Source organism: Paenibacillus lycopersici (genome assembly GCF_010119935.1).
In the GTDB taxonomy this organism is placed as follows: Bacteria; Bacillota; Bacilli; order Paenibacillales; family Paenibacillaceae; genus Paenibacillus_Z; species Paenibacillus_Z lycopersici.
The window spans coordinates 1,116,715-1,174,385 of record NZ_CP048209.1 but is presented as its reverse complement, the minus strand read 5'-3'; the positions used below and the strand labels follow the sequence as shown (position 1 = coordinate 1,174,385).

At 56.9% G+C, this 57,671-nt stretch carries 28 protein-coding genes and 1 pseudogene; 1 reads left to right on the top strand and 28 read right to left on the bottom strand.

The features are described 5' to 3' along the window. Positions 1–239 precede the first annotated feature (239 nt). The gene (locus tag GXP70_RS05025; protein WP_162355460.1) at positions 240–572 is read right to left on the bottom strand and encodes a nucleoside triphosphate pyrophosphohydrolase; all 333 of its coding nucleotides are present in this window, start codon (positions 570–572) and stop codon (positions 240–242) included. Between the two features lie 343 nt (positions 573–915). On the opposite strand from GXP70_RS05025, the gene GXP70_RS05020 reads away from it, so the two are divergent. Beyond that, positions 916–1,626, top strand: a complete 711-nt coding sequence (locus tag GXP70_RS05020) for a uracil-DNA glycosylase (RefSeq protein WP_162355459.1) — start codon at positions 916–918, stop codon at positions 1,624–1,626. A 426-nt stretch (positions 1,627–2,052) separates the two neighbouring features. Here the strand turns inward: GXP70_RS05020 and GXP70_RS05015 are convergent, their stop codons facing one another. The 27 genes and pseudogenes from GXP70_RS05015 to GXP70_RS30240 all read right to left on the bottom strand — a co-directional run bounded on the left by GXP70_RS05015 (position 2,053) and on the right by GXP70_RS30240 (position 57,606). Next, on the bottom strand, positions 2,053–3,909 hold the full coding sequence (locus tag GXP70_RS05015; protein ID WP_162355458.1) for a glycoside hydrolase domain-containing protein: 1,857 nt from the start codon (positions 3,907–3,909) through the stop codon (positions 2,053–2,055). A gap of 136 nt (positions 3,910–4,045) precedes the next feature. Then, positions 4,046–4,492 (bottom strand): hypothetical protein, encoded by a 447-nt coding sequence (locus tag GXP70_RS05010; protein ID WP_162355457.1) that lies wholly within the window; start codon positions 4,490–4,492, stop codon positions 4,046–4,048. A gap of 117 nt (positions 4,493–4,609) precedes the next feature. Continuing rightward, positions 4,610–6,226, bottom strand: coding sequence for a type 2 periplasmic-binding domain-containing protein (locus GXP70_RS05005; RefSeq protein ID WP_162355456.1), 1,617 nt, complete (start codon positions 6,224–6,226; stop codon positions 4,610–4,612). 38 nt (positions 6,227–6,264) lie between these two features. After that, positions 6,265–7,152 (bottom strand): carbohydrate ABC transporter permease, encoded by an 888-nt coding sequence (locus GXP70_RS05000; protein ID WP_162355455.1) that lies wholly within the window; start codon positions 7,150–7,152, stop codon positions 6,265–6,267. Positions 7,153–7,173: 21 nt separating this feature from the next. After that, positions 7,174–8,136 (bottom strand): ABC transporter permease, encoded by a 963-nt coding sequence (locus GXP70_RS04995; RefSeq protein ID WP_225442668.1) that lies wholly within the window; start codon positions 8,134–8,136, stop codon positions 7,174–7,176. 404 nt (positions 8,137–8,540) lie between these two features. Beyond that, positions 8,541–10,160, bottom strand: coding sequence for a response regulator (locus GXP70_RS04990; RefSeq protein ID WP_162355453.1), 1,620 nt, complete (start codon positions 10,158–10,160; stop codon positions 8,541–8,543). Further along, entirely contained in the window at positions 10,157–11,989 is a 1,833-nt protein-coding gene (locus tag GXP70_RS04985; RefSeq protein WP_162355452.1) for a sensor histidine kinase, read from the bottom strand. Before GXP70_RS04985 ends, GXP70_RS04990 begins: the two co-directional genes overlap by 4 nt. A gap of 1,345 nt (positions 11,990–13,334) precedes the next feature. Then, positions 13,335–16,577 (bottom strand): DUF5107 domain-containing protein, encoded by a 3,243-nt coding sequence (locus GXP70_RS04980; protein WP_162355451.1) that lies wholly within the window; start codon positions 16,575–16,577, stop codon positions 13,335–13,337. Between the two features lie 271 nt (positions 16,578–16,848). Beyond that, positions 16,849–17,772, bottom strand: a complete 924-nt coding sequence (locus tag GXP70_RS04975; protein WP_162355450.1) for a cupredoxin domain-containing protein — start codon at positions 17,770–17,772, stop codon at positions 16,849–16,851. A 53-nt stretch (positions 17,773–17,825) separates the two neighbouring features. Then, positions 17,826–18,752, bottom strand: coding sequence for a TIGR03943 family putative permease subunit (locus tag GXP70_RS04970; RefSeq protein WP_162355449.1), 927 nt, complete (start codon positions 18,750–18,752; stop codon positions 17,826–17,828). Positions 18,753–18,765: 13 nt separating this feature from the next. After that, positions 18,766–19,920, bottom strand: a complete 1,155-nt coding sequence (locus tag GXP70_RS04965; RefSeq protein WP_162355448.1) for a permease — start codon at positions 19,918–19,920, stop codon at positions 18,766–18,768. 18 nt (positions 19,921–19,938) lie between these two features. Continuing rightward, the gene (locus GXP70_RS04960) at positions 19,939–21,177 is read right to left on the bottom strand and encodes a HupE/UreJ family protein (protein ID WP_162355447.1); all 1,239 of its coding nucleotides are present in this window, start codon (positions 21,175–21,177) and stop codon (positions 19,939–19,941) included. A gap of 89 nt (positions 21,178–21,266) precedes the next feature. Beyond that, entirely contained in the window at positions 21,267–30,158 is an 8,892-nt protein-coding gene (locus GXP70_RS04955; protein ID WP_162355446.1) for an S-layer homology domain-containing protein, read from the bottom strand. 590 nt (positions 30,159–30,748) lie between these two features. Next, positions 30,749–31,324 carry a hypothetical protein gene (locus GXP70_RS04950; protein ID WP_162355445.1) on the bottom strand — a complete coding sequence of 192 codons (576 nt, stop codon included), beginning with the start codon at positions 31,322–31,324 and terminating at the stop codon, positions 30,749–30,751. Next, positions 31,305–31,802, bottom strand: a complete 498-nt coding sequence (locus GXP70_RS04945; RefSeq protein WP_162355444.1) for an RNA polymerase sigma factor — start codon at positions 31,800–31,802, stop codon at positions 31,305–31,307. Before GXP70_RS04945 ends, GXP70_RS04950 begins: the two co-directional genes overlap by 20 nt. Positions 31,803–32,529: 727 nt before the next feature. Further along, positions 32,530–33,624 carry a BTAD domain-containing putative transcriptional regulator gene (locus tag GXP70_RS04940; RefSeq protein WP_162355443.1) on the bottom strand — a complete coding sequence of 365 codons (1,095 nt, stop codon included), beginning with the start codon at positions 33,622–33,624 and terminating at the stop codon, positions 32,530–32,532. A gap of 13 nt (positions 33,625–33,637) precedes the next feature. After that, entirely contained in the window at positions 33,638–36,742 is a 3,105-nt protein-coding gene (locus GXP70_RS04935; protein ID WP_162355442.1) for an ATP-binding protein, read from the bottom strand. Between the two features lie 259 nt (positions 36,743–37,001). Further along, positions 37,002–38,573: an S-layer homology domain-containing protein gene (locus tag GXP70_RS30160; RefSeq protein ID WP_318652432.1), complete on the bottom strand. Its 1,572-nt coding sequence runs from the start codon at positions 38,571–38,573 to the stop codon at positions 37,002–37,004. Positions 38,574–38,673: 100 nt separating this feature from the next. Further along, positions 38,674–47,631, bottom strand: coding sequence for a fibronectin type III domain-containing protein (locus GXP70_RS04925; protein WP_162355440.1), 8,958 nt, complete (start codon positions 47,629–47,631; stop codon positions 38,674–38,676). A 197-nt stretch (positions 47,632–47,828) separates the two neighbouring features. Further along, on the bottom strand, positions 47,829–49,268 hold the full coding sequence (locus tag GXP70_RS04920) for an alpha/beta hydrolase (protein WP_162355439.1): 1,440 nt from the start codon (positions 49,266–49,268) through the stop codon (positions 47,829–47,831). 352 nt (positions 49,269–49,620) lie between these two features. Further along, positions 49,621–49,779: pseudogene (locus tag GXP70_RS04915) on the bottom strand (YciI family protein); the annotation flags it as partial. An 18-nt stretch (positions 49,780–49,797) separates the two neighbouring features. Continuing rightward, positions 49,798–51,381 (bottom strand): response regulator transcription factor, encoded by a 1,584-nt coding sequence (locus GXP70_RS04910; RefSeq protein WP_162355438.1) that lies wholly within the window; start codon positions 51,379–51,381, stop codon positions 49,798–49,800. Further along, positions 51,356–53,149 (bottom strand): sensor histidine kinase, encoded by a 1,794-nt coding sequence (locus GXP70_RS04905; protein ID WP_162355437.1) that lies wholly within the window; start codon positions 53,147–53,149, stop codon positions 51,356–51,358. The genes GXP70_RS04910 and GXP70_RS04905 overlap by 26 nt, the downstream gene beginning before the upstream one ends. 140 nt (positions 53,150–53,289) lie before the next feature. Further along, the gene (locus GXP70_RS04900; RefSeq protein ID WP_162355436.1) at positions 53,290–54,840 is read right to left on the bottom strand and encodes an ABC transporter substrate-binding protein; all 1,551 of its coding nucleotides are present in this window, start codon (positions 54,838–54,840) and stop codon (positions 53,290–53,292) included. A 128-nt stretch (positions 54,841–54,968) separates the two neighbouring features. Beyond that, positions 54,969–55,907, bottom strand: coding sequence for a carbohydrate ABC transporter permease (locus GXP70_RS04895; RefSeq protein ID WP_162355435.1), 939 nt, complete (start codon positions 55,905–55,907; stop codon positions 54,969–54,971). Between the two features lie 15 nt (positions 55,908–55,922). After that, positions 55,923–56,846, bottom strand: a complete 924-nt coding sequence (locus GXP70_RS04890; protein WP_225442667.1) for an ABC transporter permease subunit — start codon at positions 56,844–56,846, stop codon at positions 55,923–55,925. 268 nt (positions 56,847–57,114) lie between these two features. Then, a complete protein-coding gene (locus GXP70_RS30240) occupies positions 57,115–57,606 on the bottom strand; it encodes an S-layer homology domain-containing protein (RefSeq protein WP_225442829.1) in 492 nt (163 codons plus the stop codon). Positions 57,607–57,671 lie beyond the last annotated feature (65 nt).

The window sequence follows — 57,671 nt, the reverse complement described above, 5'->3', positions numbered from 1 at the left end:
GCCGAAATTAATCGCACGAACGGCAACAAGACGCCGAGCGTATGATCTCGGCGTCCTTCGCTGAATATTGTCGAATTCAAGCATAATGGGGTTCGATCATGATTTCAAGCGGCCTCCGCCGGCGCATCCTAATCGGCTCAATAGCCTCGCGGCCACCCGCTTCCGCCTACGCATGCCCGGGGCTGCCCGCCTCCCGTTTATTCGTTGCTTTCATTCTATACGTCGATCATGCGTCGCCATTATTCATCCCCGTCGACGTCAATCAAATACACACGATGATCCCGGAATCCGCCGCGCAATGCCGTCTTCTTCGCTCCGATCGCTTCAAGCTGCTCCCACGTTGCCCCGTGCACGGCGGCCAGCGCCCGCATCACTTCAAGCATGTCGGCCAGTTCCTCGAGCGCTTCTTCCGGACGCTCGGCGGCGAAGTATTCGTCCGCCTCTTCCTTAAGCTTGGCGAGCAGTTCCTTCCGGTACGCTTCTTCGTCCAGCATCCGCGTGCGGCAGGTTCGGCCCTTCGATGCGATGATGCGCGGAATCAGGTCGCGCACGAGTTTATTGTACACCGGCATAAGCATCTCCCCTTTGAAAGTGATTGTACCAGAGCAAGCCGCATCGCGGAAAATCGTTCATTCTCACAATCAATCGAAATCGGAATGCCGCTCATCATCCCCCGCACGATATGATAGAATTTACAGAAGGTGGAACGAAGAAGCTAGGTAAAGTCGCCCGATGAGCAGCTTTCCCGGCGTTTTTGCCGGTCTGCGGCGGATAAAGTTGCCCGAATGACAACTTTATCGACACTTTTGCCGGTCTGCGGCTGGTAAAGTTACCCGAATGGCAGCTTTTCGACTTTTTTGCTATTCTGCAGCAGGTGTGTGAGGTTCTTTGCAAGTCTACTGGAAGAGGGGAACCATGACGAACGTCGACGCATTTATTCAAGTGCTGCGAAACTGCCGATCCTCGCAGGGCGTATTCAATCCTTGGAAAGCCCGAAACCGTACATACGATGTTCCGCTTAGTCCGCAGCTGCGACGGGAGCATTTGAAGGCCTATCTGGAGGCCCGGCTTGAAACCGCGAAGTACGTGCTGGTCGCCGAGGCGCTCGGCTATCAGGGCGGAAGATTCTCGGGGATTGCCATGACGTCGGAGAGAATGATTGCCGGTCATCATAAGCAAGTTCCGCCCGGCCATGTTTTACCCGGGGATGCGCGGACGCGAACGAGCAAGGTGCGCAAGGATATGAACAAGACGCAGCAAGCGATGGGGATGGCGGAACCTACGGCGACCATCGTGTGGAATACGATGCTTGACTATGGCGCGGCGCCTGACGAATTCGTGTTATGGAACGCGTTTCCGTTCCACCCCTACCATCCGGGCAAAGGAACAATGAATAATCGATCCGGTACGCAGCTGACAGCCGCGGAACTGGAGACGGGGAAGCAATGTCTGCAGGCGTTCTTCGCGCTGTTCCCGTCGGATGCGGTGATCGCCGTGGGGGAAATCGCCGCACAAGCTTTGGCCGCCATCGGCATACAGCCTGCGTGCAGGGCCAAGCAACCTGCTAACGGCGGCAAACCGGACTTCGTGAACGACATCGCGGCTTATTTGATGACACGGCCCTGACATGGAAGCGTTGCGCTCTTCATTTCTCTTGCATGCATGGATGACGAAGAGACCTGCCCCGGAGAGGCAAGTCCCAAGGCTGTCGAGAAAGTTCGACGTCGCATTTGCCAGATCTGCCGCATTTGCCAGATCTATTGGAAGGAAAAGTCTCCCTCTCCAAGGCTAGCGGACAGTGGTTCCGTTAATTTGGCAATATCGGGCTTATGGGGCAGCACACGGACACAGGATCCGTTAATGTCTCCGAAAGACCGCGAAAACATACTAATTAGCCGATCTAACGGATCTCCTGTCCGCGAGCACACGGAAAAATGTGATCAAGCAGCGAATAAAGGATCTCCTGTCCACTTCCTTGCATGGATGGACTTATAAAGACCTGCCCCGGAGAGAGGCAGGTCTCTATAACAACAATAGATACTACAGGGCGGACTACGATCCGCTTGCCGCCCCTGCGGGCGCTTCTTCCGTCCGCGAATCGCCGGGCGCCGCCGGAGCGAACAGGCCGGAAGCGCCCAGATGCGTCAGCACGTCCTGGCGAATGCATTCGATCAGCCGCGGCGACTTGCCGTGCGACGGTTCGGGCGAGCACGCCTGCTCGACCAGGCCGCCAGGGCCGAAGTCCCAATAGCGCGGCGGCGTATCGACGAAATCGGGGGTTGCCTTCCACCAGCCGCCGTCGTCCGCGAAGCCGTAATGGCCGTTCACGATATCTTTGACCTGCCGGTTGAACGACGAGCGGGTTTCGTAGTCGTAGCCGTTCGTGCACATCAGCACATCGGCCAGCTGCATCGCATTGCGGAGCGCCTTCAGCCGGATCGACGGCACCGGGCCCTCGATCCCGAAGGGGACGCCCGGGTACATGATGATCTCGTCCGCATTCGGCGCCTTCAAATAATCGATCCGGCCATGGCCGAAGGCATTCCATACGCAGAAGCCGTCCACGCCCGACATGAACGTCTGCATCGGCCATGTGAACAAGGTCGTCAACGGGCAGGACAGCTGGCGCAGTACGCCGCCGTAAAGCCAGACGACGTTTCCTTTCTGCTTCATGATCTCGACGCTGTCCGGGAACCAGCTGAACATGCCCGCGTTGACGACCCACAGGTCGCACATGTCGGCATACTCGTTGCGGTAATGATTGCCGTAATGGTTGCTCTCATCCGTCCGGAACACGAACGGAACGGACGTCGAATCGTAGGTGTCCTTGATGATGTCGTAGAACTGCTCGAACGGCTCCTCGTCATGCTCGTACCAGATTTCGTCCAGCGTGAACGGATAGAAGCGATACTGCTTCTTATGATTCAGGAAGAGCTCGAGCTTCGTCTGCGTCCAGCCCTTCTCTTCGAAATGCCGGATGAATTCCGCCATGATTCTGCGCACTTCGGTGCGGAACCCTTTCTTCCCCCACTTCTCGAACCGGGCGGGCCAATTGACATGGAACGGCAGGTACAAGTATTCGATCGGGTACGCGCCCCTCCTGGAATCCGCGAAGGCCGTTCCATCCAGATACGGGCCGAAATGGCGGTCGAACAGCTCCCACGATTTCACCCGGATATGCTTGCCCTCGCCTTCCAGCTCCGGCGCGAAGGACGGCGTAACGATGCCCGAATGCTTGTAGCCCAAGTTATGGTACAGCGCGCGATGCTCGCGGGCCATGGCGACGACCTGTCGCTCCACGTCGAAGAAGCTGCCGTCCTCGTACCGGTCCGGATTGGCGGACAGATGCGGGAAGACCGGCGAGATCGAGTCGGCATACGCGTTCAGATCGGCGGTCATCAAGCTTCGATCCGGCACCGTCACGGCATGGACGACCAGCCTGAGCACGAATTCCCTCTCGACCGCGTTCGCCCGGACGCGCACGACGCCTTCGTATTCGCCGGCTGCCGCTTCCCGCGGCACGAACCAATCGACCCACAACGCGCCGACCCGCTGCACGGGCAAATAATCGGGATGCTGCGGGATGCGGAACGGGAAGCCCGAATCGAGCGGAACGAGGCAATCCGGAATCGCCTGCTCCTCGGTTTCGTGGAACCACTCGATGAACGCCTCCGCGTTCTTGGCGGACAGCCTTCCCGGTCCCTGCAGGTCGCCGAACGATATGTCGGCCGATTCGACCGGCTCTCCGCCGGCATCCACGATCACTTGGAACGACACATATTGATTGGCGCCCGTATGCAGCGCAAGCTCCCGGTCGAACCGCTCGAGCTCGTGCTCGTATGCCCGCTCGACGAACCGTCCCGTCACGCCGTCTACGCGCGCGTAGTCCTTGATCAGATAGATATCCATACCCCGCCTCCTTGCGATTCCTCGCGCCTTATGACACATCTTCACGCATCGTTTGCGCCTCATTGCGGCTCATTACAATTCATTGCAGCCCTTGCGCCTCACAGCGCATCGTCGCGAGCCTCCGCAGCTCCGGCTCCTACAGATCCGCTATTCCTTCCATGCCCTGCAGCAATTCAAGCACGCCGACAATCTCGTCGTCGCTGTTGCGCACCGGGTAGTAGCGGGACAAGCGTCTGCCGTCCCGCTTCTTGACCTGAGGCCGGCCGCTCTCCATCGCGAGCAGCAGTTCCGGGTTCGCCGCCGACCGCGTCCAATCCTCGAGCGGCAGCGACTTGCCCGCGACGACCGGTACGGCCACCTGCCGGTTGGCCGGGTGAAGCTGCCACAGCACGGCGCATAGCCCGAGCTGCGGATTGATGTTCTCCAGGCGGGTCAGGTCGTTCTTCACGTCCGTGAACCGCGCGAAGTCGTAATCGGTATGTCCATGCCGGTCCAGCAGCACCTCTTCGAATCGATCGCCGTCCAGGTACATCAGGCCGATCCGGACCACGCTGTCGATATCCAGTTCCTGATAGGTCGCCATTCCATCGTCACCCTTTCGTATTCGGGCACGGCACGGCCGGCGTCTGCCTGCCGCGGCATTCGCCGGCCGTCTCGCTCCCGTCGGGACTTCAGCCCTCGCGCGGCTTCTTCGCCGCCATCACTTCCAGCTGCCGGTCGCGCCGAGCGCCTCGAACTGCTTGTTGACGTCGTCGATGATCGCCTGTCCGCCGTTCTTCAGGAAGTCGGCCGTGAGCGTATCGAAATACGAGAGCGGCTCTTGGCCGAGGATGATCTTCGTCTCCCCGTCCATCATTTTGTCGTACAAGGCGCCGAACTTCTCGTTGAACACGTCCGAATGGATGCTGTTGAACGGATCGATGTAGACGAAATTCGGTTTGCTCCATAAATCGACGACCGCCTTGGCATAGGCTGCCTCGATCGGAACCGGCAATCCTTTGTCAAGCTCGAGCGCTTCGTCGGAGGGCGCCCACTCCTGAACGGTGAAGAACGTAGTCGGACGCGCCGCCTGCTTGGCATCGGTGTCCGTGCTGAGATCCGCCACGCCGTTGGCGTACGTATACCCCTTATCGACGCCGCCTTGCTTCCAATCGAAGTCCGCGTTCTGCGGATTGCGCTGGTCGAACGGCGTAAACTTCATGAATTGATCGACCATGGTCAGAATGCGATCGATCTTGTCCGGGTCGTCCTTCAACTTGGCGGAGAGCGTCTTCATCGTGTAATACCCGGACATGCCCGGCTGGCCTTGCGTGCCGTCCGGCGCTTGGAACGGCGGCAGCGGCACGACTTCGGCGTCGGGAGCGTTCTCGCTGAGCAGCTTCCATTGGGTCGCCGAACCCGGGAGGCCTTCATAATAAATGCCGGCCTTGCCGCTCCAGAAAATTTGCTTCGCGTCGTTATACTCCATGACCGGCCAATCCTTCGGAACCGCGCCCGCGGCATACGCCTCCTGCATGAATTTCAACCGGTCCAGGTTCGCATCGTCCGATATGATGCCGGGAATCAGCTGACCCTGGTCGTTCTTGTGATACCAGGCGCCGATATCGTAGTACACGCCCATCCGGTTGTTCCAGTCGATGCCTTTGCTCGTCGCGAAGCCGTACGTGTCCTTCTTGCCGTTGCCGTCGGGATCCTGATCCGTGAATGCCTTGGATACCTGCAGCAGCTCGTCATAGTTGGTCGGCATTTGCAGGCCGAGCTTATCGAGCCAATCCTTCCGGATGATGGCGGAGTTCATGTACTTGATGTGAAAATATTGCGGAATGCCGTAGATCTTGCCGTCGACGGACACGGCGTCCCAGATGGATTTCGGGATTTGCTTCAGCTCCGGATACTTGTCGATGTAATCATTCAGCGGCAGGAACGCGCCTTGCTTCGCCCACTTGATGAAGTTGGAATCCACGCCTTCGAGACCGAGAATGTCCGGCTGCGAGCCGGAGGCCATGAGCACGGCGATCTTCTGCTGCGCTTGCTCCATCGGCACGAACTCCGGTTTGTAGTCAATGTTGAACTTCTCGTCGATGGCTTTCACGCCGGGACTGTCGCTTGGCTGCACCTTGCCCCAGTACCCTTCGAACGCGGTGATCTTGAGCTTCTTGGCCATCGCGTTGGAAGCGCTCCCATCAGTCGAGTCGCCGGCGTTGGCCGCCGCTCCGCCCGCACCGTTGCTGTCGTTCTTGGAAGAGCAGGCAGCCGAGAGGAGCAATACCGCCGCGAGGCACGCGGCGACGTGCATTCTTCTCCAGTTCTTGTTCAATCCGATCCCCACCTTATCGCATAATGGATGTTGCCATGCTACCCTTTGACGGCGCCGAGCATCACTCCTTTGGCAAAATGCTTCTGCAGGAACGGATAGACGAGCAGAATCGGAACGGTAGCGACGAGAATGGCCGCCATGCCGATCGTTTCGGGCGGAGGCAGATGCTGGTCGCGCACCTGCTGGGCCATTAACGTCGGTTTGAGGGAAGACGCCGAGTCTCCCAGCACGACGATCTGCCTCAGAATGACCTGAATCGTCCATTTGTCCGGATTGTTCAAATACAGGATGGCATCGAAGAACGTGTTCCAGTGCCCGACGGCGCAGAAGAGTCCGAACGCCGCCAGCACCGGCTTGGACAACGGCAGGATGATATGGGTATACACCTTCATCTCGCTGGCGCCGTCAATGATCGCCGCCTCGGTCAGCTCGTTCGGGATGCCCAGGAAGAACTGCCGCATGACGAGCAGATTGAACGCGCTGATCGCGCCGGGCAGGATGAGCGCCCAATTCGTATCGATCAGACCGGTCGCTTTCACGACCAAGTACGTCGGAATCATCCCGCCGCTGAAGAGGAAGGTCAGCAGCACCATGAAATTGATGAGCTTGCGGCCCGGGACTTGTCTGCTCAGACCGTACGCCATCGTCGAGGTCATCGCGAGATCGATGATCGTGCCGAGGACGGTAATATAGACGGTGTTGCCGATCGATTGGATGAACTGCCTCGAGCTGAATATGTAGCGATACGAATCGAGCACCCACGTCTTCGGCCATAACAGCAGATCCGTGTTCATGTACTCGCGATAGGAAGTGAACGACACGACGAGCATATAAAAGAACGGGAACAACATAAGCAGGGCGATGATCAATAGCAGCAACACGTTGATTTTGTCCGCCACCAATTCCCCGCGCGTTCGAAAGTGCATCTCCCTTCCTCCTTTGCCGCTTTAGAAGGCGCCTTCTTCGCCGAATTTCTTGACTAGCCTGTTCGCGCCGAGGATGAGGACGAGGCCGATCAAGCTCTTGAACAGGCCGAACGCGGCCGAGAAGCTGAAGTCGGCGTTCAGAATCCCTTTGACGTACACGTAATAATCGAGCGTCGTGCCGACGTCCTTCGTCAGGGCGTTGATCATCAGCATGATTTGCTCGATGCCCGTATCCAGCACATGGCCGAGCTGCAGGATCAGCAGAATCGCGATCGTGCCGCGCAGGGCGGGCAGCGTCACATGCCACATGAGCCGCATCCGGTTCGCGCCGTCCACGACGGCCGCTTCGTACAGCTCGTTGTTGATCCCGGACAGCGCGGCGAGGAAGATAATCGTCCCCCATCCGGTTTCCTTCCAGACCCCTTCGAGCAATATGAGGGGCATGAACCAGTGCGGATTCGTCAACAGATTGGACTGCGGCAGATGGAGCAGGCCGAGAACGGAGTTGACGATTCCTTTCTCGCTCAGGAAGGTGTTCACGAGACCGATCACGACGATCCAGGAGACGAAATGCGGCAGGTAGACGATCGATTGGATCGATCGCTTGTACGATTGGCTGCGCAGCTCGTTCAGCATCAGCGCCATCAGTATGCCGACCGGGAAAGCGAACAGCAGCTGCAGCAGGCTTAAGTACAGCGTGTTGAACAGGATCTGAACGATATTCGGATCGTTGAAGATCTCCTTGAAGTGGGCGAAGCCGACCCAGTCGCTGTGCCAGATGCCCGTGAACGCGCTGTAGTCCTGGAAGGCGATCATGAGGCCGACCATCGGGACGTACTTGTAGATGACAAAATACGCAATGCCCGGAAGCAGCAGCAGGTAGATGAACCGCATCTTCCACATTCTCGTCAGCAATGACTTCGCCGGCCGTTCCAGACGCGCGGGAACGTTCCGGCCGACCGTCTCTTCGATCGCGCTGGACAATGCTTTCTCCTCCCCTCCCGAATATGAAGAAATGATGTTGTCCATTCGAGTATACTTGCTGACAAGAATCGGGAATATGGGAGCGAGATGACTTTACTGCCTGACAATGGTTACTTCTGTCGCGCCGGCGAGCCTTCGTCCCGGAACGGGAACCAGCCCGATAGAAGCCGCCGGCGCTCGGGCTGGCTTCTATCGGGCTGGCTTCTACCAGGCTGGCTGCAAGAATCGAATGCCAGCGGCGTTCCGTGCCGTAACCGCTGCGGAGGCCGTTGCTGCGGATCGTAATCATGCTGCGAGCGAAGCCGAGCGCGTTCGCGCTCGTATTCGGCCCTAAGCGCAGGCTGCCGGTATTACCGGCCTACCGGCCGGGCTCGCGCCGCGGACTGCCGGCGGCGCCGAGCGCGTCAAGGATGACTCGCGCCTGCGGACGCTTCGCCGGGCGTCACGCCCCAGTACTTGCGGAACAGGCGCGTGAAGTAGCCGATATCCTTGAAGCCGACCTGCCTCGCCGCCTCGTACACCTTCGCGCCTCCGACCAGCAGCTCCCGGGCCCGCTGCATTTTCAAATCCTGATAATACGTCGTGAACGTCATGCCGGTCTCGCGCTTGAACAGCCGGCTTAAGTACGACGGATTCATGTACAGCTTCTCCGCGATGTCATGCAGCGTCATCTCCATCTCCATGGACCCGCCCGCGAGCTCCATGACAGCCCCCACGAGGCGGTTCGTATTGAGGTTGCGCTGATCGCGGCCGTAGCTCAGATAAGCTTCGACGGCGCGGAGCATCCACTCCAGCGTCTGCGCCTTGGAGACGAGCGCGGGAGGACGCAGCAGCGATTCGCAATCGCGCTTCGCGACCTCCGCGACCGTCCAGCCCTGCGCATGAATCATCCGCACGACGAAGCTGTGCAGGAACAGCACATGCTCCTGCAGCGCATCGAGGCTCGGAACGACGCTGCATGTCGCTTGGAACCACTGCTCGACATGCACGCGAGCCGCTTCGTCGTCGCCGCTGTCCATCGCGGTCTGCAGCTTGCGCTCGAACGCGCGGTCGGGGGCGGGAATGCCGGCGTCGGCCTGCCGCCGGTGATAGGGAATGACAACGTTATAGCCGAGGACGACGCGCTCGTGCAGGGCGCTGTTCGCTTGCCTGAAGGACAGCTCGATCTCCTTCAGGACGACTTTGGAGCCGATGCCGGCGCTGGCGGTGATCTTCATGCAGTCCTGCACGCGTGCGAGCAGCCTTGCGACCGCCACGTTGACGCGCAGGCCGAGCGCCTCTCCCTGCTCCCCTTCCCTGGAGCGGAACACGGCGGCCACCTTGGCCTCGTCGTCCGGGAACAGCAGGCAGTCGAGCGCGTCCAGCGTTTCTTCGGCGATATTCTGCAGGGCCAGGCGGAGCAGCGGCGCATCCTGCGGCGAGTAGCGGGTATCCGAATCGGGGATCGGATCCATCTCCATCATCGCGACCACGCACTCCTCATCCGGCTGCAGCGGCGGCTTGCCCGGGAAGTATTCAGCGGCCTGCCGCAAGGAATCGCCGGACGGGTACTTGCCCCTGACAAGGTCGCGCAGGAACAGAGCTTGCAAGGATGGCAGGCTGGATTCCCACATCTGCTTCAGCCGCCGATTGTCGAGCTCGGCCTCGCGCTCCGCCCTCAGGCGCTCGGCAAGCTGGCTTACCGCGGCTAGAATCTCCGCGTTCCCGGCAGGCTTCAGCAAATACTGGTCGGCGCCGAGCTCGATCGCCTCCCGCGCATAGCCGAAGTCGTTATGGCCGCTCAAAATAACGAACGCGACGGATTGTCCGCGCCCGCGCAGCGTTCGAATCATATCGAGACCGTTCATGTCCGGCAGCTGCAGGTCGAGCAGGACGATATCCGGCTTGCGCAGCGCGATCAGCGCGAGCGCCTCCGCGCCGCTCCTGGCCATGCCGACGATCTCGATACGATGCTCTTCCCACGGTATGCAGGTGGCGACATTGTTCAATTGACGGATCTCGTCTTCCACGAGCAATAGATTCATGCGTCCTCTCCCCCTGTCCGTTCGATTGCCGCCGCTTGATAGCAGACGTCGACCGGAATGCGAATCGTCGTTTCCGTCCATTGCCCGGCAGCGCTCGCGATGGTCATCTCCGCCCGGCTGCCGTAGTACAGCTTCAACCGGGAGCAGACGTTCGTCAATCCGTAGAAATCATTCGGTCTTGTGCGCTCGAGGTTGAACGAATCGAGCCGCATCCGTTCGAGCTCGGACTGCATCCGCGACAACCTGTCCTCCGGTATCCCCCGGCCCGTGTCCCGTACCCGAAGCGACAGGACGCCGCCTTCGATGTCGGCCGCGATCGTAAGCTTGCCGCCGGACGGCGATTTCTCGAGGCCGTGGATAATCGCGTTCTCCGCGAGCGGCTGAAGCAGCAGCTTGAGAATGGGAATGGGCTCGCTGGCTTCGTCGATGCGGTACTCCCATTCAAAATGGCCGAGGAAACGCATTTCCTGAATCCGGATGTAATACGAGAGATGCTCGAACGTTTCCTTCACGGTAAACGTATCCCTGCCCTTGCTCAGGCTGAGCCGGAAGAACCGCGACAGGTTCAGCACCATTTCGCTCGTCTCGTCGGCCCCGTATTGCACGGCGCTGGCATAGATCGAATCGAGCGTGTTGTATAGAAAATGCGGATTGATCTGGGATTGCAGAAACTTCAATTCCGTGCGCGTCTTCTGGACCTGCTGCGTGTAGATATCCTGCAGATACTGCTTCTGCTGCATCGCCATCTGATTGAACGTGTCGGTAATAATGCCGAATTCGTCCTTGCGGTCGTTCTTCAAATTGACGTCCCAGATGCCTCTGCGAACGAGCTGGATGCCCCGGAGCAGCTTGGCCAGCGGGGACGTAATGCCGACGTAGACGATCCACGATACGATCAGCGCCAGGAAAATGCTGAGGACGCTGATGGCGATGATGTATTTCTGCAGCTGGCGCGTCCCCTGATTCAACACGCTCTCCGGCTGGGCGAGCTCGATCGACCAGCCCGAGCTCTGCGAGACGACCTCGTTGTCGAGCATATGCTTCTTCGGTTGGATGAACCCGTATTTGCTCGCCGGCGCGGCAGCGGCCGCGCGCGAAAGGCTTGGATCGAAGTAAGAAGCGATCACCCGGCGGTCGGCGTCGAGGATCTGGAATTGCAGCTGTTTCGTGTTCATCAGATTCAAGGCGAATTGGGTTAAGGTTTGGCGCGATACCGTAACGCCGACAACGTGGCTGCTCGGAATCGACGTATTGAAGCCCATGCCGCGGGTAAACGTGACGAGCCCCGCGTCATCGACCGGATCGGGCTTGCCCGGCGCGAGCTCCTTGGTCACTGCGGGAATGTACAACACCGAGCTGCCCATGCCCGCGACCGCGCTATGGTACCAGTCCGTACGGGCATAGTCGATTCGCTTGCCCCCGTGCTGCCGGGAGATGATCATGCCGAGATTCGTGTCGAGAATCCAGACGTCCTGGATCAGATCGTTCGCCAGCTTGTAGGTCGCAAGCCGGTTCAGGATCTGGCTCGCCTCGTAGATCATGGTCGCTTCGCTGCCGTGCACGGCAAGCATGGCATTCAGGGTGCTGTCGTTGGAAATTTGCAGGCTGAGGCGCTGCGCGGAATCGGTGAATTGGTCGATGAACCCCAGCGCGGCCGAGATGGCGGCCCTGTTGTTCTCGCCCGCCTGCTTGACGACGATATTCTCGGATTGCGCGATGGCGTATAGACTGATGAGGATGAGCGGAACGATCGGCAGAATGAAGTAGAGCGTCAGCCGCTTCTGCGTCGACCGTTTGAATTGGAGGCGATCTCGTTCAACGGTGCTCATATCGTGCGACCTTCTCTCTTGAATAGACTGCGCATGCTTGTTCGAAGCCGTCGTCTCCCTAATGAGATGCAAGGTACCAATGCGAGTGTACGATTCGTTCTTCTTCGAGATATACCAACATAGTTCGCCGCAAGCGCGCCGACTCCTTCCTGCGGTTTACAATCCCTTCATGGATAGACGGGAGAGGGCAGGCCGGAGATGGGCAAAAGAAAAGGCGGTGCATGCGCACCGCCAGTGGATAATACCACCAGATTGTAAAGAAACCCGCGTTTTTCACAAAACGCAGGGTTTCTTTCATGTTCAGTTCTGCCTAGGGGCTTCGGAGGGACGTTCATCCCCCTCCAGCCTTCCTTTCCCGGCGGAGGGCAATCTTTAACATGTTCTGGACAGCTGCGGTCGTAAGCGCCTGTTATCGACAGCCTGAGGTTACTGGAGACCCAGTAACCTCAGGCTGTCGATAAAGTCCAGCGGATTTTGGCATTCTTATTTTTGTTTAGTCGGCGGTTCTCGTCTCGTGAACCCAAAAGCGATTAAAACCGATGTGAGCGCGACTTTTCGAATGAACGATCGGCCATTTATAACGTTCTAATGAAACATGGGGCCTCTATGGCCCGCGGTCTGCTTTAGGGACCCATTGATTGTCTGGGATCAATAGGCGATTGCGCCAAGGACGATAAAACCTCCTGTCTCGGGGCGGGTCGAACATCCTTGCTCGAACCGTTCCTGCAGGATTCCGCGGCTCCCCGCAGGAATGAGGTTTGACAGCCAACGCCTGACGCAGCGCTTGGTGCAGGCAGCTGCGCTAAAGTGCAGAAAGATAGAATGACAGAACGACGGAATGACAGAACGACGGAATGACAGAACGACGGAAAGTCGGAAAGACGCCGCTCAGGCTGTCGCTTCCTCGGTATAACAGCCGAAATCGCTTGGATCCATCGGCTTATTATCCGATTGGGCAGGCAGCAATACCGTCGAAGCAAGGAAGCGGACAAGAGATGCGTTATTGGCCGGCTTTCCTCGTCTTTCCGTGTGCTTGCGGACAGGAGATGCGCTATTTCACCCCGCGTGCTGACATTCGGCGCGATCCGGAGGCAATAACGAATCCTGTGTCCGATCGCCAGCCCAAAACACCGATTTCAATACATATAGCGGATCCTATGTCCGTTGCATATGGGAGATCCCGTTCAGGCGATGCGACTTCGTCTATTCTCTCCACAGCCTGGCGGTGCATGCGCGCCGCGCAGCTCCGCCTTCCGCTCTTCTTCCGCTATACTTCCGTTGGTCTTCCTTTATCCATCCATTATTCTGCCGTTATTCCTCGTCGCCCTCGCACCTTCTGCCTTGCTTATTCCGCACAGCCGCTGCCGAAGCCGAGCCATTCCAGCTCCGTCATCTTCTGCACCGCCTTCACGTACTCCTTGTAATGCCGGTGATCGGGGGCCGGCTTCGACTGCGCTGCCTGCTTGCAATGGGCAAGCGAGCGCATGAAATCGCCTTTCTTCTCATAGCAGAGCGCGAGCAAATAATACTCCCGGGCGAACGATTGTCCGGCTTCTACGCCGAGCCTCAAGTTGCCCGGATAGGACAGCGAGCCCTTCAGATCGCGGATCGCCTCGTCCCAGCGCTTCTCCCGCAGCGCTTGCTTCGCCCTTCCGATGAACGCATCGTGGTACAACGTCCTCAGGTCGGGCATTCCTTTGAACGGGTTCTCCCAGTTGCTGAACGGGAACGAACCGAGCAGCGCGATCGCTTCGTCATAGCGGCCGAGCTCGTTGTAAATCTCGATCGACAGCCGCACGGCGGATTGCGATCCGAGCCCCGGGCCGGCAAGCGCCTGCAAGAGCTTCAGCCGCTTGTCGCTGCGGCCGCTGCGCTTGTATAACCGCGCGAGGTAGATAGCGATATCCTGATTGACGGGAAGCATCTCGAGTCCCTGTTCCAATACTTCGATCGCCTCGTCATCCTTGCCCGCTTCCATGAGCAGAAAGCCGTAGTTGCGATATAAGACCGAGTAATCGAAGCCCAATTCGATGCACCGCGCCCAGACGCGGCCCGCATCGGCGTATCTCTCCTTCGCATTATAGATCAGTCCGCTCATGTAGAGCGCCCGTACCGCGCGATCGCCCAGCAGGCGCACGGCGTCTTCCAGCGCCAGCAGCGTCAGCGGAAGGATCGGGAATACGCCGTCCGGCGAACAGGCTTCCGCCTGCTCGTACAGGCGCGATGCCAATGCGGCGTTGCCGCTCATGGATTCGAGGTATCCGGCGTGGTAGAGCACCAGCGGGCTCTCGGCACCGCCAGGGCTTCCGGCACCGCCGAGGCTGCTGGCACCGCCGAGGCTGCCGGCACTGCCGAGGCCGGTGGCACTGCCGAGGCTGCTGGCACCGCCGAGGCTGCCGGCACTGCCGAGGCCGGTGGCACTGCCGAGGCTGCTGGCACCGCCGGGGCTGCCGGCACTGCCGAGGCCGGTGGCACCGCCAGGGCTTCCGGCACCACCGAGGCTGCCGGTACTGCCGGCACCACCGGTAACTCCGGCGCTCGTCCCGGCATCCGCCGCCAGCGACAGCGCGAAGCGCTGGCCGTCCTCATCGGCAAGCTCCGCGTACCACTCGGCCAGGATCAGCGCGTTATGGACGTCGTCTCTCACGATTGCCCTGCATCTATTGCCGTCCGTGAGCATGTCCAGCTCCGCCGCGGCGTGCAGCCGAAGCGGATCGTTCGCCAGGATGTTCGCCAGCAGCCGCTTCGCCTGTATCAAGTCGCCCCGCTGCCGCAAGGCGTAGGCACGCAGCACGTCCGCGCCTTCGATGCCGGGCGCCATGTCCGCCTTGGCGAAATACCGCTCCGCCCTGCTCCATTCCTTCTCCTTGAGCGCGATCTTGCCTAGCAGCAGATTGGCGGACGGCGCGAACGCCGAGATGTCGTTGACGTACAGCAAGGCGCTCTTCGCATTCTTGTCTTTGCCGTTCATGTAACGGACGAGTCCCGTATAATAATGCAGCTCGTCGGAGAACGGGATCAGCCCGGCCGCGGCCTCGACCGTCGCTTCGGCAGCTGCGTAATCGAGCATTTTGAGCTGCACGACGGCTTTGCGCACATGCGCTTCCAGGTAATCCGGATGCGTCGCGAGCAGGTCATCCAGCAGCTCCAGCGTTTCTTGATAGCGATGCCGCTCTTCAGCCCGGTACAAGCGCACGAGACGCGTCGTCAGATCGTCCTGCTCCTGCGCATGCACCTCTTCCTCGTCCTGATCGGGCGCTTCCTCGGCATGGCGGATCAGATGATCGGCAAGCAGCGAGCCTTCGCCGTCCCGGATCGTCAGCCTCAGCTTGCCTTCGGCCAGGCAGGCCGAGGGGAGCTTCGCCTGCCACTGCTCCGTCCGCTCCGGCGACCAGTCGCCGGCGGCCGTAAACACCGCCGCGTCGTCATGCAGCAGCGAGACGCTGGCGCCGGGCAAGCGTTCATTCGCGAGCAGCGACAGCTGCAGCGCGATCCATCCTTCGGCCTCGGCCTGAAAAGCAGTCGTAAGCACGACATGCTTGTTCGCATACGTGAACGGCCCCGTATCGATGGCCTGCAGCCAATATTCCGACCATTGATGCTTCTGATTCGGCTGAAGATAGTGGTACAGATATTGCGTCTCGGTATTGCCGGCCTGCTGCTCCATATACGGCCCGTCATCGTCGGTCAGCAGCCTGTTCCATTGTTTGCCGTGCTCGTGATTGCCCCAGGACCAGAACTTGCTGCCTGGCACCTCCCGATGATCGCCGACATGTACGCTGCCGGCCTTCTTGTCCGTATCGTAGATGCCGAAATAATCCTCCTCGTTCATCGCCGAGAAAATCGACGAGAACTTCTCGATATTGCGCGCCATGCGCACGTCGACATGACCGTCGTACGGCCACGGCTTGCGGATGCGGTTCTGTTCGTCGATGATCCAGCGGGTCGGATAGCGGCAGACGAGCGAATCCGTGTCCGGATAAGACGCGGTATTCCAATGAAAGAACCGCTGCGGCACCGGCGTCGGATTGTAGATGCGCGTCGTTTGCTCGATATACGCTTTGCCCGGCATCAGCTTAAGCTCGACGGAGAACCGCAGGCCGCTGATCTTATCGGTCTCCCCGACGAAGATCGAAGCGGAGCCGTCGGCATTGGCGCGGACATGCGCTTCCACCGTCTCCAGGCTCGTCGGCCGATGCCCGATGGGGAAATTAAACTCGACGCCGCCCGCGATCCAGGCGCCGGTCAAGCCGATCAGCTGCGGCTTGATGACGTTGTTGCGGTGAAACAGCTCCCGGCCGTTGCGTTTGTCGAACGCGGAATACAGCCGGCCTCCGAGCTCCGGCAGCACCGTCAGCTTCAAGTACTCGTTCTCCGCCACGAGCGCCTCGTACGTCTTGTCGGCTTTGACCTCCGCGATCTCGTCCTGCATTTTATAGGGGTACGGCTTCTCCTGGCGGTATTCGCCGATAATCGGATTCAAGCTCGGCGCTCCGACGGCATACGTCGGAATCGTGATCCGCTCTCTGCCGCAAGCCGTCCGCTGCTCGGCTAACGGATTTGCGCCCGCTGCGCTTCTGTCATTCATCCCGCTCATCCTCCCGCTCCTGTGATTCGCGCTGTCTGTCTGCCCGCCTTACGGCCGGCTCCTCGCGATGCTACTCCAAGTATAGAAGCAGCCGCCAGCGGCGAGTAGTGGACGGAGATGACTTTCCAACGGGAGTCTGATGACTCGTTCGCCTTCGCCGCAATCGCGTGCAGCCGAAGCCAGCACTAAGAAAGGCCGCCCGCATCGCCGCCAATGCGGGATCGGGCAGCCTTTTCGGGACGGGCGGATACCGGACCGGCTCGGACTGCAATTACGAGGCAGCCTTCACCGTGAACGTGCCACTCGCGTTCGAGCCGCGAACCGTGAAGCCATATACGCCGGGCAGGGCCTTCTTGATCATGAAGATATTGTCCCCTTTGCGCAAAGGCGCTTCGAGGTTCAAATCCTTCGAGACGAACGTCATGTCGTCCGCGGCCAGCGACGATACATGGAACACGAGCCTGACCATGACGTCCGAGCGAAGATTGATGTTGCGCGGGTTGAAGCCCGCCCCGTTCACCTCCACCGTCGCCGTCTGCACGCCATTGTCGAGGTCGTATACCGCATCGGCGGATGACGCCTGTCCGATCCTGTCGGCGTTCGAGCTATCCGCATGCGACAGCAGCACGGAGGCGAGCACCGCGACGGCAGCGGCATACATCGCCGATGCCGGAACGGCCGACGATGCCCGCTTCGCCTTGCGCGCGGCTTCCTTCCTCCGGTTCGCCGGCTTCCCCGGTTGCGTCTGCTTCCCCGGTTCCGTCTGCTTCGCCGGTTGCGTCTGCTTCCCCGGTTCCGCCGCTTCGCGGCTATAGCGCTCCGCGGCTTTCTGCAGCAGGAACGCGAGCGCCACGAAAGCGATGTCCGCGCCGATCATGACGGCGTTCGTCACATAGAATCGCGAGCCCGCGAACAGGCCCAGCGCCGCGCCCAACCAGCCCGTCACCGCGGCATTGACCGCGGTCGCCGCGCCGTATCTACGTATATGCGCCATGCCCAGCGCCGTCGCCGATAAGCCGGCAATGCCGGCGGCGAGTCCGAGCCTGTAATCCAAGGTCTCGATGAGCAAGAAGCCAAGCGCTGCGGACGCAAGGAACATAAGCGCGATAGCGGTTATCCTGTTCGCGATACCCGCGGCCATCAAATACGCCGTTGCGCCAAGTACGAGCAGCAAACTGCCGATATACAATGCCACAGAACGGCACCTCCCTCTCCAGCGGTTCTATTTCCTTCTATACGAAGCGGCCATTATAGTTTCGATGCGAAATTGATATCCGGATACACGTACGGCACCGCGGAAGGCTGAGCCGTCTTGATCTCCGTCGCGACGATCTTCATGATCTCGCGCGCCCCCAATTGCGTCTTGCCGATCGTGCCCGTCACCGTCACCCAGGCATCATTCGCGTAATCGTCCGCGTCCGGCGTCTCCACGATCATGCCATAGGGCGCAATATCCGCGATACAGTGCGTCATCGCCATTCGGCCGACGATGAACTGCTCCCCCGCCAGCTGCTTGTCCCGGTAGACGAAGCCCGTGATCTGAATCGGTTTGCCCTGGAAATTGTCGACGAAACGGTTGATCGCTTCGAGCTTCTCGATGAACCATTGATCTTTCATTTCGATCGTATCCTGCTGATAGAGCAGAATGCCGAGCTTCGCGTAGTCGAGATTGTTGGGCTGCGTGCGGAACAGCTCCTTCAGCGCGGGGTCCGTATTGCCCTCGAGCTCCACGAGCGTGAGATCGGCCTTGCCGTCATCCACGGGAGCCGCCCCCATGTTCATGCCCTTGCCGGCCGCAAGCGAACCGGCGAACGCCGTGCTCGGCAGCGCCGCGCCAAGCAGGAGCGGCAGCAGGAACAGGCCGTACAGCCCGCCTTTGCGGAGCAGCGTGCGCGATTGCGGGGAAACGGCGCTTACCGGCGCATGATCATGTCCGCAGCCGCAGACGATGACGCGCGTTCGAAGCGACAGGGCCGCAAGCCGGAACTGCGAACCGGCCAGCGCGAGCAATACGAGCGATGCCGCGACGACGTAAGGCACCAGGCTAGGCGCGATATAGAGCTGCATATCGCCTGTTCGCCACAAGCCGACGATCAGCGCTGCGAAGCCGACCAGGATCAGGCCTCTGAACGCATGATCGAACGCTTCGGCATGCGCGGGTTTCCATCGTATCAAATGATTCTCCTCCTCATCCGTTCAGCAGCAGCGAACCGGCGTAGACAAGCACGGTTACGCAGACGCCGACGATCAGTACGAATTTCGCGCGGAATACGGCCAGCATCATAAGCAGGCTCTTCAAATTCAGCATCGGGCCGAACACCATGAAAGCGAGCAGCGAGCCTTCGCTGAACGTGCTCTGGAACGATTGCGCCACGAACGCATCCGACGTCGAACAGAGCGACAGCATGAAGCCGAGTCCCATCATCAAGGCGTTCGAGCTTCCGGGACCGTGCCCGAGCGCCATCAGATCGGCGTTCGACACGAACGTCTGCAGCAGGCCGACGAGGATCGCGCCGATCAACAAAAACTTGCCCATATCGAAAAATTCGCTGACCGCGTGACCCATGACCTCGGCGAATTTGCCGGGGCGGTGAGCGTGATTGTGTTCGTGGTTGGCATCTTGATGATGATCTTGATGATGATCTTGATGATGATCTTGATGATGATCTTGATGATGATCTTGATGATGATCGTGGTTGTGATGATGATCGTGATGATGATCGTGATGATGATCGTGATGATGATCGTGACGGTGCGCATGCGCCGGCGAAGCGGCCGCCTCTCCCCGCAGCGGGTCGAACCGCACGAAGCGGTAGACGACCAGACCGGCGATTAGCGCGATCACGAACGCCATTCCCATGCGCATGTACGCCATTTCGGGATGACTGCGGAACGCGGTGAACGTCGACCAGAACACGATCGGGTTAATAATCGGGCCGACGAGGATGAAAGCCGCGGCCACATGAATCGGCATTCCTTTGCGAATCAGCTTCCGAATGGCCGGCACCATCCCGCATTCGCAGATCGGGAAGACGATGCCGAGCACCGTCGCCGTCAGAATCCCGAGCACGGGATTCCGCGGTATGAAGCGGCGAATCATGGCGTCCGATACGAACACATGCAAGAGCGCCGATACGATTACGCCAATGAGAACAAAAGGCATTGCTTCAAGCAAAATGCTGATGAACAGCGTTTTGAACAATTGCAGCTTCGGCTCTGCAAGCCAAGTCCCGGGAGCGTTGCTCGATAACAGATACAGTCCGAGAATACAGAGCAGGCTGACGGCTGCAAAAAGATTCGTCCGCGAGGATACGGGCTTATGCCGTACCGTCGTATTTTCCATCCTATTCACGCTCCCGAATCAACCGATGAATACTCGTTCAACGAGCCAGATGCCGCCGAGCAGCAGCGCCGTGCTCGAGCCGGCCAGTACGAATTTCCTCGCATGCCGGTAGCGATGAAGCGCGAAGATAATCGGCAGCGCGGCACAGACGATCGCCAGCTGAACCGTCTCGATGCCGAGGTTGAAGCTGACGAGATCGACGCCGAGCTCCTTGCGCGGAATGTCCATGCCGACCAGAATGTCGGCGAAGCCCATGCCGTGGATCAAGCCGAACAGGAAGGTCAGCAGCCAGCGGTAGCTGACATGCGGACGCGCCATGTTGTCGATCGCTACATAACAGATGCTCAGCGCGATCATCGGTTCGACGATGCTGCCCGGCACGCTGATCCAGCCGAGCACCGTCAAGGTCAGCGTAATGCTGTGCGCGACGGTGAACGCGGTAATCATCGTGAAGTACTGTCTGAAGGATTGTCTGGCGATGAGCAGCGAGAACAGGAAGAGCAAATGGTCGTATCCGCCGAGAATATGATGCATGCCCAGCTTGAAGAACGAATACCAGCCGGATGTCGCGCCGTGACCGCCATTCTCTGCAGCGGCGTTGTCGGACGCATCGGACGTGACGGAAGCCGCCTGGGACGCTCCGCCCGTCTGACTGCCGCCGTTCGCAGCGGCAGCCTGATCAACGTCCGCAGGCAATGCCGCGAACTCGTCGTCCGTAACCTGCATCGCCCATGTCCGGTCGCCGCCGGATAAAGCCGCGGTGCTCCGGCCCGAGCCGAATTGGATCGTCAGCAGGTTCACGTAATTGGTTTTGGCATCCTTCTCGTACAGCTTGTCCGTCAGCGAGACCGACTCGCCTCCCGATGGAGCCGGGTAACGCACTTGCAGGAACACTTTCGTCGCATCGCCTTTACGATCCAGGTAGTAGTTCTCGATCTTAACCGGCGTCTGCGGTTTCCCGCCGATCGTTAACGCGACGTTCTTGTTATAGACCTCGGCGAACGGCGTTTTGACCGCATCGAACTCTTCCGGATCGAGCATGTTGTTGCCGTTGGCGTCGCCGCCTGCCCATTCGATGACCGACAATTCGTCGATCGCGTATGTGACCACGGTGCCGGACTTCGTCAAAGCGATCGTCGTATAGCTGGCGCTATACGCGTGCGCGGAAGCCGACAGCGGAAATAACAGCGCTGCAAGCGCGATCGCAATAAGCCCCCCTATTCCTGCAAATAACTTGCCTGATCTGTGTGCTGGCACGCTTCTGGCCTCCTCTGGACGAAAAACAAGGGGCAGGATGCCGATCTGTCGACACGACACCCTGCCTGGCTTGTCCATCCTTGACTTGTTTACTTGTTCATTAAGTTGTAAATCGCTTGTACCGCTTCCGCGCGGGAAGCGATGCCCTTCGGCACGAATTGATGGCTCGCCCGGCCGTTCACGAGCTTCAGCTTCGCCGCTGCGTTCACGTAGTTCTTCGCCCAGCCCGACACGCTGCCGATATCCGCGAACGCGGATTCGTCCACCGTCTCGATCTGCTGCCCTTTAATGACCGCATAAGCTTTCATCATCATCGCGGCCATTTCTTCGCGCGTGACGAAACCGTTCGGATCGAACGTCGTTGCGGTTCGGCCCGTTACGATGCCATTGCTGAAGGCGATCGCGATCGGTTCCGCATAGAAAGCGCTGCCCGGCACGTCCGTGAACGTTGTCGTCGCCTTGCCGGTCAGCTGCAGCGCGTTCACGAGCAATTTCGTGAATTCGCCGCGCGTGATGGCCCGGTTCGGTTCAAACGTCGTGTCGCTCGTGCCGTTCACGATTTGCTTGGCCGTCATTTCTTGAATGACGTTGTACGCCCACGAGCTCGGCGGCAGATCGGAGAAGTTATGCGTCACTTTCAGCACCGCATACTTGCTGAAGTGGCTGATCTTCGCCGTCATCTCGCCGTTCGCGTATTCGCCGCCGAGGTACTCCAGCTTGCCGTCATCGCCGATGTAGTAGATGCCGAACAAGCCCGGATTCGCGGCTACGACCGAAGGATCGACCTTCAGGCGAATCGTGATTGGTTCATTGAAATGCGTCAGCTTCGTCGTCTCGCCCGAAGCCGTCGTGAAGCTCAGGCTGAACTCGTAAATTTGACCTTCGGCCTGGATGACGGAACGGCTGCCGCTCTCGCTGCCCGAAATCGCCCGCTTGGCATCATCCGAGCTCAGCGGCGACATTTGGAGGGAGATCGTTCCCTCCGAGAGATCCGCTCCCGGCACTTGAGCTGTCAGTTGGTTGAACAGGCTCGGCGGCAACTGCAGTTCCACGCTGCCCGACTGTACCGCAAGCGAGCGGCTGCCGAGAAGCTCGAAAGCATTGCCCGGCAAGCTGACGGAAGTCGTTCCCGACTTCAGCGCAACCGTCGTTACGCTGCCCGATTGCTGCTGCAGCGTCGCGGCGGTTACCACGGTAACGTTGGCCGGCGTTTCGGTCGTACCGGTGTTTCCGGTGTTGCCGGTATTGCCGTTATTGCCCGTGTTTCCGTTGTTGCCGTTATTGCCGTTGTTGCCGTTATTGTCGTTATTGCCGTTGTTACCGTTATTACCGTTGTTGCCGTTGTTACCGTTGTTACCGTTGTTACCGTTGTTACCGTTGTTACCGTTGTTACCGTTGTTACCGTTGTTACCGTTGTTACCGTTGTTACCGTTATTACCGTTATTACCGTTGTTGCCGTTGTCCGCCGGCGTCTTCGCAGGTACCTTCACCGTAATCGGTGCCGTATCTGCCGTATCGCCGTCGGATGTCCTCGTCACCGTCACGATGACCTGGACGGTTGTCGCCGCATCCGGCGGCGTTACCGTGCCGTCTGTTGCGATGACACCTTCCGGCGTCACGCTCTTAATCGCGTACGCGAATCCTGCCGGCGCGTTCGGCAGCGAGAACGATGTTGCATCCTTCGCCGGTGCCGTCAGACTCGTCAGTGCCGCTGCGATTTCGCTCGCCGTATCGACGTGCTCCGCCGGCGTCCTCGCAGGTACCGTCACCGTGATCGGCGCCGTATCAGCCGTATCTCCGTCGGATGTCCTCGTCACCGTCACGATGACTTGGACGGTTGTCGCCGCATCCGGCGGCGTTACCGTGCCGTCTATTGCGATGACGCCTTCCGGCGTCACGCTCTTAATGGCGTACGTGAACCCTTCTGGTGCGATCGGCAGCGAGAACGATGTTGCATCCTTCGCCGGTGCCGTCAGACTCGTCAGTGCCGCTGCGATTTCGCTCGCCGTATCGACGTGCTCCGCCGGCGTCTTCGCAGGTACCGTCACCGTGATCGGCGCCGTATCTGCCGTATCGCCGTCGGATGTCCTCGTCACCGTCACGATGACTTGGACGGTTGTCGCCGCATCCGGCGGCGTTACCGTGCCGTCTGTTGCGATGACGCCTTCCGGCGTCACGCTCTTAATGGCGTACGTGAACCCTTCTGGTGCGATCGGCAGCGAGAACGATGTTGCATCCTTCGCCGGTGCCGTCAGACTCGTCAGTGCCGCTGCGATTTCGCTCGCCGTATCGACGTGCTCCGCAGGCGTCTTCGCAGGTACCGTCACCGTGATCGGCGCCGTATCTGCCGTATCGCCGTCGGATGTCCTCGTCACCGTCACGATGACTTGGACGGTTGTCGCCGCATCCGGCGGCGTTACCGTGCCGTCTGTTGCGATGACGCCTTCCGGCGTCACGCTCTTAATGGCGTACGCGAACCCTTCTGGTGCGATCGGCAGCGAGAACGATGTTGCATCCTTCGCCGGTGCCGTCAGACTCGTCAGTGCCGCTGCGATTTCGCTCGCCGTATCGACGTGCTCCGCCGGCGTCTTCGCAGGTACCGTCACCGTAATCGGTGCCGTATCTGCCGTATCGCCGTCAGATGTCCTCGTCACCGTCACGATGACCTGGACGGTTGTCGCCGCATCCGGCGGTGTTACCGTGCCGTCTGTTGCGATGACGCCATCTGGCGTTACGCTCTTAATCGCGTACGCGAATCCTTCTGGTGCGTTCGGCAGCGAGAACGATGTTGCATCCTTCGCCGGTGCCGTCAGACTCGTCAGTGCTGCAGCTATTCCGGCCGCGGTCGCATCGACCTTGGCCAATTCTTGCGTATTGCGAACGCGAATCCGCAATCCGCCGGAATATCCGCCGGACAACCCGACGGCTTGCAGCGTGTCTCCGACGCTTAGCACCGGAATCGGCCCGCTCTGGTCGATAATGTAACCGTCCGCGAACACAAGCACCGGCCCGCTGCCGTCGTCAATGACATACGAGTTGCCGTCAGGGACCGAGGTCACGGTTCCGAGCACTTTCACCAGCTGCCCCAGATTCGCGTTCGCCGACGCATCATGCGTGCTGACCGGCTTCGGCGCTAACGGCGCTCCGGAACGCGCTTTAACGACGCTGTTCGCGAACCCGTTGTACTCGAGTTCAATGTTATTCTCGAATATGCTGATATGGCCGTATACCCGCACGACGTCTCCCAGGGAGAGGGTGTGCTCAGGCAGCTCGTTGAACGCCATGATGCCGCCCGTCTCGTCTTGCAGATAGAACGCATCGAAGAAGACTTCCGAATCGGACGTTACCGTACCCTGTACGACGACATCCGTGCCGACCGGCAGCGCGCGCGCCTCCGCGATCGAATTGACGACCGTCTCGCGGTGCGCGAGCCAGTTGACGGCATTCAGCGCGAATTCGTTATTCCCCTTCGCGTTATAGCTCTCGTCCATCTGCTTATCGTTGAAAATATTCATCCCCGAAACGATGATTCTTCCCGCTCCAAGCGTCTCCGACGCGATCATCGGAATCGCCGATCCGCCGGTCAGGTCGGCCGGAGCCGGGGATGCCGAAGCTTTGTACGTGTACGTATCGCTCTTCACCTGCGAAGCAAGCTGGAACGTCGACTCATTGCCTCGTGCCAGAATCGTGACCGTGCCGCTGTCGGTCAGCGCCCCTTTGGCCGAACCGTCGTTCTTCGCCAAGCTGGAGCCGCTGTAATACTCGATCGTCGGCACGAAATCCGTCAAATAATTGCCCACCGGCTTCGGATGCAGACGAACGGAGAAGTTCGAGGTCATCGGCGTGCTCCAGAAGTTGCCGTCGATCGTCTCGTCGACCACTTCGTCGTTATTCATCACGATCGAGGAGCCGAGAGCGGCCAGAATCGGATTCAGATTCTGGTTCGAGCCGCCGTAGTTGCTCTTGTCCGCCAGCCAGAGCGAGCCTCCGGCAGCGACGAAATTAGTGATCGCCGTCATCTCGTCCGCGCTGTAAGCCGAAGCCGGGTGCGAAATGTACAGCACGGATACGCCGTTCAGGACCGCGTCCGTGATCGCCGGCGTCGCGTTCTCGGCAATCGTATAGCCTTGAAGCCTCATCTGATTCGTGAACATCTTCAAGTTATCTTTGTAGCTGCCGCTGTCCTGCGTCGTATTCTCGTTGCGCTTCGAGGCGTCGATCAGAATCTTCTTGCCGAGCGGCGCCTTGATCGAGAAGGACTGATGATATTCGTTCAGCGTCGTTCCCTCCGCGGTCAGCACGACGATAATGTCGTGGCTGCCTGCCTCCGGGCTGTTCCAGATGACGCTTGCCGTCGTCGATTTGCCGCTCGCGAGCGAATCGATGGTCGTCTGACCGATCAAATGACCGCTGTCCTGCTGATCGTAATAGAACGATGCCTTCAAGCCGTTCAGGTCTTCCGTCCCTTGATTGCTGACCGAAGCGTTCAGCGTCGCCGCGTTGCCGCCGATGATGGCGCCTTCCGCCGGCGTGATCGTGCTGACCTTCACCGCGACCGGTTCTTCCTGCGACCAGAACGGCGCGGAATAGATCTTGTCGCCGTCGGCTTGCGTGACGCGGACGACGAACCATTGCTGGCCGCTTAGCGCGGTAACGGTCGGTTGCCAGCTGAACGAAGTCGATGCGGACGTCGGCGTATACGATGCCGCAACGACGCCGCCGTTCGTAATCAGTTCAACCTTCGCGACATTATCGTTGGACTGCGTCGCGATGTAGCTGTAATGCGGGTCGGACTTGTTCTCCAGCACGTCGTCGCTGCCTGTGATGTTGAAGGACAGCGTCTTGCTGTCGACGGTCGAGCCCATATACCAGCCGTTGGCCGTCGCGTCCAGCTTGGCGTTCGGGTCCTCGGTCATATAGACGCGCATGTTGCGCATCGCGTCCATGAGCGAATCCGTCGTCAAATCTCTCGCCACGATGACCGTGCGCCGTTTCGTCTGGCCCCAAGTCGCGTCATGGTTGTCTTCGCCGAAGGTCGGCGCGACATGCCAGCCGATATCGAGCGCTTTGTAGTACAAGTTCTCCAGGTTCACGTAGGCATAGTTGCCGGAACCGTTGCCGACCTCGAACATCGTGAACAGCTTGTCCACCTGCTTGTTGTACGGCAGGAAGCTGTTGAACGAGCCTGACGGCGCGTTCGGATGGTTGAACTGCGCGACGATGTCGTCGTAGCTCATCACCCACGAGTAGTACTTGTCCAGGTCCTGATACATGCCGCCGTCTTCAACCCGGTCGATGAAATTGTCCGTGCCGAACACGTTCGAATGGCCCCATGTCGTCGACGTCATCTCGAATGCCGGGAACACGACGAACTGACCGTCTACCGTATTCGATTGCGCCAGCGACTTGGTCAGCGCCCAGCTCTCGCCGCCTTTGCGCTCCGGCATGCCGCCATGGGTCGCCGCGTCCGCCGCCGTTCCCCGAATGGAAGCATCGATATCGTGGGAATGGTCGGAGAACGCAAAATAGTCGTAGCCGTAATATTTCGCTTGATTAAGCGCGGTTTGCGGATCGCCGTGCGCGTCGTGCGAAATATTCGTATGGTTGTGCGTCGTGCCGTAGTAATGGTTGCCGCCCGTGAATCGCTCTTCGATCGTGAACGTCCACGTTCGATCCGTTATATTGCCGCGCAAGTCTTGGATGATCAGCCGCACATGATGTTCGCCGACAGCCAGATCGTTCTCCGAGGTGAGCGCGAGCGTCGCTTGCGTCGCCGAGAACATCGTTTGATCCGTGAAATCGATATCGTCGATCTTCAGCGAAGCGCGCGTCAAATCAATGCCGCTCGGATCGTTATACGAGACGGAAATCTGCGGATGCAGCGTCTCGAATCTGTCGCCATCCGCAGGCGTTAGTCTTGTGATCGCAGGACCGTCTTCATCGGTGACGATATCGATGACGATCGGCTCCGCGCCGCTGCCGGATTCGGCCTTGTCCGCGCCGGACAACGCTTCGATGTAATAGTAGAGCTTGCCCGTCGTCGGAACGTCCACTTGCGGGATATGGCCGTTGTAGTACACCTTATCCGCGGAAGTCAGCTCGATGGAGCGATAGCTCTCCGCGGCCGCCCCTTTATAATAGAGCGTGACCGAATCGGCGAACTTCGCCATGGCCTCGAAGCCGACATCCACGCCGAGGTACGCTTTCGGAAGCGGCGTATGGCTGAACTGCAGCACGCCTTTGGCATCGGCGGCACTGCGCGGCATCAAGCGATAGCCGCTATCGTACGGGGATACCCGATCCGCTTGATTGACAATACCGGTAAAGGTATACGTCTCGTTCATCGCGATCGTATTGCCCGTCATGTCGATGCCCGAGCCTGCCGTCACCCGGACGATCAACGTATGGCCCGCGTCATCGCTCAACGTCACGTCCGTATCCGTGCCGGAAGCGGCAATATTCGTGACTTTGCCTTTGATCGCGGCCAGTCGGCCTTCCAGCGGTTCCATGACCGCCGCCGTCGAAGCCTGCTCGATCGCGACCGCTGCCGCTGCCGGCTGGCCTTGATCGCCCTCGTCTTCGATCGAGGACGCCAGGAGCTGAACCATGCCTGCCGTGAACGCGATCGTACCGGAAACCTTCACCTTGTGGCCCGGAACGATCGTAACGCTCGGCGCGGCGCCGGCGATCACTTGCAGACCGCCGGTCGCGTCCTGCAAATAGAAGCTGGTCGCTTCCGTGCCCAGCGCGCCGTTCGCCGTCGTAACGATGCCTTCGACCGTTACTGCATAGCCGGCTTGCAGGGTCATGCCATTCGCATCCACTGCCCTTGCGTCGCTAATCGTCGAGACCGCGGGCTTCGTATAAGAAGCTGCATCGATGCGGGTATACGGGCTTTCCGTATTCGCATACGTATGCGTCATATAGACGGTTTGAATGCCGGCTGCGTTCGCGATGGCCATCGTGAACGAGCCGTTAACGCCAGCCGTCGCCTCCCCGACCTTCGTGAGAACGCCGCCGACATAGGCGTACGCCTTCACCGTCGAATTCGCCACGGCAGCGTCCGCTGCTCCGACTACCGATGCGACACCGTCGAACGTGATCGCGGAAGCGGCAGGCGCTTCTTTATACGAAGCGTTTTTAACGATGATTTCGGATGGCGCTGCCGCAGCTTTCGGCACGAAAGTGACGAAATCCTTGGACGGATCCTTCGTGAAGTAAGCGCCGTTGCGCAGACCGACTGCTGCGCGCGGATCCGAACCGGACTCGGTTCTGCGGATCATGACGCCGCTTGCGATGTCCGATGCGACAAATGGCGTTCCCCATACGAACGTTTTGCCGGCAAAGAGGGACAAATCGCTGCCGTAAGCGATCAAGTCGACGATATTCTCGTTATTCTGATCTGTCGTCGCAGTCGATGCCTGCGTCAGAATCATGATGCCTCCGCCCGAGCTGCCCGCATTCGGCCCCAGACTGCCGGATACGTCCGCCGTCGCCGGAACGGCAGCCGGCCCGTTGGCATTGGCCGCCCCGGATACCAGATAGTAGCCGTGCGCTTTAATCATTCCGCTAAGCGTCGTGCCGGAGCCCGTCGTCTTGGGCGTGCCCAATGCGCTGTATTCCATAACCCAGCCTTGCAGGCTGATGTCATGGTCGGTACGGTTGTACAGCTCGAAGAACTTGTTCTTGTACACGCCGTTCGCCGTGCCGCTGACGTTCAGCATGCTGAAGACGACGTCGCCGGGATTAACTTTGGTCGCGTTCGGAATCGCAAAGTCGACGCCGGCTTGGGCGCTGATAAGCTTGTTCGCCGCCTTGGCGGCCACGTAGATTTTCGCATTGCCGTCCGCGCCGACAAGGCTGGCCGTAAAAGAACCATCCGCCGCGGCCGTCGTCGTACCGGCCGATGTCGTGCCGTCCGCCAAATAGACGGTAACTTCGGAGCTGCCGACAACCGCTCCCGCCGATCCCGACACCGTCGAGTAGCTGGCATAGGTGATTTTGGCGGCATTAGGAGTCGCCGTTCGCCCGACCGATACGCTTGCCTTCGCGCTCTCGTTCTTGTCGGTTTCAGTCGCGGTCAACAATACGGTTCCCGCGTTCGTCGGATTGCTGATGGTCAGCGCGAAGGAACCGTCCGCGTTCGCGGTCGTCTGCCCCAGCATCGTGTTGGCCGCATCGTATGCATGTACGTCCGAGCTCGCCGGCACCGCGCCAGCATCGCCGGTTAGCGTCGTATAATCGTCCGCGAATGTGATTTTCCCAGGAATCGGAGCTGCCGTCGCCGGCGTGCCGCTTCCGCCGTCGCCGCCGGTTTCGCCGCCGCTGCCGTCGCTTGCTTCGCCGGTGACGATAATATTCTCGATCTGGCTCGTGCCCGTATCGGCGAAATTGCCATTTCCGCTAATGTTCGACGTGCCTGCAATTGCCCATCTCAGATAGAGCAATGCCTGATTGTCCGCTTGGGATGGCAGCGCCACTTGATTCAGCACGCCAGTCGTCCAATCGTTCTTGACCGTGATCGCTCCCCCGGCCACGTCGACCCAGCCCGAAGCAGGATCCAAGCTGTATTGCAGCTTGAAATCTCTCGGTCCTGTCCCCGAGCCCCGTTGAACCGAGGATACCTTCAGGTTCGAATAGCCCGTCGAGACGAGCGAGACCTGCCAGTAACCGTCCGCCGGCCATTTACTGCCGCTGACTACCGGGACCTTAGGTGTTGAGTTGTCGTTGGAGAAAGCAACCGTCGTTGCGTTCGTCGTCACTTTCTTGTCTTTGTTGACGTCAAGCGAAACCTCTTGGTTCGCCGGAACGTCGACAGCGGCATTCGCGCCGCTGCCTGTCCCGTCCCACTTGACGAGCGTCGCCGCCGCGGCCGCCATCGCCCGCGGCAAGAAGCTCGCAGGCTGCAGCAGCGAGAGCAGCATCAGGACGGACAGCGCAACGCCGAATATTCTTTTCTTTCTTATAACCGAGTCAATCACTCGTACGCCTCCGTTCAATCGATTTGGATAAGGTGGCCATTTCAGGGAGGTAGGATATGACATCATATTACATAACGTGGTAATATAAATAGAACTGGCTTATCCATGGCAAATAAACCGCCGATGCGCCGGTTTCATCAGAAGCCGCGGTCCGTATGCCCCGCCAAAAGCTAGCGGATCGCGGTTATTCGATTCCTACTTATCGCTTGCAAGTGGAAACTCCTTTCTCCGGATATTCATATGAAGACTTGTCGTACCGACCTCCGCATGTCAGTATAACAGCTTTGATTTCGACAATTGTCATCGCAATATTAATGTTTCGTTATCTCGACAGATGAGACAGATGAGTATGCCGAACTACTCCGATCCGCGCAGCCTATGAACGAAGACGCATTCGCCCAGCCCCCTCGCGCACTCCTTCATGTAGAAACGTAGACGCATCGGCAGGCCGGGACGGATGGATACTATGCAAATCGCATCGCGCCATGAGAAAGGCCGCTCGTTCCTTGTAATAGGAACGAGCGGCCTTTGCTGCCGGTAGAACATGTTGAGGTTAGACATGCGGTGTCTATCAGCCTCGCCAAGCCAGCTTATTGCTGCGGGGCCATATTGGTATAAATGACGTCCGCCGTCACCTTGCCGGTGCTGACGTCCTGGGAAGTGAAGCCCGAGACGATATGGCCGACTTTGAATTCCTTGCTTAACAGCTCTTCGGACGGCTTCACGGCCGTCGGCTCTTGGCTGCCGAACTGCGTCTGATCCGTTACCGAAACCCACAGATCGCCGACCTTGAAGCTCTTGCCGTCCGCGCTCACTTCGGAGATGACGCCCTCGATGTTGACCGCTACTTTGCCCATGATCGGCGGCTTCGTCGTCGCAGCCGGGGAATTGGTCGTCGGAGCCGGCGCAGCCGGCGAGCCCTGGTTCTGCGTCACCGCGACAATCCCGAGCGTCAATACCGCACATGCCGCTATGCCGACCGTCCAACCCGTTACTTTTCTTTTCATCGCCGTTTGCTGTTTCATAGTTACCCTCTCCTCAGGTGAAATTAGATTCGTTCGCGCCGCCTTGTCCATCTCCGCCGACAGCTTCTTATAGGTTGCTTCGTTGAAATCCTCGCTTGTCTTCACGTGATCCATCGCCGATTTATATAACGACTCCTTCATCCCCTTGGCCTCCCATCTGTTCTTTCAATATCATGCGCCCTCTCGCAAGCCATGTTCCGACCGTCGCGGGCTTCGCCTGCAGGATCGCGGCGATTTCCTGGATCGAGTAGCCTTCGTAATAGTGCAAATGTATCGGGATGCGATACTTCTTATCCAATGCCAGCACGGCTTGCAGCACGTCGCTTTCTTCCTTCGGGAGGTAGCTCAGGTCCTCGGGGACGGGGTTTCGGCTTCGGAACCACCCGGTTTTCAGCATGTTTTTGCTCTTATTGATCGTCGTGCGAATCAACCACGCCTTCTCGTGCTCCCGATTGGCGAATACGGGCCGCTTCTGCAGATAAGCCAGGAACACGTCCTGTGCGACCTCTTCGGCATCCGCCGTATTCTTCAAGTAGGCAAACGCGATCTTGATCAAGCTTTGCGCATACAGTTCCAAGGCCTTCCGTACAGATTCATTGCGCTCGGATGAAGCGTACACCTCAGCACCTCCTTTCACTTGTAATACAATCGAGAGGGCCGGAATTTTTCATGGGGCTTAAACTTTTATTAGGATAGGGCGATTTGCATAAAATAAACGTCGGGCGGAACGAAAAAAAGACACCGCAAAGGTGTCTCGGATTGTTGAGAACGATACGCTGCTTCGAGCAGGCCCGTGGCAAACCGCGCCCCGGCGCACGAACAGATCCTGCTGCCGCTTCGCCAGCGTGGCATGGACTGCTGGTACCGTTTCGAACCAGCCGGATTCATGACGGCTGGTTCGCGGTGCGTCCGTTGATGCTAGGAAGCGGACTGGAGTTGACAGGAGTTCCGTTATTCGCTTCGTTATGACGTTTTTTCGTGTGCTCGCGGACAGGAGATCCGCTATATCGGCTGATTAGCCTGTTTTCGTTGTCATTCGGTGACATTAACGGATCCTGTGTCCGCGCGCTGCCCTAAAAGCCCGATTTCCCCCAAATAACGGAACCTGTGTCCGTGAGTCTTAGAGGGGGATGCCTTCCTTTCCGTACATGCGACTTAGGCGGCGTCGGACTTTCTCGATAACCCGAGACACCGCAATTCTGCAACAGCCTGCGGAGCGCAACCACGATTTCCGCGCTCGTCATGCACGCCTTCGGATCTAGCCAACCGGCTTGCTGACCGGTGATTACGCTGGATTCAACGATCCACGCGATACCTTCCTTCGCCCCTATCGTCCTTGTCCGGCGCTAGCGCATCATTCGCCGGACATACTCCTTCAATCGGTAATCGGGCTTCGTGCCCAGCTCCTGCTGCAGCAGCTGCTCCAGCCTGTGATATTGGCGGAGCGCTTCGTTGCGATTCCCTAATTCTAGCTGCAGGCGGATCACCTCGTGATGGATGTCTTCCCGCAGCGGGTCGAGCTTCAGGATGACGCCTAAATCATGCAGGGAATCAAGCGGCCGGTCATTCGCCAGGCGGCGTCTATACGCTGCTTCCAGCTGTTCCATGTACTGCTGCTCGAGCCGGCGTCGTATCGGCGTGATCCATTCGAACGTCTTGCCCTTCAGCAGCTCTCCCGCGTACAGCGCCTCCGCCTGCCGGAGCAGCTGGTCCGCCCGCTCCGGCTCCGACCGGATTTGCTTCAGCAGCCGCTCGAAGCGATACAAATCGCAATCGATGCCGTTCTCTTCCATGCGGATTTCCGTCTTCCCCGCGTGCATCACGCTTCCGATCTTGTCCGCATCGATCGCTTGGCGAATATAATAGAGCGTCGAATTCAAGTTTTTGAGCGCCTTCTCCGTCTCCATATCGGTCCATAAGGTTTCAATGATTTCCTCCCGGCTCACCGATCGCTTGCATAAGAGGAAGGCGAACAGCTCTTCGGTCTTCGGACTTCGCAGCTTGATCGGCGCAGCTTGCCGGTCCCGGTTGTATATCTTCAATTCGTTCAACAGCTGCACGCGCAGGGAAGGAGCGCCGCTCCGCTTCTTGTCGATCCTGCCTAATGTCCGGTTCAGCCGCTCCGCCGTGACCGGCTTCAGCAGATAGTCCAATGCGCTGATATCGAAAGCCTGTACGGCATAGTCTCCGTAACCGGTCGCGAACACCAGCTGTATGGAATCGTCAAGCTCGCGCAGCTTGCCCGACAACGTCATGCCGTCCATTTTCGGCATGGCAATATCCAGGAAGGCGATATCGATCCGGTTCGTTTTCGCGAATTCATACGCCTCCGACGGCTGCAGGAACGAATGGCACTCGCCGAACTCGCCGCTCTCGAGCAGCAGTCTGCTCAGCCGCTTGACCGACAGCTCCTCATCATCTACAATCATGGCCGTTAGCATGTCGTTCTCCCCCTTACCATTCGGACGGATGCGCCGGAATGACGAATGACACCGTTGTCCCCGTCCCTTCTTCGCTCTCCACGCGAAGGCCCGTATCGTACAGATGCTTCAGCCTCCTGCCGATATTCCACAATCCGACGCCTCGTTTGCCGGCATTCGCATTCGCATCCGCGTCCAGGTTCAGCACGTCCTGGATTCTGCGCTCGCTCATCCCGCATCCATTATCCGAAACCATAAATTTCGTCCCGCCCGACGTTTCTCTTCTCACCGTTATGCTTACTTTCCCCCGGTCGAACGTCGACAGCAGGCCGTGTCTGATCGCATTCTCCACCAAGGGCTGCAAGGTCAGCGGAGGAATCCGGATGCTCAGGTCCGCCTCCACCTCGTACTCGACCTCAAGCCGATTCCCGAAGCGCGCCCGTTCGATATGCACGTACGCTTCCACAAGCTCCATCTCGCTGCGCAGCGTCGTGAGCGAGCTCAGCTCCTTGAAATCGAAGCTGCTTCTCAAGTATTCCGAGAGATTCAGCGTTAATTCTTCCGCCTTCCGAGGCTCGATAATGCATAATTCGGCGATCGCGTTCAAGGCATTATACAGAAAATGAGGATTGATCTGCGAACGCAGAAAAGCGATTTCAGCGTTCGCGGCGCTGCGCACGGAAGCTTTCAATCGGGTCAAGCTTCGGACGCGGGCCGTCAATTCCTCCGTTTCGAACGGCTTGCCGACAAAGTCGTTGGCCCCGATCTCCAATGCATACCCCGCGTCGTGCGCCATGTTGCGCGCCGTCAATATCAGTACAGGCAGCTCGAAGGAGGAGAACCGCGCCCTGATTGCCTGCAGCACCTCATAGCCAGACATGTCAGGCATCATAATGTCCAGAATGACAAGGGAGAAATCCGGTGTCCGGCCAAGCTCGTCCAGCGCCATCTGCCCGCGATTGACCGTTACGAGGGAGTACCCTTCCAAGCGAAGCAGGTTGATCATCGCCTGCAGATTGGCGGAATCGTCGTCTGCCACCAGAATTCGCTCGCTGCTCTCGCCCTGGATATAGACGGGGTAGTCCGATTTCGGGAGCGCGGCATCCGGATACGCCGCCTCTCCCTGCCGTCCCGCGTCGACCTCCGCGTGGGCATACGCGCGCGGAAGCGTAATCGTGAATACCGCGCCTTGTCCGGGACGGGATTCCAGCCCGATTGCGCCGCCATGGAGCTCCACCAGCTTCTTGGTGATGCTTAAGCCGAGACCGGTTCCTTCGTAGTTTCTGGTCTCGGAAGGATCCCCCTGCTCGAAGGCGCGGAATATGCGCTCCCGCATGGACGCCTCGATCCCGATCCCCGTATCGCTAACCCGGATCTCCGCCGCATCGCCGATCATTCTGGCGGATACGGTCACCTCGCCCCGGTCGGTGAACTTGATGGCATTGCCGATCAGATTATGGAAAATCTGAATCAACCGGTTGCCGTCCGCCTGCACGGCGGGGAAGTCCTGCGGTATGCCGTTGATCAGCGCGATCGGCTTGCCGCCGAGCAGAAACGAATGGATGCGCATCACCGAATCGACCGTCGCCTTCAACTCGGTATTGTTCGTGTGCAGCACGATGTCCCCATGCTTCATTTTGGAATAATCGAGCAATTCGTTGACGAGATTGGCGAGTCTTCTGCCGCTGCCCAGAATAATCGCTAAATTCTGCGCCTGCCTCTCCGTAACCGGCCCCTCGATCCCCCTCAGCAGCGTGTCGGTTATGCCGACGATCGCATTGAGCGGCGTCTTCAATTCATGCGAGGTATTGGAGAGAAAGTCGTCTTTTATTTTATCGGCTTGCAGCAGCCGGTTCTTCATCTCATCGATCGTATGGTAGGCTTCGAAGAAACGGAGAACGATCAGGAAGATGACGACGATGTTGAAGACGACGATATACGCCTGCGCGACCCAGAGATTCCCCTTCAAGGACAGGGCGAACAAAATGATATCCAGCGAATACAGATTGATCGCGACAATCGCCATGAACAGCAGCAAGGCTCTGAACCGGCCGTGAACCTCGCTCCTGATGAAGAAGACGGCGGATTTCCATAGCATCCAGAGCAGCATCGCTTCATACATGGCAATGATATAGACTTGAATGCCCATATACAAACGGATGGGGGCGATGCCGATCAGCACCACGAAGACGCCCAGCACAATCGATATAGCCCGCAGCAGCTTCAGGGAAATCATATGATTGTTGATCTTGTAGAAAAACATGGCAAGCAGTATCATCGTGACGATCGAAACGATATCCTTCGCCCTGTACATGGTTTCAAACGCGGCGTCAGGCAAAAATAACATGAGGGTTCGTTCGTCGATCAAGCCGTGATAGACGGCATACAGCGCGCAGACGAGCGCGAAGATGAGCAGCGAATAGTCGACATTGCGGTAGATCGCCGCAGCCGTAAAACAAATCAGATAGATAAGCGCCAGCGCCCCGAGAATCGCAAGCACGCCGAATTCGCGCGTCGTATTCTGCTCTTCGTGCTTGATCATCGCAGCCTGCTCGCCGAAGTAGAGGGAGATCGGAATGCCCGCATTGATGTAATCGTAGTTGGCCACCTGGACGATGATCTCCGCATCCCCCTTGTCCAGCGGGAAAAGTCCGAATTGCGGTCTGTTGCCCGGTCGATATTCCGCCGCATTCCCGGATGGCGTCCCGTCTTCGAGCAGCTTATGTCCGTTGACGAAGATGGCGCTGGAAAACCGGATATTGCTTTTCTTCAACGCAAAAACACCGCTGAGCGGCATGTTTTTCAATACGACCCGATAGGTAGCGTAACCGTATGAGGGCAAGGACCGCCCATCTGCCATTTTGCCGTTCCATCGGGAAGGCACCTTCATATAGGCGGCGTTGGCGGGCGCCTTATCGCGAAAATCCTCGGGCGTCAGCAGTTCATTCCAGTAAAATTCCCATTCGCCGTCGAGTCTGATGATCGGATTCCGCTCGTCATTCCATGCGGAGAGATCCATGATCCCATTCCGGACGCGCAGTTCGCCGGTTTGGTTATGATGATTCATCAGCATCGACAATGGAATGAGGGAGAAAGCGATTAAGCCGAACAGACAGACGATTAGCGATCTCTTAAACAAGGCAACCCACTCTTATCGTATTGAAATCAACCGTCCTGAGCTAACGGGATCCGGTTGGTCAAGCGTATTGACGAATATGCTTAATTCGACAAATTTTTCAAGATCCCTTCCGCGGATGTCGGATTGTACGACGTCGGACGGCATTCAGCGGCCGGTTTTATTGTCTTGGGCATATATATGGGCATGGACGCCAAAGAGTGGAGCTGCGCCGGCAGCTCCACTCTCTTGTTACATAACTAAATTCGGCGAACAGGTTTACTTATTTATTAGCGCCCAACAGATTCAGCAGGATCGTCACGGCCTCCGCTCTTGTTGCATGATCCCATGGCGCAAACCGGTTACCGCCTTTTCCTTGAACGATCCCGGCCTGCTTCACGATCGCAACGCTGCTCTTCGCCCAAGCCGGGATGTCCTTGTCATCGGCAAAACCGGCTGCGGCGTCCGTTCGGTCGGTCCCGCCGATCGTCCTCGCAATCATGACGGCCATCTCGGCGCGCGTAATGACCGCATCCGGGCGGAAATTACCGGCATCGTCGCCATTAATGATGCCGGCTTGCAGCGCTTGCGCGACTGCCGTCCGCGCCCAGGCTCCGATTCTTGCCGAGTCCTTGAACGTCAAAGCCGCTCCTTCGCCTTGCGGCTTCCATGCATGCATCAGCATGACGGCGAATTCCGCGCGCGTCACCGTTTTATTCGGCTTGAACGTGCCGTCCGGGTAACCGCTGACGATCCCGCCGCTTGCCGCTTGCCTGATTTTGGCTTCGGCCCAATGCCCGTCGATATCGCTGAAATCGACGTTCGGAGCTGCAGCCATTTCTTTCTTATCCACGACCATGACGGCGTACTTCGTGAAGTGGTTGACTTCGACGGCAATTTCATTGCCATCGACCGTGCCTCCTACTTCCACCCATGCCTTCGCGGTTTCGTCATAATAGAATACGGCTACCGTCTGGCCACTGCCTACTTTGGCCGGATCGAACGTAAAGGTCAGCTTGACCGGCTTTTGGAAATTGCCCGAGAAGTTCTTCAAAATTTCGAATATCGGACTCGCCAGCACTTCATGATTCGTTAAGAGCGATTGGATATCCTGCAACTTATGAATCGTCAGGACCAATGCCTGGCCGCTAGCCCCCGCAGGAATCGAAACCGTCACTTCATTCCCTAAGCTTGCCTTGCCTGAATCGCCCGCGGGAAGGGTTAACTTCCCGTCAGCAGGATCATTCAAAGGCTGCGTGGTCGCAGCTGTACCGCCTGTTCCCCCAATGCTGCCGGTACCGCCAGTACCGCCGGTGTTACCTGTACCACCGGTGTCACCCGTTCCGCCGGTACCACCTGTACCACCCGTGCCGCCTGCATCACCGGTGCCCCCAGTGCCGCCCGTACCACCGGTGTCACCTGTTCCGCCAGTACCGCCAGTGTTACCTGTACCACCGGTGTTACCTGTGCCGCCTGTACCACCTGCGCCGCCTGTTCCACCGGTGCCGCCTGTACCGCCCGTACCGCCTGTACCACCGGTGCCGCCAGTACCACCCGTGCCGCCTGCATCACCGGTGCCCCCAGTGCCGCCCGTACCACCGGTGTCACCTGTTCCTCCAGTACCGCCCGTGCCGCCTGTTCCACCAGCGTTGTCCTGGTCGGCGGAGCTGACGACAGATAATAGATTCCCTGCAGCATCGTACGTATAAGTGACGGTCACTCCGTTATCGTAGGTCACCGAAGTAAGCCTGTTCAGTTGATCGTACGTATAGGTCGCAGCCTTCGCGACGGTGCTGAAGCCGAACAAGAATACTAGTATGATTGCGATGCTTCTGAATCGACGAATTGATCTCACCTCTTTCAAAATTAGTCGTTCCCACAGTTTGAATACATGGCTGGATCTTCAAGTCATATACTCCAGTCCGTCTTCGTCTCATCGCCCGCTAAGCTCTATACTAGTTATAGTTAGCGTTAGTGCCCCCGAAGAGGGCACTCCGATCTTTCTGGTATTGCCAGAATCCATTAAACACTCCGCTTTTTCCTGTCTCCGCCAAATCATCTACATATTTAGAAATACCTGCATGTACCATTGTTTCCGTTCTAATGTTTGTAACGGACCCTTTCTTCACTTTAGTAACAAGTCCATCAAATGAAGATCCCCAGTTTCCTCTGCCTGCATTCACGCCCTGGATTTTCACCGCTTTAACGGGAGCATGGATACTGCCAATCAAGGACCCTACCGCAGTATCGGCGGCAAACTCTTTCCAGCTCCATCGATCTCCAATCTGATTAATCGCACTTCCGGCAGCACTCCCTACGACATTGCCCACAGCAATGCCAACCGGCCCATACAGTGCGGATACGCCTGTAATTGCACCGCCTACTGCTGAACCTGTGTAGGCATTCCAACCGCTTGTCGGGGCAAATGCCGATAAACCGGTTTTTCCATTGGATAAATTCGCTACGACATCGCTGATGTATTGGCCAGTTAAACCCGTCGCAGCCCCAACCCCGGCTGCGACCGCATCATCATACCCGACCCAATGCCCGCCGGGATCAATGTGGCTTACCGGATTACCTTGCGCATAAGCATACCGATTCAATTCTTGACTGTTCGCAATGGATCCCAATAGGGTGTCTTCATTAATAAAACGCCGAATCTCGGGATTATAATATCGAGCTCTCATATAGTAGAGACCATTCGAATCTGTCATGACCCCATCTCGACCGCTGTAGAGGAATGGAGTCGATCTATTCCCTTCATGTTCAATGATCTCGCCGAACAGGGAATATTCGAAACGATCGATTACCTTCCCCTGCTCATCCGTTAGACCAACGGTGCTTCCGCGCCGATCGAAGTGATACGTTAGATAGTCGCCCTGCGAATCCTCCTGTCCGATTAATCCTATCCCGTATACATAGTTAGTTTGGGGCACTCCGCGATCATCCGTTACCATCAATAATTGAGTAAGGGATGCTTGCGGGTTGATTACATATCGAGATGCTTGTCCATTCAGCATCATGCCGACTCGATTATTAAGCGCATCGTACTGATAAGCGCTTGTCGAATCGGAACCGTCTGCAATGCGGTTAACGTTTATTAATCGGTTCCGCGCATCATAGTGGTAGGAAACCATCTTTCCGCCCAATGGCCCTGTTAGCATGTTTCCATCGGCGTCATAAGCGATTTCATTACCGTCAACGGTAGCTAACCGATTGCCTTTGGTATACGTCATCACTCTAGATGCTGGAATAGACTGCTCTCCCATCGCGCTTGTCCGGCTTTCTTGTTGTACATCTCCAACCGAGTCGTAACTGTACTGATCATCCGTTATGACCGTTCCATCCGAGGCGACATCTTTGATTTCCGCCAGTTGGCCGGCTTTGTCATAGATACGGCGTTCGATTGAACCATCGGGTCGTGACGTCATGGCTAATCGACCATTTGCATCATAGCCGTACCGTGTTTTTCTTCCCGACCAATCCGTTACCTGGATAAGCCGATAAGCCGAGTCATAGTCATAGCTTACGGTTTTCCCGTCGGGATACGTCAGTGTTTTTAAATTTCCTGCATCATCGTAACTGTATTGAATCGTATTTCCATACGCATCTTCGTACCGGGTTACTTGATTCATTGCATCATATTCCCAGCTAATCGTTCCCAAGGCATCTTGCGCACTCCGAACATTTCCGTTGGAATCATACGTATACGATACCGTTCCAACAGGATCGGTAAAGTTAAGTAACCGCCCGGAATCGTCATACGTATAATCGGTTTCTTGACCGCGTCCGTTGGTCGATTTCGAGATCAGGCCTCTGGCGTTGTATTCATACGTTATCGCATTCCCGGAATCACTGTTTACTCCGGTTAATCGACCTGCTGCGTCGAAATCGAACGTGGTCTTGTTGTGGTTGGGATCCGTTAATGAAGTGCGATTGCCGTCACGATCAAACCCCTGGCTGCTCAGTCCCTGGAGCGCATCGACGACTTGCGCGAGCCGATTATTATCGTCGTATTGGTACCGGGTGCTTCTCCCCAAGGGATCCGTTGCATCTACCAAACGATTCAGAGAATCATAGCGGTAGGTCGTCGCATTCCCTAATGCATCGACTTCCGATAAAAGATTGCCTACTGCATCGTAACTTCTGCTTGAGGTCGTTTGACCTAGCGCATCCGTATTGCCGATTGCATTGCCTACGGAATCATATTGGATCTGCGAAGTATTTCCTGAAGGATCCGTAATACCCGTCAGTTGGCCTTTAGCATCATAGATCATTCTTGTCGTATTCCCTAAAGAATCCATGATTTCCGTTAAGCGGCCTTCTCCTTCATAACTGTAGTGGGTCGTATGATTCAAGGCATCCGTCTGGCTGATTAGATCTCCGTTTCCATTGTACCGGAATTTTGTCATGTTGCCGCTGGCATCGGTTTCGGTTAATTTATGCCCACGACTGTCGTACGTATAGGAGATCGTGTTCCCCATAGCGTCCGTTAAACGTAATATTTGACTCATGTTACTATAAGCGATGGCCGTGACGATCCCTTCCTCGTCACTGATGCTTATGACCCTTCCAGCCTGATCGTAAGTATACGTTGTCTGTTTATGGGTCGGATCCGTTACCGAATGAAGAAGACCGTTTTCGTAATTGAAAACTGTTCTTCCTTTCCCCGGCGAAGTTTTGGATACAACAAAACCGTTATCATCGTACGTATAGTTCGTGGTATTGCCCATCGCATCGGTCGTACTCGTAAGGTGGCCATGACTATCGTAGGTGTTAATAATTTTCTCGCCGGCTGCATTCGCGATCGAGATTAAATGATCTTGATCATCATAAGCCATGGTCTCTGCATGTCCCGCCGGGTCGGTGATCGTAATTAAGTTGCCATGAGAATCATAGGTATAATGGCTTGTATTTCCTTTCGCGTCGGTTTCACTGATCCGATTTCCCCGAGAATCGTAAGCATAAGCGGTTTTATTGCCGAGCTCATCTTGAATCCATGAAAGTTGTCCGAATCTATCGCTTGCATGTTTTCTCGTTTCACCGTTTCTCTCCGTGATAGTCACGATTTCTCCCCAAGAATCAGATGTATCATCGTAACTAAACCGAGTCAGCTGATTACCTGCTACTCCATCATCCTGAGTTAGGACTCTGCCTTTATCATCATACGTATTCGCAAAGAAGGTTACTCCCTCTCCGTCAGTTCCCGTAAGAACATGTCCTGCCGAATCATACGTATAGGTTGTTGTATTCCCATTCACATCCGTGATTGCGGTTAGGAACGCATTCGCGTCATATCGGAATGAAACCGTCCTTCCCATTTTGTCGGACACACGTTCGACTTGCCCTTGGGCATTGTAACTAACCGTCAACGTCTGATCTGTTATCGCCTCAGCGATTACAAGTTTTCCTTCGGAGCTTGTGAGCGTGATATTGTGACCATCCTTATCCTGTATTCCAGTAAGTTTCCCTGATTCATCGAAGAAATAGGCGTTCTTGTTCCCATATGCCAGTGAATATGTACCATCCGACTTCTTCTTCAATGCATATTCCGTCATGCCAGAGGTTTTGGAGTCATACTCCTGTTCTGACGATCCATGGTCTGCGTTCGAGAGCAGAACGGTACCATCCGCTCCCTTGCTTCCATATACCTGTCCGTCGATGAAATCCTTGCTAAAGAACTTCGTATAGTTTGACGGAGACCAGTACACCAAGATCGTTCCGTCTTCTTTTGGCTCGAGCCTTGTTTCGTAGTTGTGACTCCAGCCTTTGCCCATAGACCCGTCATTTAATAACAAGGAGTTGTACCGGAGATCGAAGGAGAACTCGTGGGAGCCCGCGCCCATGACGCTTAAATCCCTTCTTTCGATCACATCGGCGCCGGTGGTGGTATCTACCGGATCCGCCCACATCGAACCATCATCAATTACTTCTTTATATTTTGTAATATGGCTAGGTACGGTTGATATGGTTACAGGCACTTCCGTCGTACTGCCGCCGGATGTGACCGAGAAAGCATCTTTCAGCCTGTAATAAACCTCATCCCGGTCTCCCGCAGCGCTAAAGTTCGTAACGTAAGTGCCGGACAGGCTTTCTCCCGGGTTAAGCACCCCGATTCCTACCGAATCGCCTGTCTGGAGGATCGGGAGAGACTTCCCTGCATCAATCGAAGACATGTAGAATGATGCGCCGGCCTCGTATCTTTCCTTCGTTTTGCTCCCGTTCGGACCGATAATAACGACTTCATGTACGGGCGTCGGCTCGCTGTATGCGCCGAAGTTTGTCTTTAAGTTATAGATCGGTGCGTCAGACTCGTTCTTGATTCTAAACTGAACATAATACTGCTCGCCGAGATAAGCCGAATCTTCCGCCTCCACATAGATATGCAGTGCACTCCCACCCCAAACGCGGAAGGGTTCCGATGTTTTAAACGTCGTATTTACGGGGGCGGAGAACGGCATCAATGTTCCGTTGAAATCGGCTTCAAGATCGTAGCTGCCCTCTCTGTCTCCTCTGACAATCCAATTCACTTCTTTTGTTTCCTGTCCGGCAATGTCTCCTATTCGAATGATAGGACTTTGTTCTTCCGCTGCAGGAGCAAGCGTAAGTCCTTCCGGAAGCTTTAATGCAGCTGTTGCGTTTGCAATTACAAACTGCGGATCCGCCATATTCTGCAAGGACAGCCCTACTTCAAAAAACTCCTTTTGCCATGAGACTTCCTTGGGAACGGTAAGGAAGGCAAGGGTTGGCGGTATTTCAGGATGGTTTGCATACACGATGGCTTTGGGATAGGCGTATCTTGCGAACGAGCCGCTCCCGACTCCACCGTCTCCATAGGCTATAGGGCCGCCGCCGCTTAATATGTCTCCATGGCCGTTTAATATGAGATATTCTACAGGCAGCGGCTGCTGGGCAAATGTCAGGCGAACCTCGAATTTAAATACATGTTGGTTCTCGGGAGCATTGGCATCGATACCTGCGGCTACGATTTCCTCCAGCGACATACGGTGAACATTCGGTTCTCCAACGACAAGCTTTCCTTTTTTGATGCTTACCGTCACTTGCGTTTCCTGGTGCTGGTTAACTTCCGACGTGACTTCAGCAGGCAGATACCCTGTCTTGTATGCAGAAACCTCGTACTTGCCTGGTACGGCTACAATTGCAGCCGTACCGTTACCGTCCGTCATATAATCCTTCGCCGCATGATCGGAGAAATTCACATACACATTTGCCCCGGGAATGACCGCTCCGGTATCGCCGTCAATTACCTTGACCTGCAGTGTTTCCTGCTGCTCCGGATACACGGTCACGATCATAGTATCGCTTGCCGCGTTTCCGGCAGGGTCCGTAACCGTCAACGCAACCGTATAGCTTCCTGCCGAATTATAACTGTGTGTCGGCTGAGCTAAGTCGGAGGTTGTCCCGTCTCCAAAGTCCCATGAATAGGCGGCAATTCTGTCATTGTCGCTAGATCGCTTACCATCGAAGGCGACTTCCATTCCGACAGTTGCATTCTGGTTGTTACCCGCCTTAGCCTTCGGGGCAAAGGGGTCCTGACTGAGCGGAGAAGCAGACGTTTCTTCGCTCATGCTTGCATTGCCGTATCGATCGGCTGCTTCAACCTTGTAGTAGTAATTACTTCCTGGTGCAAGCGGAACATCCGTATACGAAGTTAACTTCGTTTCAGTAACAAAATTGAATGGCCCCTCCGGTGTTAAGCTCTTAAATATCCTGAACCCGGCAAGGTCTGTTTCATTACCGGATGTCCAAGAGAGATCTATCTTCCATCCGCCAGGCGAAGCAGTAACAATAGGCGTGGCTGGCGGATCTACATCAAGACGATATAAAACATCCTTCGGCGTACTTGCGTTGCCTGCCTGGTCATAAACCACAGTTCGTAATTTGTAAGTACCGCTAATTGATGAAGAGGTGTTCCAAACTAGCGATACAACATCACTAGAGGCATTCAGATCCTTAGTTCCCAGCTCGTTCCATTGATCAGCCGGTGCTCCGACTTTCTGGTATTCGATTGTTACTTTCGAAAGCTTGTAGTTATCCGAAGCAAGCACATTTATGACGGGATTTGCAGGGAGTATTGAAGATTCAGAAGGAGATATACTAATCACCTTCGGAGCCTCATTATCCATTGTATATTGCGCATAAAGCGTTAAATTCGCTTCACCCATCGTTAACGTTGCACCAGGAGCGAAGCTCGTTCCGCTGCCGTCCGCAGTCGTGTTCCATCCAGCGAATATGTAGCCTGGCTGTGCCAGCTTTCCAATATTGTCGTACACTCGCACTGTGTCTCCCGATGTATAGAGGCTGTTGTCGATTGGCACATCACCAGACATTGCCCTATTGCCATGGTATATGACTGAGAATTTGGATTGTGGTGTAACATCCACTTCTTCGGAGTAGCCGCTGCTTCCCCCTGCATTACTTGCCTTTACCGCATAATAGTATCTTGTGCCGTTCACCAATCCTGTTGCCGTAAAGGTAGAATCAGTCACCGTTGCAATCGGATTTGTACTATACGAACCGGGCGATGTTCCTTCATAGATACTATAAGTTACTGTCCCTGTGCCTGATACGCGGCCCCAGGCTAACACGACTTGCTTGTCCCCTTCCGTTACCACAAGGCGCGTCGGGCTATTCGGTGTAGTTAAGACATTGAGCTTCCCTCTCTGGTCCGATTCCATTTCATTGCGTGCAACTACCGTAAACGTATACATGGTGTTGGAAGCTAGTCCGTTAACTGTATAGGCAGGACTGGTCACGGTGGCGATCGCCGCAGCGCTTTCGTTCTTATAGATGTTGTACGCAGTCGCTCCCGGTACCGCATCCCACGTCAGCGTAGTGGATTCGGACGTCGTGCCGCTGGCTTCCAGATTGATTGGCGTACTGGAAGTATGCGACAGTTGTTCCACTCCGAAATCCCCGCCTGCGTACAACGTACCGTTGACATTCAGCAAAGAGTACACACGGGACGGCGAGCCGTTCATCTGCGTCCACTTGCCGTTGCTGTATGACCATACGTCATTAGCACCATTAGTTGCCCCCGCGTAGAGCGTACCGTTGTCGTTCAGCAAGGAATTTACATGAGATGGCGAGCCGTCCATCTGCGTCCACGTGCCATTGCTGTATGACCATACGCCGCCATTATAGGTCCCCGCATACAGCGTATCGTTGTCATTCAGTAAGTTAGTAATACCGTACGGAGACCCGTCCATCTGCGTCCATGTGCCGTTGCCATATGACCATACGTCATTAGAACTATCATAAAATGCTCCCGCGTATAGTGTTCCGTTAACATTTAGCAAGGTTTGTATACTGCTTGGCGAATCGTTTATCAGCGTCCACGCGCTGCCGTTACTGTATGACCATACGCCACTCATTGTCCCCGCATACAGCGTACCGTCCACATTCACCAAGGCGTACACGTAGCGTGGCGAGTTCATCGGCGTCCACGTGCCGTCACTGTATGACCATATGTCATTAGAACCATCGAGTGTGCCCGCATATAACGTACCGTTGACATTCAGCAAGGCGTACACATAGCGTGGCGAGCCGTCCATCCGCGTCCACTGACCGTTACCGTATGACCATACATATTTAGTCGTCCCCGCATACAGCGTACCGTCGACATTCAGCAAGGAGGTTACATTTGGGGGCGATACGCCTACTTGCGACCAAGTTAACGGGTCTGCCGGGTCTGCTGGGTCTGTCGGGCCATTCGGGTCTGTCGGGCCAGTCGGATTATTCGGCATAGTTACGACATTGATCGCGCCGCTTCGAGCCGACTCGGTTCCGTTAATTGCACTCACCGTAAACGTATACGCAGTGTTCGGAGTTAATCCGTTCACGATATAGGCAGGACTGGTCACGGTGGCAATCGCTGCATGGTCCCCGTTCTTGTAGATGTTGTAGGCAATCGCTCCAGGTACGGCATCCCACGTCAGCGTAGTAGATTCGGACGTCGTGCTGCCGGCTTTGAGATTAGCCGGTACACTGGAATAATATGCCGTCAGCTGCATGACACCGTCATATCCACCCGCATACAACGTACCGTTGACATTTAACAAGGAATCTACAAGTTCCGGCGAACCGCTCATTTGCGTCCATATGCCGTTACTGTACGCCCATACGCCGATGCCGTTTGCCCCAGCATATAGCGTGCCGTTCACATTCTCCAAGGCAGTTATATTGCCATACTCCGGCGAACCGTCCATTCGGAGCCAAGTACCGTTACCGTATGACCATATGCCGAGGCCTTCCGTCCCTGCGTACAGCTCGCCATCAACATGAAGCAAGGAAACTACATCCACCGGCGAGCCGCTCATCTGCGTCCACGCGCCGTTACTGTATGACCATATGCCGGTGTAATATGTCCCCGCATACAGCGTACCGTCGACATTCAACAAGGTAGTCACATACTCCGGCGAGCCGCTCATCTGCGTCAACACGCCGTTACTGTACGACCATACGCCGGAGAAATGCGTCGCCGCATACAGCGTACCGTTGATATTCTCCAAGGCTGTCACGCTGTAAGGCGAGCCGTTCACCCACGTCCACGTGCCGTTGCTGTACGAATATATGCCGGTGCCATATACCCCCGCATACAGCGTGCCGTCGACATTCTCCAGGGCTCTCACGCTACTGTAATCCGGAGAGCCGCTCATTTTCATCCACGTGTCGCTATTGTATGACCATATGCCGGTATCCCCCCCTGCATACAGCATATCGTCGACATTCAACAAGGAATTCACTGACCCCGGTGACGGTTGTCCCACTTCCGACCAAGCTGGCGAGTCCGCATGGGCTACTTTCACTGTACCCGGGAAGTTTGGCACCACAAATGCCAATAGATTAATGATGAGATACACGACTAGCCGTTTTTTCGATAGATATCGCATTTTTTCCCTCTCATCCCTATTTTTCTCGATCGAATTGTATGAATGCTTCCATTATAGGAAATTCGCCGTTACCGAATCGTTACACGACCGATGGGCTCCCTATTCCGGCATTCCGACAAAAAATCACCTCCTTACAGGATCTGAACGAGAGTCAGACACAGTGAGGAGGCTGTTGTCGTCGCCTATTGAATGTTCTATCAATTGAGTTGTATGAACTGGTTGGAGAGACTCTCGAAATACAGCGCGGAATCATGACGATTCATGCTTGCTTCCCAGTACGCCACCATGGACGAAAGCGTGGCCAGCTGCTCTTCCGTTCGAAACTTCAGGTCTACGAACCACTGATCATAGATGCCTGTCAAAAATTTATTGCCTTCGACCGTTCCTAGAAGTTCTTTGGCGCGAGCCATACCGGTATGTTCTTGGATATCCGTAAAGATAAGCTCCTTCAGCGTGCTCGAGAATAAGACAAGATCGCATTCGATATCCGCATCGAGTCGTATGGCATTGCGCGTTGTATGCAAGACCGAGGTGCCATTCGGCAAGATCAGGAGCTTCTTCAAATAATTCAGATACACCCTTAAATTATTCAAAGCCGTAACCAGATTTAAATTCGGGAATAGCGCATCGCATAATTCTTCTCGGGTACACGAGGGATTAAAAATCAGGAAGGCAAGAATGTTTTTCGCAAATCTTTTGTCCCATCCCGCTTTTAGTTCCGAACCGTTCAGACTCACGCGAAAGGAATGGATAAGGGTTACGCGCAATACATTCGGAGTAAGCGCGGCATGCATGGAGGACTGAAGCGAAAGCGGCAAATGGCTCGAGATGCTCCATCTTCTCGTGAATGCAACCGTGTTATTCATTTTCCTTCGGATAAAATCCATGACCCAGCTTGCCGACAACTCGGGCTGATCGATAAATAAAGCATTCGCCGCGTTCGGCACGATCAATAACGTAGCGTTTCCAAAATAGCCGGTCGTGATGGATTGCAGTTCGGGCAGGTACAAGCTATCCTTCTCTCCGGCTAGCAATAGGACCGGACAGATAATCGTTTTGGCAGCTTCGAACGGACGATCGATCATTTGCAGCTCTAATAGTTTCAGATATAAGTTCACGTTGGTTTCGGAATAGGCCTTCATGATGGCTTGAACCGGCGCGCTATCCGTTTCAAGCAACGTGAGGTGGGAAACAATTTCGTTTTGAATCGTTGCGTTCAAACCATGGCTGTGAATGGTTTCGATATAAGTCTCGATGACCTCTCTTCCTTCTTTCGGAGGGTAGAACAAGACGCTGGAGATTAATACGAGCGATTGTACTTGACCGGGAAAAGCCCCCGCGTAACTCATCGCTAGCGACGCGCCAAAGCTATGGCCGACCAGATGCAGCTCTTGCACGCCGATCCGCTCCGTTCGCTTGTGAATCTCGTCGCAAATCATTTTCCACGAAAGGGGACCTTCCCATTCTCCATGCAGATCGATTCGAATGACGTTGCATGTCTCGTTCAATAAATCCGCGAAGCTCCCCCAGAGCGTCGAATTAAATCCGTTCCCATGCAAAAGCATGATCGTTTCATTTGTTTCAATCTTCGCTTGCCGATAATCAAATGCTATCAACTCTTCCAGAGTTGCCAACATCCATAATCACTCCACGCTTCAAGTTTGATAATGAGTGAAATCTATATCTATAGAACCAAGTAGATCTTTTATCCTATTGCATTTTACGCGGGACCACCCGGCATGTCCAGCCAACAATTGGCATTATTGGCATGTCGGCATACCGCGCAGCAAATATTTTAAGCAAGCCCTCCAGCATATGGCAAACGCTCGCTCCTCTTCACTTCTGCCGGCTGGCTGACCCGCATTGCCAACGCAAAAAACACCTCCAGGTAGTCCTCCATGTTGTACGACATGGTCTTCTCCTGAAGGTGGTTTATTCGTCTCGCGTTACGGTGAGCCTCATAGGCCGTCGCTATGGGGTTAACTTTGGTCACTCATTTACTTGACGCAATTCGATCTGGCCTTCCCCATGTCCCATCGGGTCCGGACACCGCATGGCCCACTCGATGGCCTCTTCCCTCGACTTCACTTCAATCAGGAAGAACCCGGCAATCCATTCTTTCGATTCCGCAAACGGGCCATCCGTAACCATAACCGACCAGCGACATTAAGCTTGTCCCTTCCGATAGGCCAGCGGGCTGACATTGAATTGCTTCTTGAACGCCTTGGAGAAGTACGACATATTCCCGTACCCCGCGATTAGCGCGATTTCGCTGATCGGCTTGTCGCTGCCGCGGAGCAGTTCTCTGGCCAGCTTCATCTTCTCGCTCTGGATGTATTCCGTCAGCGATTCGCCTGTTTCTTTCTTGAACAGGCGCGACAAGTAGGCAGGGTTGAGGCTGACGAGCCGGGCAAGCTCCATGCGCTCGATTTTGTCGCTGAGACGATGCCGGATATGATGTTTGATCTTGCGGACGATCGAATCCTCCTCGCCTCTAACGAACCGAATCGCGGTATCCGTAACCTCGTATGCCCATTCCTCCATCTGCAGGATGGTCTTGGGCGGCGGGGGCTGCACGAGCGCAAGCGCTTCGGCGAATACTTCCTGGACGGTCTTGCCCCGTCTGTGCAGGACGACATAGATCGTCTGGAGCATGCCGTGATAATAGAGCGTAAGCGCGTCGGCCCTGCCTCCTTCGAACTTTAGCTCGACCAGCGAATCATGAATGCGCGAACGCAGCAGCTGCGATTCGCCCTGCTCGATCAGCGACGGCCATTCGGACATGTCGATCGGGCTCAACTGCTCGACAGGCTCGCTGCCTCGCTCGTACCGATAGACGACATGCGACCTGCTGATGTTATCGTACTCCATCTTCAGCAGCGCCTCGTAGACCGTCTTCAGCCGATCGATGGGCACGGGCTCCCCGATGTAACAGGATACTTTGCAGTAGAAGTTATCCCGGCAATAGCCGATAAACTGTTCGCAGCGCGATGCGAGCGCCTCCATATCCAGCTTCTCGCCCTTCCCGCAATAGATCAAGATCGCGTTAGCGCCGCTCCCGTCCTGCAGCGCGCAGCCCGGTCCGCCCCGGAGGACGATCTCTTCGGCTACGTTGCGCACCGCGTACTCCATCAGTTCCTCGTCGTGCTCGCTTAACGGCTGTGTCCACTGCTCCACGCTGATCAAGATCGACAGCACGTCCATCGCTTCGCAGTCGAACGGCACGGCGTACTCCCGCAGAGCCCGGGCGAGCAATTCGCCGGATGCCGAGATGCGCGCGGCGAGCATATCCTGCCAGAACCGCTCGACGAGCAGCGGTTTCTTCCGGTCCCAGAACGCTTTCGCCTTGTCCTGCGCCGCCTCCCATTCCCTGTCCGCCGCGATCGACGCGGCGATCTTGCCCGCCTTGCCCGTCAGCTCGCCGAAGTCGACCGGCTTCAGCAAATAGTCGTGGCAGCCCAGCTGAATCGCCCGCTGCGCGTAGTGAAACTCGGCGTGGCAGGTCAGAAACAACGTGACCAGCCCAGGCTGCTCGGCACGAATCCATTCCAGCAGCTCGAATCCGTCGCCTCCCGGCATTTCGATGTCGCATATAACCACATCGATGGCATTGTGCCGCAGCATGTCCGCCGCATCCTCGATGTTATAGGCTTCGAACACTTGGCCGAAGCCCAGCGACGCCCAGGGGACGCCCAATCTCAGCCCCTCTACGGCATATATCTCGTCATCCACGATCAATAGGTTGAGCATCCTGAACTTCTCCTTCCTGGGAGGACACGCGATACGGAATGACCATCACGACGCGCGCGCCCTTCGGCTCGACATTGGACAAGCGAAGCTCGGCTTCCCCCCGGTACTGAATCTTCAAGTGGTTATATACGTTCCATATGCCGATATGCGCCTTGGTATAGGCCGGATCGGCTAGCGTCTCGGTCAAATGCTCCGTCAAGCCAGCCGGGAATCCCTTCCCGTTGTCCTCGATGACGAGCTCGATGAATCGGCGGCCTTCCCTGTCGAGGACGCGCGCCCGCACCGTTACGCAAAACAGATCCCTGCCGTTCGAAAAACCGTGCTTGAGCGCGTTCTCGACGAACGGCTGAACGGTGAGCGGCGGCAGCTGCGCAGCTGCCGCCGCGTCTTCCATCTCCCACTCGTACGCCAGATGCCTCGGGAATCGCAGCTTCTGGATGTTCATATAATGCTCGACGTTCGCAAGCTCCTCGCGTACCGTGATCGCATGCTCCTTCAACCGGGCGAAGAACCGCAGGTACTCGACCATATGACGGGTCATTTGCTGGATCAGCCGAACCCTGCCCGTCTCGGCAAGATTGTAGATGATGTTGAGCGAGTTGAACAGGAAGTGCGGATTCATCTGCAGCTGCAGCTGTTTGATCTCGGCCTTCTGGGAGCGAATTTCCTCTTCATAGACATGGATTTTCAAATCCTGGATTTCCGAAGCCATATTGTTGAACGTCTCGCCGATAAGAGCGAATTCTGCAGACCGGCCCGCTGCCAGACGGGTATCCAGATTCCCCTTGCTCAGTTGGCGCATCCCCTTGACGAGCCGCTGCATCGGATCGATGACCAGATTTTGCACGTACGCCAGGAAGATCAGCAGCACGATGCCGGCGGCGAACGGAATCACGTACCCGATGCGCTGGAACATCGGCACCTGCTGCAGCATCACCTTCTCGGGAATCATAACGGCCAGCACCAGGTCGCACAAGCCGAGCGGATGGCTGACCATCAGGTACTTCTCGGCGCCGCGAACCGTGCGGTAGGCCCGCTTGCCGCTGCCGTTGTCGCTTGCGCTTGCGACAATCGCCGCGCTGCCTTCGGCGGCCGCGTCCGGCGGCGGACCGGGCGTGAGCCATGCTCCCTCGCGGCTCAGGAAATACGCATGAATGCTTTGGTCGCGCGCAATCAGTTGCAGCGGCTTCATAAGCACGTCCAGCCGGATCAAAGCGCCGGCGTACGTATTCGTATCCGTCTGGACGATGCGCAGCAGGAACGAGTCGCCGCCGATGCTGCAATGCTGCCACAGCAGCTCGAACGGCGCGATCCGATCTCCTTGACCGGCGCCCTCGAACAGTCCTTTCAGATAGCTTGCGATGCCCTCCGCTTCCTCGTACGATTTCTCATTCGGCTGGGCCATGATCAGATCGCGGTTATTCGGGTTGTACACGAATTCGAGATACATGCTCGGGTTGTACTGGAAGTCCGCGTACAATCTCGAGCTGACGGCGACCCGGGTCATCGTATATTCGTCCAGATCGCCGGCATGATAGACGAGGGAACGAATGACGGGCTCCTGGTTGGCCAGCCGGTACAGGTAGCTGTTGCCGGTCTCCAGCGTCTGATCGAGCTGGTCCCCGTAGAGCGTCAGCAGCCCGGCATTGTAACCTGCCGCCTGCTCGCGGACGACCTTGCTGGAATAATAATTGGTGTAGAGCAAGAACGCGACCAGCGGCACGGTAATTAAACCGAACGCCACGATCACTTTCTGGCGCAGCGTCATGCGGACGTCCTCCTTGCCGGGCCGCGGCCTGCGGCATCAACGTAAGCTTCTATTAACGTAAAATCTATTATAAAACAAATGGCGGAAAGCGCGAACCGGTTACCGGTTCGCGCTTGCCTCGCCCGTTCGGCGCTGACGGCCTACTTGGCCTGCGCCCACGCGTCGAGCTGCTTCTGCTTCTCCGCGATGATCTTCTCCAGACCCGCGGCTTTTAATTTGGCATTGTATTGAGGCAGGTACTTATCGGGATCGACCGTGCCGGTCATGATCGCGCCTCCGAACTCGGCCCCGGCGTTGCCGACAGCCGACACTTCGTTCTTGACGTTCGTCGGATCCCAGACGAAGCCGAGCGCCGGCGACTTGGTAGAGCTGTCGTTGAAGGCCTTGAATTTCTCCCATTTCTGCGGATCCTCGTTGCTCCACAAGTACGTGTTCAGCTGGTTGCCGAACATCCAGGCCGTGCCGGGATTGAAGCCGCTCGTCTGCGAGGTGACGCCCTCCGGATAGTCGAGCATCCCGTTCGCGTTCTTGACGTAATGCTTGCCTTCGATGCCGAAGTCCAGCATATTCAGCAGCGTCTTGTCCGTGTAGAGCAGATTCAGGAACATCATCGCGCGCTCCGGATCCCCGCTCGTCCGGGAAATGGCCAGCATCGCGCCGGTCGCTTCGCCGGTCGTCGTCTGCGGCTTCGTCAAATCCTTCTGCACCAGCTCGACGCCGAGCTGCGTGCTCATTTCCGCATCCTTGCCCGGTTTGGTCGTTACCGCGAACGCGAAGCCCTTGCCCGCCTTGACGATGTTATACAACTGATCGTCCTTGAGCGTCGACGCATCCTTGTTGATGAAGCCGGCCTGGTACCACTGGCGCATTTGATGCACGGAATCGACATACTGCTTCGTCTCCAGCAAATTGACGACTTTCAGGTCGCCCGCGGCCGGATCAAGGACGCCCGAGCTGTCGCCCAGGTAGTCCAGCGAATACCCGGTAAGCAGGCCCGGCAGGTTCAGGCTGCCGGATTGCACCAGCGGCGTCACGCCCGGCTCCTTGTCCTTGATCGTCTGGAAGATCGGCGTCAGATCGGAGAGCGTATGGATCGCGTTCAAATCGATGTTGTACTTGTCGACCAGGTCCTTGCGGAACAGCATGCCCGCCGCGCCCGCGAACTCCTTCAATGTCGGCACGGCGTAGTTATGGCCGTTGACCTGGCTGCCCTTGAGCCAGTCCGGACCGAGCGTATCCTTGATGCCTTGGCCGTACTGATCGAGCAGCTCGTCCACTTGCAGGAATTGGCCTTTGGCAACGTTGACGTTGTAGCTCAGGTACGAAGCCGTGAACATCAAGTCGAATTTCTCATTCGACGTGAACATCAGGTTCGATTTATCGCCGTAGGCACCCCAATCGATCGGCTTGAGCTCGATCGTCGCGTTGATTTTCTCCGTCAAATACTTGCTGATCTCGTCCTGTACGAGAGCCAGATCCCCAGGCGTCGACCCCGGATAATACATGACCAGCTTGTACGGCTTCAGCGCCGGCTTCTCGCTGGCGGCATTGGCATTGCCCGCCGTCTTGGCGTTGCCCGCCGCTTCTCCCGCCGCGTTGGCGGCGTTCTGTTCGTTCGAGGTGCCGCATCCAGCCAGTGCGAAAGCGGATACCATGGATAATGCCAGCATGGCGCCGATCTGTTTCTTCATCGTTCTTGACCTCCCAATGACGTTCGATAATAGTATAGCCTTGCTTGTCAACGCTTAACTTGCCTGCCGGGCTCCCCGGCCTGCATCACCTCCCACGTGGATCGATTCGCGGGCCTGACTGCCTGTGCTCAGCCCTTGACGGCGCCGACCGTCAGCCCCTGAACGAGATAGCGCTGGAAGAACGGATACGCCAGCACGATCGGTCCGACGCCGATGATCGCCATCGCCATCCGCATCGTCTCGGTCGGCGCCGTCGCCAGAATGGCGGACGCGTTGCCCGCGCCGGACTGCGTCGACAGGAACTGGATGTCCATCAGCGTCTTCTGCATGATGTACTGCAGGCTGTACCATTTGACGTCGGAGATGAAGATGAGCGAATTAAACCAGTCGTTCCAGTAGCCCAGCGTCATGAATAAGCCGATCGTCGCCAGCACCGGCAGGGAGAGTGGCATGACGATCTGCCACCAGATGCGGAACTCGCCCGCGCCGTCAATCGTCGCCGATTCCATCAAGGACGGCGGGATGCCCTGGAAGAACGTCCGCACCACGAGAATGTTAAAGCCGTTCATCAGCAAGCCCGGCAGGACGAGGCCCAGCATGGAATCCTTGACGTTGACGAAATTGGTAAACACGATATACCACGGCACCAGGCCGCCGCCGAACAAAATAGTGAAAAACACGAAGAACGAAAAGACGTTGCGCAGCGGGAAATCCCGCCGGGCCAGCGGATAGGCGAAGAGCGCGGTCAACAGCAGTCCGGCCAGCGCCCCGGCGACAGTCACCAGCACGGTCACCCCGTACGCATGCGCGATCGCCCCATGATCCGCCCACAGATACGAGTAAGCGGCCGTGCTGAACTTATGCGGAATGAAGGAGTAGCCGTGGATGTAGACCGAATCCTCATCCGAGAAGGAGACGGATAACACCAGCACGAGCGGCAGCACGACGATTAATGCGGCGATGCAGAACAGCCCGTTCAATACGGTCTGATAGAGCGACCGTTGGCGGCGTTTCGCGGCCCGGAACGTTCCGGGCCCCGCCGATAACAAGGCTTGCGACTTGTCCATGTTTCTTCTCTCCTGTCAGAACAATGCGTTTTCCTTGCTGAACTTGCGAACGACCAGATTGACGACGAGGATCAGCACGAAGCCCACGGCGGATTGGTAGAGACCGGCGGCCGACGACATGCCGGTATCCCCGAGCTGAAGGAGCGCCCGATACACGTAGGTGTCCACGACGCTGGTCGTCGATTGAATCGTTCCCGAGTTCATCGTGACCTGGTAGAACAACCCGAAGTCGGAGTAGAATATTTTACCGATCGCGAGCAAGGTCATGATGATGATGATCGGCATGATCAACGGGATCGTAATCCGCGTGAATTGATGCCATTTGCCCGCGCCGTCGATCACGGCCGCCTCGTAATATTCCTTATCGAGCCCGATAATCGCGGCGAGGTAGACGATGCTGAGGTAGCCGACGCTTTTCCAGGTATTAACGATGACGAGAATGTACGGCCACACCTTCGGCTCGTTGTACCAGTTAAGCGGTTCCAGACCGAGCCATGGCAGCACCTTGTGGTTCAGGAAGCCGTAATCCGAGCTCAGGAATGCGAACACCAGGTAGCTGACGACGACGGTAGAGAACAGATAGGGCAGCAGCATCATGCTTTGGTAGAACCGCGCCGCCAGCCGGCTTCGGATCTCGTTCAGCAGGATCGCCAGCCCGACGGCGCACACGAGATTGATGATGATGAACGCGAAGTTGTACAGCAAGGTGTTGCGCGTGATGATCCAGGCATCCTGGGTGTCGAACAGAAACCGGAAGTTCTTGAAGCCGACCCAGTCGCTGCCCCAGATGCCCTTGGCATAATTGATGTTCTTGAACGCGATCGCGACGCCGAACATCGGCAAATAATTATTCAGCAGAAGATAGAGCGTTCCGGGCAGCAGCATAAGCAGCAGTACCTTGTATTTGCGCCAGAATTTCCGGTCGAACAGCACGAGCATGGCAGTGAATCACACCCTCTTCTCTTTCTTTCGTTCGTTGTGCCCTCATTATAGGACAGCGCCGACCGACGCACACACCGCGCGCGTGACCGAAACTTGTACTCTGGTGACATTCCGCGGCACGACAAAAAAACGGTCAGCCGATTGCCGGCCGACCATGGTTAAGTTTGCTTCGATCATCCAATTCATGTGCCGCCCGTTCCATCCGTGCGGCGTAAGCAGTCCATACGAGCGCGGGCGATTCATCCCGGTATCGCCGCCCGATGTATTACTTGCTCATTCGCGCCTTCATTTGGAGCAGCACGGTTACGGCCTCAGCTCGTGATGCTGCAGCTTGAGGATCAAATTTGTTTCCGCCTTTACCATCGATGATGCCCATTCTCTTCAATGCCGCCGCTGCGCCTTTTGCCCATGCGGGTATGTCCTTGTCATCCGCGAAGCCGGCTGCGGCATTCGTTTCGACCGCGAGGTTGAGCGCTCTCGCGACCATCATCGCCATCTCTGCGCGCGTAATCTCGGCATTCGGACGGAACGTGCCGTCCTCTCTGCCTGTAATGATACCCGCTCCTGCCGCTTGCGCGACTGCTTTCCGAGCCCATGCTCCGATCTCCGCTGCATCCGTAAACGTCAGTTTGGCTCCATTGTCCTGCAGCTGCAATGCGTTCATCAGCATCACCGCAAATTCGGCACGCGTCACGATACGATTCGGCTTGAATGTTCCGTCCGCGAAGCCTGCCCTCGCCTGCCGCTTGCTTGATATTCGCCTCGGCCCAGTGTCCCGAGATATCGCTGAAGGTTATGACGGGCTTCGTCGGAGCTTCAACT

What these genes read in the sequence shown, in the direction of transcription:
- GXP70_RS04990 (WP_162355453.1), bottom strand. Translation starts at nt 10,160, where the DNA reads ATGAATCTATTGCTCGTGGAAGACGAGATCCGTCAATTGAACAATGTC.
- GXP70_RS04905 (WP_162355437.1), bottom strand. Translation starts at nt 53,149, where the DNA reads ATGACGCTGCGCCAGAAAGTGATCGTGGCGTTCGGTTTAATTACCGTG.
- GXP70_RS04925 (WP_162355440.1), bottom strand. Translation starts at nt 47,631, where the DNA reads ATGCGATATCTATCGAAAAAACGGCTAGTCGTGTATCTCATCATTAAT.
- GXP70_RS05010 (WP_162355457.1), bottom strand. Translation starts at nt 4,492, where the DNA reads ATGGCGACCTATCAGGAACTGGATATCGACAGCGTGGTCCGGATCGGC.
- GXP70_RS04980 (WP_162355451.1), bottom strand. Translation starts at nt 16,577, where the DNA reads ATGAATGACAGAAGCGCAGCGGGCGCAAATCCGTTAGCCGAGCAGCGG.
- GXP70_RS04985 (WP_162355452.1), bottom strand. Translation starts at nt 11,989, where the DNA reads ATGAGCACCGTTGAACGAGATCGCCTCCAATTCAAACGGTCGACGCAG.
- GXP70_RS04950 (WP_162355445.1), bottom strand. Translation starts at nt 31,324, where the DNA reads ATGAAGGAGTCGTTATATAAATCGGCGATGGATCACGTGAAGACAAGC.
- GXP70_RS05020 (WP_162355459.1), top strand. Translation starts at nt 916, where the DNA reads ATGACGAACGTCGACGCATTTATTCAAGTGCTGCGAAACTGCCGATCC.
- GXP70_RS04940 (WP_162355443.1), bottom strand. Translation starts at nt 33,624, where the DNA reads ATGCTAACGGCCATGATTGTAGATGATGAGGAGCTGTCGGTCAAGCGG.
- GXP70_RS04910 (WP_162355438.1), bottom strand. Translation starts at nt 51,381, where the DNA reads ATGCTCAACCTATTGATCGTGGATGACGAGATATATGCCGTAGAGGGG.
- GXP70_RS05015 (WP_162355458.1), bottom strand. Translation starts at nt 3,909, where the DNA reads ATGGATATCTATCTGATCAAGGACTACGCGCGCGTAGACGGCGTGACG.
- GXP70_RS05025 (WP_162355460.1), bottom strand. Translation starts at nt 572, where the DNA reads ATGCCGGTGTACAATAAACTCGTGCGCGACCTGATTCCGCGCATCATC.
- GXP70_RS04965 (WP_162355448.1), bottom strand. Translation starts at nt 19,920, where the DNA reads ATGGAAAATACGACGGTACGGCATAAGCCCGTATCCTCGCGGACGAAT.
- GXP70_RS05000 (WP_162355455.1), bottom strand. Translation starts at nt 7,152, where the DNA reads ATGCACTTTCGAACGCGCGGGGAATTGGTGGCGGACAAAATCAACGTG.
- GXP70_RS04895 (WP_162355435.1), bottom strand. Translation starts at nt 55,907, where the DNA reads ATGGACAAGTCGCAAGCCTTGTTATCGGCGGGGCCCGGAACGTTCCGG.
- GXP70_RS04900 (WP_162355436.1), bottom strand. Translation starts at nt 54,840, where the DNA reads ATGAAGAAACAGATCGGCGCCATGCTGGCATTATCCATGGTATCCGCT.
- GXP70_RS04920 (WP_162355439.1), bottom strand. Translation starts at nt 49,268, where the DNA reads ATGTTGGCAACTCTGGAAGAGTTGATAGCATTTGATTATCGGCAAGCG.
- GXP70_RS04890 (WP_225442667.1), bottom strand. Translation starts at nt 56,846, where the DNA reads ATGCTCGTGCTGTTCGACCGGAAATTCTGGCGCAAATACAAGGTACTG.